The sequence below is a fragment of the Arthrobacter sp. Y81 genome (genome assembly GCF_002929335.1).
Classification (GTDB): domain Bacteria; phylum Actinomycetota; class Actinomycetes; order Actinomycetales; family Micrococcaceae; genus Arthrobacter.
The window spans coordinates 114,935-171,071 of record NZ_PJIL01000007.1; the positions used below are offsets into that span (position 1 = coordinate 114,935).

At 67.4% G+C, this 56,137-nt stretch carries 53 protein-coding genes and 1 pseudogene (2 of these 54 cut by a window edge); 38 read left to right on the forward strand and 16 right to left on the reverse strand.

The annotated features are described in order from the left end of the window. Together CXQ91_RS11280 and CXQ91_RS11285 are read left to right on the forward strand one after the other, a co-directional pair. Positions 1-4,215, forward strand: the 3' portion of a protein-coding gene (locus tag CXQ91_RS11280) for an ATP-dependent helicase (RefSeq protein WP_104174130.1). Its footprint begins 777 nt before the window's first position; the window shows 4,215 of its 4,992 coding nt (coding positions 778-4,992); its start codon lies off the left edge, out of view; the stop codon is at positions 4,213-4,215. Continuing rightward, positions 4,208-5,059 carry an Fpg/Nei family DNA glycosylase gene (locus tag CXQ91_RS11285; RefSeq protein WP_104174010.1) on the forward strand — a complete coding sequence of 284 codons (852 nt, stop codon included), beginning with the start codon at positions 4,208-4,210 and terminating at the stop codon, positions 5,057-5,059. Before CXQ91_RS11280 ends, CXQ91_RS11285 begins: the two co-directional genes overlap by 8 nt. A 24-nt stretch (positions 5,060-5,083) precedes the next feature. Here CXQ91_RS11285 and CXQ91_RS11290 read toward each other — a convergent pair whose 3' ends face one another. Next, a complete protein-coding gene (locus CXQ91_RS11290) occupies positions 5,084-5,773 on the reverse strand; it encodes a YitT family protein (protein ID WP_258073940.1) in 690 nt (229 codons plus the stop codon). Positions 5,774-5,834: 61 nt separating this feature from the next. Between CXQ91_RS11290 and CXQ91_RS11295 the strand changes: the two genes are divergently transcribed. Beyond that, positions 5,835-7,328 carry a PLP-dependent aminotransferase family protein gene (locus CXQ91_RS11295; RefSeq protein WP_104174011.1) on the forward strand — a complete coding sequence of 498 codons (1,494 nt, stop codon included), beginning with the start codon at positions 5,835-5,837 and terminating at the stop codon, positions 7,326-7,328. Between the two features lie 208 nt (positions 7,329-7,536). Here CXQ91_RS11295 and CXQ91_RS11300 read toward each other — a convergent pair whose 3' ends face one another. Together CXQ91_RS11300 and CXQ91_RS11305 are read right to left on the reverse strand one after the other, a co-directional pair. Beyond that, positions 7,537-8,229: an SRPBCC domain-containing protein gene (locus tag CXQ91_RS11300; protein WP_104174012.1), complete on the reverse strand. Its 693-nt coding sequence runs from the start codon at positions 8,227-8,229 to the stop codon at positions 7,537-7,539. Further along, a complete protein-coding gene (locus tag CXQ91_RS11305) occupies positions 8,222-8,854 on the reverse strand; it encodes a helix-turn-helix domain-containing protein (protein WP_104174013.1) in 633 nt (210 codons plus the stop codon). Before CXQ91_RS11305 ends, CXQ91_RS11300 begins: the two co-directional genes overlap by 8 nt. A 214-nt stretch (positions 8,855-9,068) precedes the next feature. Here CXQ91_RS11305 and CXQ91_RS11310 point away from each other — a divergent pair, with 214 nt between their 5' ends. Both CXQ91_RS11310 and CXQ91_RS11315 read left to right on the forward strand, forming a co-directional pair. After that, on the forward strand, positions 9,069-10,013 hold the full coding sequence (locus tag CXQ91_RS11310; protein WP_104174014.1) for an RluA family pseudouridine synthase: 945 nt from the start codon (positions 9,069-9,071) through the stop codon (positions 10,011-10,013). Positions 10,014-10,058: 45 nt separating this feature from the next. Further along, positions 10,059-10,697, forward strand: coding sequence for a DedA family protein (locus CXQ91_RS11315; protein WP_104174131.1), 639 nt, complete (start codon positions 10,059-10,061; stop codon positions 10,695-10,697). Between the two features lie 15 nt (positions 10,698-10,712). Here the strand turns inward: CXQ91_RS11315 and CXQ91_RS11320 are convergent, their stop codons facing one another. Next, positions 10,713-11,018, reverse strand: coding sequence for a hypothetical protein (locus CXQ91_RS11320; RefSeq protein ID WP_104174015.1), 306 nt, complete (start codon positions 11,016-11,018; stop codon positions 10,713-10,715). An 81-nt stretch (positions 11,019-11,099) separates the two neighbouring features. Further along, positions 11,100-12,233 (reverse strand): HoxN/HupN/NixA family nickel/cobalt transporter, encoded by a 1,134-nt coding sequence (locus CXQ91_RS11325; protein ID WP_104174016.1) that lies wholly within the window; start codon positions 12,231-12,233, stop codon positions 11,100-11,102. A 137-nt stretch (positions 12,234-12,370) separates the two neighbouring features. Between CXQ91_RS11325 and CXQ91_RS11330 the strand changes: the two genes are divergently transcribed. From CXQ91_RS11330 to CXQ91_RS11380, 12 genes are all read left to right on the forward strand, one after another. Next, positions 12,371-12,700 carry a hydrogenase maturation nickel metallochaperone HypA gene (locus CXQ91_RS11330; RefSeq protein WP_104174132.1) on the forward strand — a complete coding sequence of 110 codons (330 nt, stop codon included), beginning with the start codon at positions 12,371-12,373 and terminating at the stop codon, positions 12,698-12,700. Between the two features lie 3 nt (positions 12,701-12,703). Continuing rightward, positions 12,704-13,600, forward strand: a complete 897-nt coding sequence (gene hypB, locus CXQ91_RS11335) for a hydrogenase nickel incorporation protein HypB (protein WP_104174017.1) — start codon at positions 12,704-12,706, stop codon at positions 13,598-13,600. A gap of 21 nt (positions 13,601-13,621) precedes the next feature. After that, positions 13,622-14,680 (forward strand): hydrogenase expression protein HypE, encoded by a 1,059-nt coding sequence (locus CXQ91_RS11340; protein ID WP_104174018.1) that lies wholly within the window; start codon positions 13,622-13,624, stop codon positions 14,678-14,680. 27 nt (positions 14,681-14,707) lie between these two features. Then, positions 14,708-16,501, forward strand: a complete 1,794-nt coding sequence (locus CXQ91_RS11345) for a nickel-dependent hydrogenase large subunit (protein ID WP_104174133.1) — start codon at positions 14,708-14,710, stop codon at positions 16,499-16,501. 5 nt (positions 16,502-16,506) lie between these two features. Further along, the gene (locus tag CXQ91_RS11350; protein ID WP_104174019.1) at positions 16,507-17,517 is read left to right on the forward strand and encodes a NifU family protein; all 1,011 of its coding nucleotides are present in this window, start codon (positions 16,507-16,509) and stop codon (positions 17,515-17,517) included. Between the two features lies 1 nt (position 17,518). Further along, a complete protein-coding gene (locus CXQ91_RS11355; protein ID WP_219816513.1) occupies positions 17,519-18,256 on the forward strand; it encodes a DUF5947 family protein in 738 nt (245 codons plus the stop codon). Then, the gene (locus tag CXQ91_RS11360) at positions 18,253-18,909 is read left to right on the forward strand and encodes a DUF6084 family protein (RefSeq protein ID WP_104174020.1); all 657 of its coding nucleotides are present in this window, start codon (positions 18,253-18,255) and stop codon (positions 18,907-18,909) included. Before CXQ91_RS11355 ends, CXQ91_RS11360 begins: the two co-directional genes overlap by 4 nt. Then, positions 18,906-20,318, forward strand: coding sequence for a hypothetical protein (locus CXQ91_RS11365; RefSeq protein WP_104174021.1), 1,413 nt, complete (start codon positions 18,906-18,908; stop codon positions 20,316-20,318). Before CXQ91_RS11360 ends, CXQ91_RS11365 begins: the two co-directional genes overlap by 4 nt. Further along, the gene (locus tag CXQ91_RS25730; protein ID WP_374953651.1) at positions 20,315-20,434 is read left to right on the forward strand and encodes a hypothetical protein; all 120 of its coding nucleotides are present in this window, start codon (positions 20,315-20,317) and stop codon (positions 20,432-20,434) included. Before CXQ91_RS11365 ends, CXQ91_RS25730 begins: the two co-directional genes overlap by 4 nt. Beyond that, positions 20,431-20,967, forward strand: a complete 537-nt coding sequence (locus CXQ91_RS11370) for a hydrogenase maturation protease (protein ID WP_104174022.1) — start codon at positions 20,431-20,433, stop codon at positions 20,965-20,967. The genes CXQ91_RS25730 and CXQ91_RS11370 overlap by 4 nt, the downstream gene beginning before the upstream one ends. A 5-nt stretch (positions 20,968-20,972) precedes the next feature. Continuing rightward, complete coding sequence (locus tag CXQ91_RS11375; RefSeq protein WP_104174135.1) at positions 20,973-21,230, forward strand: HypC/HybG/HupF family hydrogenase formation chaperone; 258 nt, start codon at positions 20,973-20,975, stop codon at positions 21,228-21,230. A 61-nt stretch (positions 21,231-21,291) separates the two neighbouring features. Then, positions 21,292-21,630, forward strand: coding sequence for a hypothetical protein (locus CXQ91_RS11380; protein WP_146072327.1), 339 nt, complete (start codon positions 21,292-21,294; stop codon positions 21,628-21,630). Between the two features lie 58 nt (positions 21,631-21,688). Here CXQ91_RS11380 and CXQ91_RS11385 read toward each other — a convergent pair whose 3' ends face one another. Further along, a complete protein-coding gene (locus tag CXQ91_RS11385; RefSeq protein WP_258073941.1) occupies positions 21,689-22,471 on the reverse strand; it encodes a DUF6390 family protein in 783 nt (260 codons plus the stop codon). A gap of 137 nt (positions 22,472-22,608) precedes the next feature. On the opposite strand from CXQ91_RS11385, the gene CXQ91_RS11390 reads away from it, so the two are divergent. From CXQ91_RS11390 to CXQ91_RS11400, 3 genes are all read left to right on the forward strand, one after another. After that, entirely contained in the window at positions 22,609-23,772 is a 1,164-nt protein-coding gene (locus CXQ91_RS11390; protein ID WP_104174024.1) for an ABC transporter substrate-binding protein, read from the forward strand. 112 nt (positions 23,773-23,884) lie between these two features. After that, positions 23,885-24,889 carry an iron ABC transporter permease gene (locus tag CXQ91_RS11395; RefSeq protein WP_258073942.1) on the forward strand — a complete coding sequence of 335 codons (1,005 nt, stop codon included), beginning with the start codon at positions 23,885-23,887 and terminating at the stop codon, positions 24,887-24,889. Then, positions 24,882-25,640, forward strand: a complete 759-nt coding sequence (locus CXQ91_RS11400) for an ABC transporter ATP-binding protein (protein ID WP_104174026.1) — start codon at positions 24,882-24,884, stop codon at positions 25,638-25,640. The genes CXQ91_RS11395 and CXQ91_RS11400 overlap by 8 nt, the downstream gene beginning before the upstream one ends. Positions 25,641-25,794: 154 nt before the next feature. Here the strand turns inward: CXQ91_RS11400 and ppc are convergent, their stop codons facing one another. From ppc to CXQ91_RS11415, 3 genes are all read right to left on the reverse strand, one after another. Further along, positions 25,795-28,635 carry a phosphoenolpyruvate carboxylase gene (gene ppc, locus CXQ91_RS11405; protein ID WP_104174027.1) on the reverse strand — a complete coding sequence of 947 codons (2,841 nt, stop codon included), beginning with the start codon at positions 28,633-28,635 and terminating at the stop codon, positions 25,795-25,797. A 115-nt stretch (positions 28,636-28,750) separates the two neighbouring features. Further along, positions 28,751-29,119 (reverse strand): hypothetical protein, encoded by a 369-nt coding sequence (locus CXQ91_RS11410; RefSeq protein WP_104174028.1) that lies wholly within the window; start codon positions 29,117-29,119, stop codon positions 28,751-28,753. 15 nt (positions 29,120-29,134) lie between these two features. Further along, positions 29,135-29,815: an NADPH-dependent F420 reductase gene (locus CXQ91_RS11415; RefSeq protein ID WP_104174029.1), complete on the reverse strand. Its 681-nt coding sequence runs from the start codon at positions 29,813-29,815 to the stop codon at positions 29,135-29,137. A 195-nt stretch (positions 29,816-30,010) separates the two neighbouring features. Between CXQ91_RS11415 and CXQ91_RS11420 the strand changes: the two genes are divergently transcribed. After that, positions 30,011-30,862 carry a DUF1684 domain-containing protein gene (locus tag CXQ91_RS11420; RefSeq protein WP_104174030.1) on the forward strand — a complete coding sequence of 284 codons (852 nt, stop codon included), beginning with the start codon at positions 30,011-30,013 and terminating at the stop codon, positions 30,860-30,862. A 117-nt stretch (positions 30,863-30,979) separates the two neighbouring features. Here CXQ91_RS11420 and CXQ91_RS11425 read toward each other — a convergent pair whose 3' ends face one another. Next, positions 30,980-32,161: an acyl-CoA dehydrogenase family protein gene (locus tag CXQ91_RS11425; RefSeq protein WP_104174137.1), complete on the reverse strand. Its 1,182-nt coding sequence runs from the start codon at positions 32,159-32,161 to the stop codon at positions 30,980-30,982. A gap of 44 nt (positions 32,162-32,205) precedes the next feature. Next, on the reverse strand, positions 32,206-33,015 hold the full coding sequence (locus tag CXQ91_RS11430; protein WP_104174031.1) for an SDR family NAD(P)-dependent oxidoreductase: 810 nt from the start codon (positions 33,013-33,015) through the stop codon (positions 32,206-32,208). A gap of 129 nt (positions 33,016-33,144) precedes the next feature. Here CXQ91_RS11430 and CXQ91_RS11435 point away from each other — a divergent pair, with 129 nt between their 5' ends. From CXQ91_RS11435 to CXQ91_RS11450, 4 genes are all read left to right on the forward strand, one after another. Next, positions 33,145-34,356, forward strand: a complete 1,212-nt coding sequence (locus CXQ91_RS11435; protein ID WP_104174032.1) for a glycoside hydrolase family 76 protein — start codon at positions 33,145-33,147, stop codon at positions 34,354-34,356. A 161-nt stretch (positions 34,357-34,517) separates the two neighbouring features. Continuing rightward, complete coding sequence (locus CXQ91_RS11440; RefSeq protein WP_104174033.1) at positions 34,518-35,573, forward strand: iron ABC transporter substrate-binding protein; 1,056 nt, start codon at positions 34,518-34,520, stop codon at positions 35,571-35,573. A gap of 22 nt (positions 35,574-35,595) precedes the next feature. Beyond that, positions 35,596-37,188, forward strand: coding sequence for an iron ABC transporter permease (locus CXQ91_RS11445; protein ID WP_104174034.1), 1,593 nt, complete (start codon positions 35,596-35,598; stop codon positions 37,186-37,188). Positions 37,189-37,238: 50 nt separating this feature from the next. After that, the gene (locus tag CXQ91_RS11450) at positions 37,239-38,375 is read left to right on the forward strand and encodes an ABC transporter ATP-binding protein (RefSeq protein WP_181038861.1); all 1,137 of its coding nucleotides are present in this window, start codon (positions 37,239-37,241) and stop codon (positions 38,373-38,375) included. A 58-nt stretch (positions 38,376-38,433) separates the two neighbouring features. On the opposite strand, the gene CXQ91_RS11455 is transcribed toward CXQ91_RS11450, so the two are convergent. Continuing rightward, on the reverse strand, positions 38,434-39,030 hold the full coding sequence (locus tag CXQ91_RS11455; protein WP_104174139.1) for a YdeI family protein: 597 nt from the start codon (positions 39,028-39,030) through the stop codon (positions 38,434-38,436). Positions 39,031-39,124: 94 nt separating this feature from the next. Here CXQ91_RS11455 and CXQ91_RS11460 point away from each other — a divergent pair, with 94 nt between their 5' ends. The 6 genes from CXQ91_RS11460 to CXQ91_RS11490 all read left to right on the forward strand — a co-directional run bounded on the left by CXQ91_RS11460 (position 39,125) and on the right by CXQ91_RS11490 (position 45,010). After that, entirely contained in the window at positions 39,125-39,841 is a 717-nt protein-coding gene (locus CXQ91_RS11460; RefSeq protein ID WP_104174035.1) for a hypothetical protein, read from the forward strand. A 135-nt stretch (positions 39,842-39,976) separates the two neighbouring features. Beyond that, positions 39,977-40,516: an NUDIX hydrolase family protein gene (locus tag CXQ91_RS11470; protein ID WP_028271117.1), complete on the forward strand. Its 540-nt coding sequence runs from the start codon at positions 39,977-39,979 to the stop codon at positions 40,514-40,516. Positions 40,517-40,672: 156 nt separating this feature from the next. Next, positions 40,673-41,728 (forward strand): DUF6707 family protein, encoded by a 1,056-nt coding sequence (locus CXQ91_RS11475; RefSeq protein ID WP_104174036.1) that lies wholly within the window; start codon positions 40,673-40,675, stop codon positions 41,726-41,728. A gap of 61 nt (positions 41,729-41,789) precedes the next feature. Then, entirely contained in the window at positions 41,790-42,515 is a 726-nt protein-coding gene (locus CXQ91_RS11480) for a hypothetical protein (protein WP_104174037.1), read from the forward strand. A 43-nt stretch (positions 42,516-42,558) separates the two neighbouring features. Further along, the gene (gene tgt, locus CXQ91_RS11485; RefSeq protein ID WP_104174038.1) at positions 42,559-43,863 is read left to right on the forward strand and encodes a tRNA guanosine(34) transglycosylase Tgt; all 1,305 of its coding nucleotides are present in this window, start codon (positions 42,559-42,561) and stop codon (positions 43,861-43,863) included. A gap of 202 nt (positions 43,864-44,065) precedes the next feature. Then, entirely contained in the window at positions 44,066-45,010 is a 945-nt protein-coding gene (locus CXQ91_RS11490; RefSeq protein WP_104174039.1) for a hypothetical protein, read from the forward strand. A 28-nt stretch (positions 45,011-45,038) separates the two neighbouring features. On the opposite strand, the gene CXQ91_RS11495 is transcribed toward CXQ91_RS11490, so the two are convergent. Then, on the reverse strand, positions 45,039-45,734 hold the full coding sequence (locus tag CXQ91_RS11495) for a queuosine precursor transporter (RefSeq protein ID WP_104174040.1): 696 nt from the start codon (positions 45,732-45,734) through the stop codon (positions 45,039-45,041). A gap of 245 nt (positions 45,735-45,979) precedes the next feature. Here CXQ91_RS11495 and CXQ91_RS11500 point away from each other — a divergent pair, with 245 nt between their 5' ends. From CXQ91_RS11500 to CXQ91_RS11515, 4 genes and pseudogenes are all read left to right on the forward strand, one after another. Then, entirely contained in the window at positions 45,980-46,636 is a 657-nt protein-coding gene (locus CXQ91_RS11500; protein WP_104174140.1) for a TetR/AcrR family transcriptional regulator, read from the forward strand. Between the two features lie 62 nt (positions 46,637-46,698). Next, positions 46,699-47,617 (forward strand): annotated as a pseudogene (locus CXQ91_RS11505) (TIGR01777 family oxidoreductase). After that, a complete protein-coding gene (locus tag CXQ91_RS11510) occupies positions 47,614-48,042 on the forward strand; it encodes a hypothetical protein (RefSeq protein ID WP_104174041.1) in 429 nt (142 codons plus the stop codon). Before CXQ91_RS11505 ends, CXQ91_RS11510 begins: the two are co-directional and overlap by 4 nt. Before the next feature lie 56 nt (positions 48,043-48,098). Continuing rightward, on the forward strand, positions 48,099-48,941 hold the full coding sequence (locus CXQ91_RS11515; RefSeq protein ID WP_104174042.1) for a hydroxymethylpyrimidine/phosphomethylpyrimidine kinase: 843 nt from the start codon (positions 48,099-48,101) through the stop codon (positions 48,939-48,941). A gap of 115 nt (positions 48,942-49,056) precedes the next feature. On the opposite strand, the gene CXQ91_RS11520 is transcribed toward CXQ91_RS11515, so the two are convergent. Beyond that, positions 49,057-50,349 (reverse strand): serpin family protein, encoded by a 1,293-nt coding sequence (locus tag CXQ91_RS11520; protein WP_104174043.1) that lies wholly within the window; start codon positions 50,347-50,349, stop codon positions 49,057-49,059. 220 nt (positions 50,350-50,569) lie between these two features. Here CXQ91_RS11520 and CXQ91_RS11525 point away from each other — a divergent pair, with 220 nt between their 5' ends. Then, positions 50,570-50,926 (forward strand): iron chaperone, encoded by a 357-nt coding sequence (locus CXQ91_RS11525; protein ID WP_104174044.1) that lies wholly within the window; start codon positions 50,570-50,572, stop codon positions 50,924-50,926. Between the two features lie 100 nt (positions 50,927-51,026). Here CXQ91_RS11525 and CXQ91_RS11530 read toward each other — a convergent pair whose 3' ends face one another. Both CXQ91_RS11530 and CXQ91_RS11535 read right to left on the reverse strand, forming a co-directional pair. Continuing rightward, complete coding sequence (locus CXQ91_RS11530; protein WP_104174045.1) at positions 51,027-52,775, reverse strand: pyruvate dehydrogenase; 1,749 nt, start codon at positions 52,773-52,775, stop codon at positions 51,027-51,029. Between the two features lie 288 nt (positions 52,776-53,063). Continuing rightward, on the reverse strand, positions 53,064-54,458 hold the full coding sequence (locus CXQ91_RS11535; RefSeq protein WP_104174046.1) for an MFS transporter: 1,395 nt from the start codon (positions 54,456-54,458) through the stop codon (positions 53,064-53,066). Between the two features lie 359 nt (positions 54,459-54,817). Between CXQ91_RS11535 and CXQ91_RS11540 the strand changes: the two genes are divergently transcribed. Continuing rightward, a complete protein-coding gene (locus tag CXQ91_RS11540) occupies positions 54,818-55,486 on the forward strand; it encodes a response regulator transcription factor (RefSeq protein WP_104174047.1) in 669 nt (222 codons plus the stop codon). Then, positions 55,483-56,137 carry the 5' end (the start) of a HAMP domain-containing sensor histidine kinase gene (locus CXQ91_RS11545; protein WP_104174048.1) on the forward strand. Its footprint extends 782 nt past the window's final position, so the window shows 655 of its 1,437 coding nt (coding positions 1-655); its start codon is at positions 55,483-55,485; its stop codon lies off the right edge, out of view. Before CXQ91_RS11540 ends, CXQ91_RS11545 begins: the two co-directional genes overlap by 4 nt.

The window sequence follows — 56,137 nt, forward strand, 5'->3', positions numbered from 1 at the left end:
CTGCAGGGGGCCGCCGGCGCCTTCGACTCCGGCCCTGCGTCGGGGCTGCAGCCACAGGCGTCCATCTGGCCGCATGTGGAGGAGAAGATCGTGGACCTGGTGATGGCCAACCAGTCCACCATCGTGTTCGCCAATTCGCGCCGCCTCGCCGAACGCCTGACGGCCCGCCTCAACGAGATCCATGCCGAACGTGAACTGGTGGCGGCGGGCGGAGGCTGGGGCGAATTCGGCGCCGGGGCGCCGGACTTCGAATCCACGCCTTCAGCAATACAGTCCGCCGTGCCGTCGGCGGTGCCGTCCGCGGGCGCCGGCACACCGGCGTCGACGGCTACACCGGCCCACATGATGGCGCAGGCGGGCAGCACCGCAGGCGCCGATCCCGTGCTGGCGCGGGCCCACCACGGTTCCGTATCAAAGGACCAGCGCGCGCTGATCGAGGACGACCTGAAATCGGGCCGGCTGCGGTGCGTTGTCGCCACGTCCTCCCTTGAGCTCGGAATCGACATGGGCGCGGTGGACCTGGTGGTCCAGGTGGAGTCGCCGCCGTCCGTGGCCAGCGGGCTGCAGCGGGTGGGCCGCGCCGGTCACCAGGTGGGCGAAGTGTCCCAGGGCGTCCTGTTCCCCAAGCACCGTGCCGACCTCGTGCATACGGCCATTACCGTGGAGCGGATGCTCGGCGGCAAGATCGAGCGGCTTAGTGTTCCCGCCAACCCGCTGGACATCCTGGCGCAGCAGACGGTGGCGGCCACGGCCCTGGGCTCCATCGATGTGGAGGAATGGTTCTCCACGGTCCGCCGGTCCGCCCCGTTCGCTTCCCTCCCCCGGTCCGCGTTCGAGGCCACGCTGGACCTGTTGGCCGGCCGCTACCCGTCCGACGAATTCGCCGAGCTCCGGCCTAGAATCATCTGGGACCGGAACGCCGGCACCATCGAGGGCCGCCCCGGGGCGCAGCGGCTTGCCGTGACGTCCGGCGGCACCATTCCGGACCGCGGGCTCTTTGGCGTCTACATCATCGGCACCGAGGTGGAAGGCTCTGCCTCGCCTTCCAGCGAGGGCAAGGCTGCCAGTCCCGGGGCCTCCGCCGCCAAGGGTGGCCGGCGCGTGGGTGAACTCGACGAGGAGATGGTCTACGAATCCCGAGTGGGCGACATCTTCGCCCTCGGTGCCACCAGCTGGAAGATCGAGGACATCACGCACGACCGCGTCCTGGTTTCCCCGGCCTTCGGCCAGCCGGGAAAGCTCCCCTTCTGGAAGGGTGATTCGCTGGGCCGGCCGGTGGACCTGGGCCGCGCCCTGGGCGCCTTCGTGCGTGAACTGTCCGCGTCCGACGTCGGACCGGCCATGGAGCGGTGCAAGGCCAGCGGGCTTGACGACTTTGCCGCGAACAACCTGATCCAGTATTTGGCCGAACAGAAGCTGGCCACCGAAGTGGTCCCCAGCGACACCACACTCGTGGTGGAGCGGTTCCACGACGAACTGGGCGATTGGCGGGTGGTTCTGCACAGCCCCTTCGGGCTGCCCGTGCACGCGCCCTGGGCCCTCGCCGTGGGCCAGCGGCTCCACCAGCGCTACGGAATGGACGGTTCCGCGATGGCCGCGGACGACGGCATCGTGCTGCGGGTGCCCATGATGGAGGACGAACCGCCAGGCGCCGAGCTGTTCCTCTTCGAACCCGAGGAACTGGAGCAGATCGTCACGGCCGAAGTGGGTGGCAGCGCCCTCTTTGCCTCGCGCTTCCGTGAGTGTGCCGCCCGGGCGCTGCTGCTGCCCCGGCAAAACCCGGGAAAGCGGCAGCCGCTGTGGCAGCAGCGCCAACGGTCCGCGCAGTTGCTGGACGTGGCGCGGAAGTATCCGACGTTTCCCATCGTGCTGGAAACCGTGCGTGAGTGCCTTCAGGACGTCTACGATCTCCCGGCGCTGAAGGACATCGCAGCGTCCATCGAGCGGCGTGAACTGCGGATCCTCCAAACCACCACGCAGCAGCCCTCCCCGTTCGCGAAGTCCCTGCTGTTCGGCTACGTCGCACAGTTCCTCTATGAAGGCGACTCACCCCTTGCGGAGCGCCGGGCTGCCGCGCTTGCCCTGGATTCAACCCTGCTGAATGAGCTCCTGGGCCGGGTGGAGCTGCGCGAACTGCTCGACGCCAGGGTCATCGAGGCCACCGAACGGGAGCTGCAGCGGCTCGCGCCGGACCGCCGGGTGCGCGGGATGGAGGGCGTCGCGGACCTGCTGCGAATGCTCGGTCCGCTGACCCCCGAAGAAGTGGCCGCACGGCTGGAACCCGCCGCCCCGGTCGCCGAGCCGGCGGAAACCCTGGTGGTTGAGCCTGCCCCGGTGGCCGACGCCGTCTCCCACCTCACCGCCCTGCAGCGGGCCAACCGCGCACTCCGGGTGAACATCGGCGGTGCCGAGCGCTTTGCCGCCGTGGAAGATGCCGCCCGCCTGCGGGATGCCATCGGAGTGCCCCTGCCCATGGGGGTGCCGCTGGCGTTCATCGAGCCGGTGGCCGACCCCCTTGGCGACCTCGTCTCCCGCTACGCCCGCACCCACGGACCGTTCACGGCAGCTGAAGCCGCGGCAAGGCTGGGACTCGGCGTCGCCGTCGTCAGCACTGCGCTCAAGAGGCTCGCCGCGGACGGCCGCGTGGTGGAAGGAGAGTTCCGCCCGCATTCCGCGCCGCCCGAACAGGTGGCCGCCGCCGAAGACCCGGAAACGGGGGACGCTGATGCCCAGGCCCCACCCGCACCATCCGTGGTGACACTGGCCGGCACCAGTGAATGGTGTGACGCAGAGGTGCTGCGAAAATTGCGCCGCCGGTCGCTGGCGGCGCTGCGTGCCGAAGTGGAGCCCGTGGATACGGCGGCGTACGGCCGGTTCCTTCCGGCCTGGCAGAACGTCCGAATCCCGGGCCGCGGCCGGGGCCACTCAGCCCTGCGCGGGCTGGACGGCATCATCACCGCTGTCGATCAGCTCTCCGGCGTGCCGGTTCCGGCTTCGGCATGGGAACCGCTCGTCCTCGCCAGCCGGGTGGCCGACTACCAGCCCGCCATGCTGGATGAGCTGATGGCGGCCGGCGAGGTCCTCTGGTCCGGTGCAGGCGCGCTTCCCGGCAACGACGGCTGGGTGAGCCTGCACCTCGCGGACTCGGCCGAACTCACCCTGAATCCCGCGGCTGACTACGAGCCCGGGGACGCCCAGCAGCGGCTGCTGGACCATCTGCAGAACAATGGCGGCGGCTATTTCTTCCGCCAGCTGACGGACATCGCGGGCGGCCTGGACGCCGTGATGAGCGACCAGGATGTTGTGGCTGCGCTCTGGGACCTGGCGTGGGCAGGCCGCATCACCGGCGATACGTTCGCGCCCGTCCGGGCCATGATTGCCGGCGGCCACACAGCCCACCGGCAGGTTGCCCGGGCACCGCGGGCGCGCGCACCCCGGATGAGCCGGCTGGGACGCGCCCACGGCACCGGTCTGCTGGGATCTCCCGGGCTGACCGGGGGGCGCTACGGTTCGGTCACAGGTGCCGCCGCCACGCCGCCGCTGGCGGCCGGCCGGTGGTCTGCCCTGCCGTCGCCCGAACTTGACCCGACCATCCACGCCCGCGCCACGGCGGAGCTGCTGCTGGACCGGTACGGCGTCGTCACCCGCGGATCAGTCATGGCGGAGAACATCCTGGGCGGCTTTGGGCTGATGTACAAGGTCCTCGCCAGGCTGGAAGAAGCCGGACGCTGCCGCCGGGGTTATTTCATCGAGCACCTCGGCGCCGCCCAGTTTGCCGTGCCGGCCACGGTGGACCGGCTGCGCTCCTACACCGAGGACACCCAGCTGGCGAAGCCGGAGCCTGTTGCCCTGGCCCTCGCCGCGACGGACCCCGCCAATCCCTACGGCGCGGCGCTGGCCTGGCCCGCGCTCAGTGTGGAGGCCGGCAGCGGCCACCGCCCGGGGCGGAAGGCAGGAGCCCTCGTGGTCATGGTCGACGGGTTCCTGGTCCTCTACGTGGAGCGCGGTGGCAAGACACTGCTCGCCTTCGATGAAGATCCGGAAATACTCGCCGCCGCCGCGGCAGCCCTGGTGGGGGTGGTGAAGCGCGGCGCGGTGGACAAGCTCATCATGGAGAAGGTCAACGGACACGGCATCCTGGACACGCCTGCGGCAGCCGCTTTGACCCACGCCGGCGCCTATTCCACTCCGAAGGGTCTGAGAATCCGTGCCTGAAGGTGATTCCGTCTGGCGGGCGGCGGCGCAACTGCACGCAGCCCTGGCCGGACAGCAACTCACAGCCTCCGACTTCCGGGTGCCCAGATTTGCCACGCTCAAGCTGGACGGCTGGACAGTGGACGAGGTGGTTCCCCGCGGCAAGCACCTGCTGATGCGGCTCCGGGGTCCGGCGGAGGAACAGCTGACCATCCACTCCCACCTGAAGATGGAAGGCGCCTGGCAGGTCTACCCTCCCGGCGGCCGCTGGCGGAAACCGGGGTTCACGGCCCGGTGCGTGCTGCGGACCGCCACGGCGGACGCCGTCGGGTTCTCCCTCGGCATCCTGGAAGTGGTCCGAACCGCTGACGAGGACTCCGTCGTCGGCCACCTCGGGCCGGACCTCCTCGGCCCGAACTGGGACATAGCCGAGGCGGAACGGCGGCTGCTCGCTGCGCCCGACGTTCCCATCGGCGTGGCCCTCCTGGATCAGCGCAACCTGGCCGGCATCGGCAACATCTACCGCTGCGAGGCCTGCTTCCTTTCCGGCATCCATCCCGCCGCGCCTGTCTCCGAGGTAACGGACCTGCGCGCCATAATGGCCGATGCCAAGCAGTTGCTGGAGGCCAACCTGGGACCGGGTCGCCGCACCACCGTGCTCAACGCCCGCGGAGCACCGGTGGGCAGGATGGCCGGAAGGCCTGGATACTGGGTATACGGCCGCGGGCACCAGCCGTGCCTGAAATGCGGGACGCCCATCCGCCGCGGCGTGCTCGCCAAAGGCACCCACACAGGGACCGGCACCGAAGAGCGGGACATCTACTTCTGCCCGAAATGCCAGACGCCGCCGGGAACAAACGCCTGACGCAGAATGGAGCCGACGCCTCACTCAGGCGGCCGTCACCGCAGCCTCGGACTGCTCGCCTGTCCCGGGTTCGCTGGCTTCGTCGGAACCGGCGCCGACACCCTTGCCGGCACCCTCGCCGGCACGGGCCTTCCGTGCCTCCGGCACGGTGAACCGCGGCAACAGCAGCTGCACCAGCGGGCCGATGGCCAGGGCGTAAACCACAGTGCCCACCCCCACGGAGCCGCCCAGCAGCCAGCCCGTCCCCATAACGACGATTTCGATTCCGGTCCGCGAAGTACGGACCGACCAGCCGGTCCGCCGCGCCAGCCCGGTCATGAGTCCGTCGCGGGCGCCGGGGCCGAACCGTGCGCCGATGTAGCAGGCCGACGCGATCCCGTTCAGCAGCACGGCACCCGCCAACATGCCGATCTGGCCGCCAAGGTGCGAGAACTCCGGAATCAGCGCCAGCCCCACATCCGCGAAAACACCCACCAGGACGGCGTTGCACAGGGTGCCGAATCCGGGCCACTGCCGCAGCGGTATCCACAGGAGCAGGACGAGGAAACTGACAATGACAACCACGGCTCCGATGGAGAGTCCGGTTTTACCCGCCACGCCCTGATGGAAAACATCCCAGGGGTCAAGGCCAAGTCCGGCACGGATGAACATGGCCAGCGATATGCCGTACATGGCCAGGCCGGTGAACAGTTGAAGGAGTCTGCGGGTCATCATGAGATCCATCCTCTGTCAAAACTGGCCTTGTAATCCATATCCAGTTTGAGATACTGGCTACATGTCCGGCTCCCTGAACCCCACTGCACTGGCACGGCTCCTCGGCGAATGGAACCGCGGTGCGGCGCCCGCCTACCGCGAGCTGGCCGACGTCGTACGCCTCCTGGTCCTGGACGGCCGCGTACCGCTGGACATGGCGCTGCCCAGCGAGCGGGCACTGGCCGAAACCCTGGGGGTCAGCCGGACCACCGTGACCGCTGCCTACTCCAGTCTGCGTGAACAGGGATTCCTCAGCAGCCGGCAGGGCAGCCGGGGCCGGACCTGCATTCCCCGCCGGATGCCGGCGGGCAGCAGCGGCCCCGGCGGTGCCACGGACCTGATCAGCCCAAACGCCCTGGCCGGAGCGCCGGGACTAGCGCCGCCGCCCGGCCTGCTCGACCTTGCCTACGCGTCCCTGCCGGCCAGCGGCGAAGTGGTGCACCGCGCCTTCGCCGCCGCGCTGACGGAGCTCCCGGCGCTGCTTCCGGGATTTGGCTACGACGCCATTGGCATTGCACCGCTCCGTGAGGCGATCGCAGCCCGGTATTCCGACGCCGGGGTTCCCACCACGGCAGACCAGATCCTGGTGACGTCTGGCGCGCAACATGCGCTGAACATCGTGCTCCGCACCCTGGCCGGCCGGCAGGACAAGGTGCTCGTGGACCATCCCACCTATCCGCACGCCCTGGATGCCATCCGCGCCAGCGGCTGCCGGCCGGTGCCGGTGGCCCTCCCGCACGGGCACGGCTGGGACGTGGACGGTATGGAAGGCGCCATGATGCAGCAGCGCCCCAAGATGGCCTACGTCGTGCCGGACTTCCACAACCCCACCGGCCGGATGATGTCCGACCCCCAGCGCCGCAGGCTCGTTCAGGCCGCCGCCGCAGCCGGAACGGTGCTGGTGGTGGATGAGACGCTGCGCGAGCTGAATCTCGACGGCGTCGCCACGGCCCCGGTGGCGGCCTTCAGTCCCGCGGTGGTAACCATCGGATCCCTGAGCAAGTCGCACTGGGCCGGGCTGCGCACCGGCTGGATCCGGGCCGGCGGATCCCTGATCCAGCGCTTCGCCGCCGCTCGGACCACCATGGACCTGGGCGGGCCCGTGGTGGAACAGCTGGCTGCTGCGCACCTGGTCCGGTCGCTCGCGGAACCGCTGCCGGCCCGCCTGGAGGCCCTGCGCGGGAACCGGGCCGCGCTGCTCGAGCTGATCGGCGGGATCCTCCCGGACTGGCAGCCGGAACGGCCCGACGGCGGGCTGAGCATTTGGTGCCGGCTGCCGGCGCCGATCAGCACCGCACTGACGGTCATCGGCCCCGACGTTGGGGTCAGGCTGGCGGCCGGGCCCAGGTTCGGCGTGGGCGGGGCCTTCGAGCACTACCTGCGCGTCCCTTTCACTCTTCCGCCCGCGCAGTTGGAGACCGCTGTCCTGGCCATTCGCTCGGCCCAGGACAGGCTCGACGCCGCACCCCAGCTGCGGCGCAGCCTCCGGCACACGCCCGCCGTCGCCATCGCCTGACCCGGGCTGTTCGAGGGTTCCCGGAGGGTTCCCCGACGCGGGTCGGCAGCCGGGCTCCGGCGACGCGGCACCCGTCCTATGACACGCAAAGTGCTTGGCGCGCCCGGTATTCCGGTAGCGCCAGGCATTTTGCGCGTCGCCAGGCATTTTGCGAGTCGCCGGGCAGGGCAGGTCCGAACCCGGCCCGAGCTCGGGGAGCCCGCGAGTGCTACGCGTAGACCTTCTCGAGGTAGTCACCCCAGGCCTCGACTGTGGCCTCCGGATCCCCGCTGCCACTGAAATCGTGGACGGTCATTCCCACCGGGGCACCGAACACGTTGCGGCCAAAGAACCGGTACATGGTGTCCGCGGTCCGCAGGCCCAGGAAGTTCTCGTTGGAGAAGTCCGCCTGCCCCCTGAGCCGGCCGACGCCGTCGACCTCGACATCAAACGTGTCCCCCTGCGACGCGGCCTCCACGCCGAGGGCCTTCTTCAGCTGCACAAAGCCTTCCGACGTCTGGGAAGCGGCGGGGCCCTGGATGTCCGTGAACACCACGGGCTGGCCGTCGAAGTACTTCAGGTACTGCCCCAGTGTGTGGAGATAGAACTCCGTGTGCTTGCTCGCGCCGTCGTACTGCTGGTCCCAGTTTTCCGCGAAGATGCCGCTGTGCACGTAATGGAGCCGGGCCCGGCCGCCGTCGAGCGGTTCCAAGACATGCTCCAGCTGGTTGAACCAGCCGTCGGGCCCATCCATGCGCGACACCAGGTGCTGCGGGTACTCCTCGACGGTCTTCACGTCCGGCCACTGGTCAGTCGGGAACATCCAGCCGGCCGTGCCCTTGGTCACGGCTTCCCAGACACGCTCCGGGGTGCCGGGCAGCTCGGTGTCGTAAACAATCTCGAATTTACGGTCGTCAGTCATTGTCCTGCTCCTTTTCCGTTTCCCCGGACGGGGAGGTTTTGTTTGGTTGTTTGAGTGCGGGATGAAGCGCGACGACGATCCGGTGCTTCCGCCCGCCGGGCCCGCCGCCGTCGTGGTACTTGTCCACCAGCCGGGTGACCGCAACGCCGAGCTCTTCGGCAAAGGCGGCACGGTCGGCGGCGGTACGGAAGGTGATCTCGCCGTCGATCGCGAACGTTGCGAGCTTCTGCCGCGCGGCGGCCGCCCCGGCGATGAGCTTCCCCACTTCCTGGACCATGCGCCCGGCGAGCGCCAGCAGCCAGAAGGCGGAGAAGCGGTCCGCAAACCGGTGCGGATCGGGCGCCACGGAGGCCAGTGCCACGGGCGAAATGAGGTAGGACGCCGCGGTGGCCTGCAGGACGCGCTCCGTGACATTGCCCTTCCGGCGCTCCTCAACAAGCTCCACCAGGCCGTGCCGCTCCAGCGCCTTGAGGTGGTAGTTCACCTTCTGTCGCGGCAGCCCCACCTTCGCGGCGAGCTGGGTGGCCGAGCCGGGTTCCGCAAGCTCCCGGAGGATGCGGGTCCGGATGGGGTCCAGCGAGGCTTCGGCCGCCGCCGGGTCCTCGATCACTTCGATGTCCAACATGGCTTAAGTATCGTCACCGACAATTTTATTTGTCAAGAACTTTTTTACCGTCGGTGGTGAGTTCGCCGGAGTGGTGCGGGAACGCAGGAACCTGTCACACAACAGCCTGACACACAGGGAATTTCCGGCGAATCCGCAGCTGACCGGCGAACTCGACGCAGGAACTCGGCGCCGGACGAGGACGCCCGGCGTCGCAAAGTAGAATGGACCGGTGATGCAATCCCCCCTCCCCGTGCGCGACGGCGTCAACGCGACCCGCCTGCGCCTCCCGGACGAGGGGCCCTGGGACACCGCCATGGACTACATGATGCACCGCTGGGGCCACATCGACCCGCAGGGCATCGAGGACCGTTTCGACGCCGGCGAGATCGTGGGCGAGGGCGGCGTCCCGCTGGACCGGCGCACTAGGCTCGAGGACCACACCTTTATCTGGTACTACCGCACGCTCCCGCCGGAGACGCGGCTGCCCGTCGAGCTCAGCATCCTGCACCAGGACGATCACATCCTCGTGGTGGACAAACCCCACTTCCTGCCCACCACTCCTGGCGGCACCTACATCCAGGAGTCGGCCCTGGTGCGGCTCCGGAACCAGCTGAACCTCCCGGACCTGATCCCCATGCACCGCCTGGACCGGATGACGGCAGGCATCCTCCTGCTCTCCACCAACCCGGAGACCCGCGGCAACTACCAGGTCCTTTTCGAAAAACGCCAGGTCCAGAAGGAGTACGAGTGCGTGTCCGCCGCGGAACCGGCTGCGGGACATCCCGCTGTCGACTTCCCCGTGGTGGTGCGGAACCGCATGACCAAGTCCCGCAGTTACCTCCTGGCGGAGGTCATCGACGGCGAGCCCAATGCGGAAACCCGCATTGAACTGCTGAAGACGTACGACGCCGGCACTCACGCAAGTGAACCGACGCGGCGGGGGCTGTACCGGCTTGAGCCGCACTCAGGAAAAACCCACCAGCTCAGGGTCCACATGGCCTCGCTGGGGCTGGGCATCGTGAACGATGCCTTCTACCCCGACCTGCTGGACAAGGCACCGGACGACTACACCAAGCCGCTCCAGCTCCTGGCCCGCGGGATCCGCTTTGTGGACCCCATCACCAGGGAGCCGGTGGAGTACCGCAGCAGGCTTCAGCTCAGCGAAGCCCCGGCCTGAGCTGGCTGTCCCTTGCCGCCGGTGAAAATGAGGTAACTTGTGGCCATGGACCTGGCCAACGCCGACACCTGGGGAGCGGCGATCTATTTCTGGATCATCCCCATCGTCCTTGGCGATGCCATCTTCCCGCCCATCCCCTCCGAAATGGTGGTGATCACGGGCGGCGCGCTCTCCGCAGAGGGCCGCGCCAACTTCCTGCTGGTGGGCCTGCTGTCCGCCTTCGCCTCGTGGATCGGCGACGTCGTGGTGTTCCAGTTGTTCAAGCGCCGCCTCAGCCATGTCCTGGACCGGTGGCGGTGGGGCCGTAAATTCCACAGCGGCATCCACGCGGCCATCGCCAAGGCCGGGCGTTCCACCACGTACGGCGCCATCATCGGCGTCCGGTTCATTCCGGGAGGCCGGCTCGCGACGTCGGCCGCGGCGGGCATCGCCGACGTCACCACCCGGGCGTTCAGTTTCTGCGCGGCGGTGGGCGCCGTCCTCTGGGCCACCTATCTTGTAGGGCTCGGCTACTTCACGGGTTCCGCGACCAAGCTGCCGTTCTGGGCAAGCTCGCTGATCGGCGTCGCCGTCGGCTTGCTGATCGGCGGGGTGCTGGGCATTATTGTCACCCGCCGGCGCGGCAGCCGTTCGCCCGTGGACGAGCCAACCGATGACATCCGCCCTGATACCCCACCGACCTGACGCGGCACCTTCGCGCTAGACGGGAGCCCAGCGGCCGCGGCTGCGGCGGAGCACCAAAAGTGCGCCCGTCACCGCAACGCGTTCGACGGCGTCGCGCATCATTGCTGCCGATTCCCGCGCCTGGTTGTTCTCACCGCTGAACTCCGTTGCCTCCACCAGGAAGCGGAGGTTCAGTTCCGGCACCCCGCCCGCGATTTGGAGCTGGTTCGATTCCACGTGGTGCCGCGTTCCAAGGGCCTCGACGGCGGCGGCCATCACTGCCTGTGGAGCGTTTCCAGGCTTCAGCCCGGTGATCTTGAGTCTGGTCTGGAACGAAGGCATAAAAACAACCCTAGCGTCAGCGCGAACCGGCAGGTAACACCCGCAAATCAGCGTCCACGGAGCATTAGCTGCCAGTTCGCGCTAGCCGCCCGGGGAAGTGTCCGTGTCACGGACCGGGGCGGCCCAGCGTTCCTCGATGTGCCCGAACCGCCACACTCCCAGCGCCAGGATCCACGTGCAGACGAAGAGTGCGACGACGGTGTATCCGACCGAGTCCAGGTCGATGCCGCCGATGGCTGCCAGCGGGCCGGAGCTGATCCCGGCGCGTTCCACGAGGATGGAAATCAGTTCGATTGAACCGATCCCCAGGGCGACGGCGACAGACAGGGCCGTGATGACGATGTTGTAGTAGACGCGGCGGACCGGCCTCGACAGGGCCCACCCGTAGGCGAAGTTCATGAGGCAGCCGTCCAGCGAGTCCAGCAGGCTCATCCCCGCCGCGAACAGGACGGGAAGCGTCAGGATCGCGTACCAGGGCAGCGCCGAAGCGGCCGCACCGCCGGCGAGGATCAGCAGGCTGACCTCCGTGGCGGTGTCGAACCCCAGCCCGAACAGCAACCCCACCCCGTAGACCTGCCACGGACGCGTGATCAGCCGGGTGGCCCGCCCGAACACCCGGTACAGCAGTCCCGGTGCCGCCGACTGGGCGGCGAGGTCGGCCGCGCCGGCGTCGTCCCTTCGCATCCGCAGCACCGACTTGATGATGCCGCGCAGCACGGCCAGGTTCAGGATGCCTATGCACACGAGGAACAGCCCCGAGACGGCGGTCCCCACCAGCCCCAGGAAGGCATGAAGGTCAGCCGTCCCGTCCGCTGTCCGGTCAGCGAGGCCCCGGATCCCGGCCGCCAGCAGGGCGCACAGGCCGAACACCACACTTGAGTGGCCCAGCGAAAACCAGAAGCCCACGGACATGCTGCGCCTGCCTTCGGCGCGGAGCTTGCGGGTGATGTTGTCGATCGCGGCAATGTGGTCGGCGTCGAAGGCATGCCGCAAGCCCAGCGTGTAGGCCGCCACACCAAGACCAACGCCAAACGCGCCCGTTGAAGCGGCAGGGAGGTTTCCCGGGGCGACGACGCCCGCCAGCACCCCCCAGCCGAGGACGTGAAGGACGGCAACGAACGTGGCCATGCCGCCGATCGAGGCCCACTCCCGGCCCGACAGGGCACGGGTTGCGCCGCGGATTCGGCCCGGACGCGCAGCCTCCGGTTGCTTCATGGTCCAGCCTCGGGTTCCATCTGCGATTGAACTGCCATGGTGACTTCGCTGCTTTAGCGGAAGTATACGCCGGTGTCAATCCGGGTGGTTGCGTTTTATCCGGGGCGAGCCTATCTTGGCAGGAAGGAGTGCCGATCATGCACGAACTCTCTATCACGCAGAGCCTGATCGACGCCGTTCTCGACCGTACCGGAGAACGGACAGTCACTGCGGTCAACCTCCGGGTGGGGCCGTTGTCCGGTGTCCTGCCGGACGCCATGCGGTTCTGTTTTGACGTTGCGTCCGCCGGCACTCCGCTCGAGGGTGCGAGGCTCATGATCGACGAACCGCGGGGCCTGGCCCGCTGCCGGAGCTGCGACGACGAATTCGAACTGGCCGACCTGATCCTGCTGTGCCACTGCGGAAGCGCAGATGTCGAAGTCCTCCGCGGCCGTGAACTCATGCTGCTGTCGGTGGAGGTGGCTTAACAAATGTGTACAACGTGCGGATGCGGCGACGAGGCCAACACCAGGGTTTCTGCACTGCAGGAACCTGCGGTGTCCCTGCTCCAGGAACCTGCGGCGCCTGTCCATCCGCACGAGCACCCGCATGATCACGAGCACAGCCATGACCACGGGGACGGGCACGCACACGACCATGCGCACCCGCACAGCCATGACCACGGGGACCACCATCCCGAAACCATCCCGCTGGAGCAGAACCTGCTGGCCAAAAACGACCTGCTGGCGGCACGGAACCGGGGCTGGCTGGAAGGCCGGGGAATCCGGGCATTCAACGTCATGAGCTCACCCGGGGCAGGCAAGACCACCCTGCTGGTGCGCACCCTGACGGACCTCGGGGACCGGCTGCGGGCCGGGGTCATCGAAGGCGACCAGGAGACTTCCCTTGACGCGGACCGCATCCGCGCCGTGGGACGGCCCGTCATCCAGATCAACACCGGGGCCGGCTGCCACCTTGACGCCGACATGCTCCGGCGCGGCCTGGATGCCCTGGATCCGGAGACCGGGTCCACGGTGTTTATCGAAAATGTGGGCAACCTTGTCTGCCCGGCGCTGTTTGACCTTGGTGAAGCAGCCAAAGTAGTGGTCGTTTCCGTAACGGAAGGTGATGACAAACCGCACAAATACCCGCACATGTTCATGGCAGCTGACCTGGTGATCGTCAACAAGGCGGACCTGCTCCCCTACGTTGATTTCGACGTCGACGGTTTCCGGCGCCGCACCCGGCAGATCAACCCGCGTACCGAATTCCTGGTCCTTTCGGCCACCACCGGCGATGGCCTCGCCGGCTGGTATGACTGGCTCGGCGGCACCAGTTCCCGGTCATCCACCTTGACTGAATCCCTGACAGACACACTGAGCCCGTAAGGGCCTTCGAAAGAGGCAACGATGCCTACCGAAACTTCACTCAAGGCCGAAGAAGCCCTTATTCACGTGCTATGGATCAACGCAGGGCTCAGCTGCGACGGCGATTCCGTGGCCCTGACCGCGGCCACCCAGCCCAGCGTCGAGGAGATCGCCCTCGGTGCGTTGCCGGGCCTGCCGCGAATCGCGATGCATTGGCCCCTGATCGACTTCGAGTGCGGCCCGCAGGAAGGGGCCGACGACTTCCTGGAATGGTTCCGCAAGGCGGACCGCGGCGAACTGGAGCCGTTTGTCCTGGTGGTGGAGGGCTCCATCCCCAATGAGAAACTCCACGATCCCGGCGGGTACTGGTGCGGCTTCGGGAACGACCTCGAGACGGGCCAGCCCATCACCACGAGTGAGTGGCTGGACCGTCTGGCACCCAAAGCCACGGCCATCATCGCGGCAGGTACGTGCGCCACGTACGGCGGCATCCACGCGATGGCGGGAAACCCCACAGGCGCCATGGGAGTGCCGGACTACCTCGGCTACGACTGGAAATCCAAGGCCGGAATCCCCATTGTGTGCGTCCCGGGATGCCCCATCCAGCCGGACAACCTCTCCGAAACCATGACGTACCTGCTGTACCAGGCCACGGGCCAGGCACCCATGATCCCGCTGGACGACGCACTGCGGCCCACGTGGCTGTTCGGCAAGACCGTCCATGAGGGCTGCGACCGGGCCGGCTACTACGAACAGGGCGACTTTGCCACCGAATACGGCTCCCCCAAGTGCATCGTCAAGCTTGGCTGCTGGGGCCCCGTCGTCAAGTGCAACGTGCCCAAGCGCGGCTGGATGAACGGCATCGGCGGCTGCCCGAACGTGGGCGGCATCTGCATCGGCTGCACCATGCCGGGGTTCCCGGACAAGTTCATGCCCTTCATGGATGAGCCGCCCGGCGGCAAGCTCTCAACGAGCGCCATCCGCCCCTACGGCTCGGCCATCAGGGCATTGCGCGGCATTACCACGCACACGCTGGACCAGGAGCCCAAGTGGCGCCGGCCCGGACCCGAGCTCCTTACCGGTGCCAAGCGCACCTGGTAGCCACCCACTTCCAGACAGGTGAAGAACATGACCTCAACGATTCCTATGCCTTCCGGAAGCGGAACGGGCAACAACAATCTGGTGGAGATGGCGTGGGACCCCATCACGAGGATCGTCGGCAGCCTCGGCATCTATACCAAGATCGATTTCGCGAACAACCAGGTGGTGGAATGCAAGAGCACCTCCTCGATCTTCCGCGGCTACTCCATCTTCATGAAGGGCAAGGATCCGCGGGACGCGCACTTCATCACCAGCCGCATCTGCGGAATCTGCGGTGACAACCATGCGACGTGCTCCTGCTATGCGCAGAACATGGCCTATGGCGTGAAGCCGCCGAACCTGGGCGAGTGGATCGTCAACCTGGGCGAGGCCGCGGAGTACATGTTCGACCACAACATCTTCCAGGAGAACCTCGTCGGCGTGGACTACTGCGAAAAGATGGTGTCCGAAACCAATCCCGGCGTCCTTGCCAAGGCCGAAAACACCCGGGCCCCGCACGAAGGCGAGCACGGCTACCGCACCATCGCGGACATCATGCGCTCGCTGAACCCCTTCACCGGGGAGTTCTACCGGGAGGCACTGCAGGTCAGCCGCGCCACCCGCGAGATGTTCTGCCTCATGGAGGGCCGCCACGTGCACCCGTCCACGCTCTACCCGGGCGGTGTGGGGACTGTGGCCACGATCCAGCTGATGACGGACTACATCACCCGGCTCATGCGGTACGTGGAATTCATGAAGAAGGTCGTGCCCATGCATGACGACCTCTTCGACTTCTTCTACGACGCCCTGCCCGGCTACGAACAGGTGGGGCTGCGCCGCACCCTGCTGGGCTGCTGGGGCTCGCTCCAGGACCCCGACTACTGCAACTTCGAGTACAAGGACATGACCGACTGGGGCCGGAAGATGTTCGTGACCCCCGGTGTGGTGGTGGACGGGAAACTCGTCACGACGGACCTGGTGCGGATCAACCTTGGCATCCGGATCATGCTCGGCTCCTCCTACTACGAGGACTGGGAAAACCAGGAGATGTTCGTGACCCATGATCCGCTGGGCAACCCGGTGGACCGGCGCCACCCCTGGAACCAGCACACCAATCCGCGGCCGCAGAAGCGGGACCTCTCGGAGAAGTACAGCTGGGTCATGTCCCCGCGGTGGTTCGACGGTGAGAACAACCTGGCGCTGGACACCGGCGGCGGCCCGCTGGCCCGCCTGTGGGCCACGGCCCTGGCCGGGCTCGTGGACATCGGGTACATCAAGGCCACCGGCAGGAGCGTCCAGATCAACCTCCCCAAGACCGCGCTGAAGGGCCCCGTGTCCTTCGAGTGGAACATCCCGCAGTGGAGCAACACCCTCGAACGCAACCGGGCACGCACCTACTTCCAGGCCTACGCCGCGGCCGCCGCGCTGCACTTCGCCGAAAAGGCCCTGGAGGAGATCCGCGCCGGGCGCACCAAGACCTGGGAGACCTTCACGGTTCCCGATGAGGCCATCAGCTGCGGCTTCACGGAAGCCGTGCGCGGCGTCCTGTCCCACCACATGGTGATCCGGGACGGGAAGATCGCCAACTACCATCCCTACCCGCCCACCCCTTGGAACGCGAGCCCCACAGATTCGTCCGGGACCGCCGGCCCGTATGAGGACGCCGTGCAGGGGCAGCCGATCTTCGAGGAGAACGACCGGGAGCATTTCAAGGGCATCGACATCATGCGGACCGTCCGCAGCTTTGACCCGTGCCTGCCCTGTGGTGTCCACATGTACCTGGGCAACGGCCAGACCCTCGAGAAGCTGCACTCCCCCACCCAGACGCTGACCGGCGAGTAAGAGCCATGCCTGGCGACGACCGGCCGCGGCAGGCCGGCGACAGGATTGAAAGTCTCCTCGACGCCCTCGGAGCCGGCGGGGCGGTGGCCCGCGGCCGCGCGGAGGAGCTGGTGCGCCAGGTGACCGATCTGTATGGCTCCGGATTGGCCCGGATCCTGGAAATCCTGGACGACCGCGGCCGGCTGGACGATGCAACACTGGACGCACTGACCGCGGACCAGCTGGTGTCCAGCCTGCTGGTCATCCACGGGCTGCACCCGCAGGACCTGGAAACGCGGGTGACCGCCGCCCTGGACAGCGTCAGGCCCTATCTGGGATCTCACGGCGGCAACGTGGAGCTTCTGGACGTCAGCCCGGAAGGAGTGGTGCGGCTCAGGCTGCTCGGCACCTGCCAGGGCTGCCCGTCGTCGTCGGTCACGCTCAAGTTCGCCGTCGAGGAGGCCATCCAGTCGGCGGCACCGGAGGTGACCGACATCCAGGTGGTGGAGCAGGAAGCCCGCGCGGCCACTCCCGCCGTGATCCCTGTGGACGCGCTGCTGGTCCGGTTGAACCACCCGGCCGACGGCGGCACGGCGGGCGGCGCGGGCGGCGGCGGCACGGTGAGCGGCGCGGGCGCCGCACCTGCTCCGGGCACGCCGGGCCACTGGCAGGAACACACCCCGGGCTCCTGGCAAGCCGTGCCCGAGATCGCCGGCCTCGAGCAGGGCGAGGTTGCCGGCTTTATGGTGGGAGGCTACCCGGTGCTTGCGTGCCGGACCGGGCAGGACCTCTACGCATACCGCGACTATTGCCCCCGCTGCACCGGGTCCATGGCGGGGGCCTCGCTGCAGCGCGCCCTCGCCGGTGCGGTGGGCGGCGGCCTGCTGCGCTGCCCCGCGTGCCGTGCGCATTTCGACGTCAGGCAGGCGGGCTCCTGCCTTGAGGACAGGGCCCTGCACCTGGATCCGCTGCCGCTCCTGGTGCGGGCTGGCGTGATGTCCGTGGCCGTGCCGCTCGTCTCCAGCCAGGACGCCTGAAATGACGGCCCCTGGACTGCCCCCGGGCCAGGCCGGTGGAAGCAGCCGCCCACCCGGAACCGGCCGGACACCGGGCGGCGGACTGCCCGTCGCCCTGCTCCGACGGATCGCCGCACAGCCGCCGGCAACGCCGGCCGGCGAGCGCTGCGAAATGTGCGGCGAGCCCATCCCGGAGGCCCACCAGCACGTGGTGGACGTCGAAAGCCACGCCATGATGTGCACGTGCCGGCCTTGCTACCTGCTTTTCACCGATAGCACAGCCCATCTCCGCTACCGGTCGGTGCCGGACCGGTACTTCTCGTTTCCGGACTTCGAGCTGGGCCCGGGCCAGTGGGACGAACTGGAAATACCCGTGGGCCTGGCCTTCTTCTTCCGCAGCTCCAAACTCGACCGGACCGTCGCTTTCTACCCGGGTCCGGCTGGCGCCACCGAATCCGAGCTCCCGCTCGACGCCTGGGACGCCGTGCTCGCCCGCAACCCTGCCGTGGCCCTCGCCGCCCCCGACACCGAGGCGCTCCTGATCCGCGGCCCCGGGCCTGACCGGCCGCAGGCAGACTGCCACCTCGTGCCGGTTGATGCCTGCTACGAACTGGTGGGCCAGCTCCGCCGCCGCTGGCGGGGGTTCGACGGCGGGCAGGAGGCCCGCGACCAGCTCACCGCCTTCTTCGAAAATGTCAGCCGGCGCAGCAAACCGGTGCATGAGGACTCCCGCGAGTCCGTGCCGGGAGGCCCGCAATGACCGGGCTGGCGTTCGCCGTCGTCGACATGCAGCCGGAACCGTATGCCGCGGCCCCGCAGCTGACCGCCCGGCTGCGGCTGACTGAAGCCACCGGCACCACCGTCCACGCCATAGCCCTGCGCTGCCAGGTGCGGATCCTGCCGCAGCGCCGCGGCTATGCGGAGGAGGAGGAAGCGGGGCTGCTGGACCTTTTCGGCGAGCGCGGCCGCTGGCCCAATACCCTCAAGTCCTTCCTCTGGATGCAGTGCAGCACCATGGTGCAGGGCTTCGCCGGCAGCACCGAGGTGGACCTGCCGCTGCCCTGCACGTTCGATTTCGATGTTGCCGCCGCCAAGTACCTCAATGCCCTGCGGGACGGCGAAATCCCGGTGGAGTTCCTGTTCTCCGGCACGGTCTTCACCAAGGGCCAGAGCGGGTTCGGCGTGGAGCAGGTTCCTTGGGATCTCGAGGCTTCCTACCGGCTTCCCGTGTCCGTCTGGCAACGGCTGATGGACGTGTACTTCCCCAATGCAGGGTGGATCCGGCTGGACCGCGGCGTCCTGGCGGCCCTGTCACAGTACAAGTCCGCGCGCGGGCTGACGTCGTGGGAGGCCGCCGTCGAATCCCTGCTGGCAACCGCGGCATCCGGCGTGGGAGGAGAGCGGCGGCCATGAACATGAGCCTGAGCCTCGCCCGCGCAGTGGCCGATGCGGTCCTTTACGAGGGCTACCTCCTGTACCCGTACCGCGCTTCCTCGCAGAAGAACCAGTCCCGCTGGCAGTTCGGCATCCTGGGCCCGCCCGGCGCTGCTGAGGCCGGGTCCGGGGAAGAGCCGGAAATGTTTGCCGACTGCCTGCTGAATCCGGGGCCCGATGCGGAGCTGGAGCTCCACCTCCGCTTCCTGCAGCTTCAGGCGCGCACTGCGGAGACAGCGGACGACGGCGGCAGCTTCCGTCCGGTGGAGGAGCTCGCCGTCGGCGGCTCCCGCTGGCTGAGCTGGGACGAGGCAGTCGAGCAGGAAATCACCCTGGGGCCGTTCGCCGTGGCCCGGCTGCGCGACGGTGGCGGGCCGCTGGTGCTGCCGGTCCGGATCCCCGCGGGTGAGGACGTGGAGGAACTCAACGACGACGACGGACTGCCCGCCGGACGGCTGGTGCGCCGCCGTCGTGCACTGTACGGCGAAGTGACGCTCAGCGCCGCTGCCACCACTTCCCAGGCCACCGGCCACCCGCTGGTGCGGCTGCGCGTCTCGGTGGCGAACACGGCCAGCCCCGGAGCGGAACCTCCGAACCGGCAGGAGGCGATCGCCACATCGTTCATCGGCGCGCACGTGCTCCTGAGCCTGCGCGGCGCGGACTTCCTGTCGCTGCTGGACTCGCCGGACTGGGCAAAGGACGGCGCCGCTGCATGCGCCCAGTACCGCTGCTGGCCTGTCCTGGCGGGACCCGAGGGGCAGACGGACGTGCTGCTGGTATCGCCGATCATTCTGTACGACCACCCCGCTGTGGCACCGGAGAGCTCGGTTGCCCTGTTCGACTCGACGGAAATTGACGAGATCCTCACCCTGCGTGTGCTGACGCTGACGGATGAGGAAAAGGCCGAGGCCCGGGCAACGGATCCGCGTGCCGCGGCGATCATCGACCAGTGTGAAGCCATGTCGCCGGAGGAACTCCAGCAGCTGCACGGGATCCTGCGCAACCCGCACGCTGTGGACTTCCCGGACTCCCGCGGAAGCTTAAGCGGCACAGGAGGGGAACCGGAACCGCCCGCCTGGTGGACGCCTGAAGCGGAAGCCCTGGTCCAGCCGCACATGGATGCGGTCCTGATCAACGGCGTGCCGGTTGCCCGCGGGAGCCGGGTCAGGGTCAACCCGAGCCGCCGGGCCGACGCCCAGGATCTCTTCTTCGCCGGACAGACCGGGCGGGTCACCAGCGTCCATTTCGACGTCGACGGCAGCACCCATGTTGGCCTGGTGCTGGAACAGGACCCGGCGGCGGACCTCCATGAAGGCTACGGGCGGTCCTTCTACTACGCGCCCGAGGAACTTGAACCGCTCGAGGATGGAAAGGGAAACCCGCTATGAGGACTGTAGGAATAGCCACGGTGGGCCTGCTGGTGGCTCTGGCGCTCGGCGCCGTTTATGTCGGGATCCGTTCGGTCCCTGACATCCAGCGTTACCTGAAAGCGCGGCGGATGTGACCGTCCTCGTGGCAGGAGTGGGCAACATTTTCCTGCACGACGACGGCTTCGGCCCGGAAGTAGCCCGCCGGCTGGCCGGTGACGCCGGCCGGGCAGCGCCGGGCGTGCTGGCCGTGGACTACGGGATCCGCGGCATGCACCTCGCCTACGATCTGCTGGCCGGCGTGGACGTCCTGGTGCTGGTGGACACGGTCCCTCCGGCCAGCCCGGAGGCCACGGCGCCGGGCAGCATCAGGGTGCTGCGGGTGCGCCGGGAGGACCTGGACGGCACCGCAGCCCTGGACCCGCACGGCATGGATCCCGTGGCAGTGCTGGGGCGCCTTCGCTCGCTCGGCGGCGAACTGCCCGCGACCTATGTGGTGGGCTGCGTGCCCGCCGACGTCTCCGAGGGGATCGGCCTGAGCGCCGCCGTGGCGGGGGCCGTACCGGAGGCGATTGACGCCGTCGTCGACCTCATTTCGGAACACAACCGTGTTTCGGAACACAACCGTGTTTCGGAACACAACCGTGTTTCGGAACGTAACCGGGAGTGAGCAGCATGTGCCTAGGAATACCTGGTCAGGTCATCGAACTGCTCGAGGGCTACGGGAACCAGCTCGCCCTGGTGGACGTGGCCGGTGTGCGGCGGAAAATCAACATCGGCCTGCTGGACGAGGGGCCCCTGGAACCGGGCACGTGGGTCCTGATCCACATGGGGTTCGCCCTGGAACGGGTCGATTCCGCGGGCGCGGACCGCGCCATGGACGGCCTGGAGCTGATGGGCCGGCCCAGGGACTTTGACGGCGACGCCGGCTGACGCCGATCGCAGCCGGCGCCGGCAGGCGGCGAACCACTACAACCAGAACAAGGAGGACACGATGTCACCGACGAATCCGTCCAACGACAGTGATGCCGCGGAAGGTACTGCCCCGGGCACGGCCCGCGCTTTCGGGAGCGAGCCGCCGCTGAAGGAACCCGCGCAGCCCGGATCCGACGAAACCCCCGAAGACGCGGCGATGGCGCCCGAAGGCGTGGGAGAGAGCACAACGCGCCGGGGCGAAGACGTGGTCAAGGAGGAAGGGACAGAACCTGGCCGGGAGGAGACCGGGACGGACGCCACCCCTGCCGGACGCCCCTCCGGCGAATCCACGCCGCGGGACGCCACCGGGGTCAATCCCCCGGAGGACCCGGACACGGCCGCACCGCAATCGCCCTAGGCTTCAACCGCCGTAGCCTGCGGTGGGCGGGTTTGCGGTCTGTCCTCAGCGCCGGGCGTCAGCCGTGGCGTTCAAGGGCGATCGCCGCTCCGCGGTGTTCGACGCCGTTGTTGGCGATCCGGAGATGGCGCGCCGTGAAGTGCTGCAGCCGCTGCAACTGGTGCGTGGAGAGCCGGTCGCACACCCAGTTCCAGTGCAGCGACACCACGTCACCGGGGGCGAGTCCGTCCACAAAACCGGTCCCGTTCACGGCGTGCTTGGCCGTCTCCACCACGGGCTCGCCCACCGCCAGGGATGCGCCATCCCACACCAGCGGCCGGGACCGCACCACGGCGTCGTCGCCGGTGACCGCCAGCACCTCGCCCCACCGGATCCGGCACCGGTCCAGCACATTCAGGGCCGTGGCGTGACGGCGGTCGTCGTGGAGCAGCCCCAGCCACGGGTAGATCTCAAAGACATGGAAGCTGTGGTGCGGAACCCCGCCGGCCAGGACGCCCTCGGCCAGATGCGGGAACTGGCGTCCCGTGCGGGCCCGGAACCGGTCCTCCATGGAGTTGCCGATGTTGGTGATGCCCACCGAGTCCAGGAGGCTGTTTCCCACCCAGTACGCCTCCACCACGCGGGCGTCGAGGGGGTCGGTTATGCCGTTGGAGCCGGCAATAAGCTCCAGGTAGGGCCACGCGCCGGCGAAGCCCTTGGCCAGCTCGCGGAGTCCCTGGTCCGTCACACGGGACTGGCCGTAGTGCAGCAGCGCGTCACTGTCCGGGGGCCCGCAGCTGCCCCGGGAATTGGGCGGGTAGGCATACCGGACAAACAACTGGGCACCGTCGACAACCATCATCTGGCCACCTTCTGCAAAAGGTTCTTTGAACGTAGCACCGGCCCCCTGCGCCGACAAGGGGCCGGAACTCCGTTGCCGTTGACAGCCTCGGCCTTCGGGCGGATCCTGTGAAGAACCTACGCACAGGGGGTCAATCCATGCGAGCCGACGACCTAAACCGCCGCTCCGTGCTCCAGGTTCTTGTGGCGGGCGGCTCCGCAGCCCTTCTCGCCGGATGCGGGGCCGCCGGCGCCCCGCCGGCGGCGTCCCCCGGAGCTTCCGGGAGCGGTTCCCCGGGCTCCGCCAGTGCAGGGCCCATCAGCATTACAGACCAGCGCGGCAAGACCCTCACGTTCGCCAAGCCGGTGACGAGGGTGATTACCATCCCGATGCCGGCGGCTTCGCTTCTGGTGGCCGTGGACCGCAGTGCCGAGCACCTGAGCGCCATGCACAACGCATCATGGGTGGCGATGCGTGACGGCATCCTGGGAACCATGTTCCCCCAGGCGCTGGAGCTGCCGCACGAAATCGCGACCCAGGACTTCACCCCCAATGTGGAGAGCGTGCGGGCCTTGGACCCCGACGTCGTGGTGCAGTGGTCCGACTCCCAGCTGGTCGAGCCCCTGGAGAATGCCGGCCTGACCGTGCTCGGACTCAAGAACACCGGCAAGCAGGAGGACGTGGACGCCTGGATTGCGATGTTCGCTGCGATGCTGGGCAAGCCGGAACGGGCCACCGAAATCAAGGAACACAGCGACAAGGAGCTCGCCGGGATTAAGGAGGCCGCGGCGGGGCGTGGATCCGCGGGACCCGGCATTCTCTACTTCAACCGGTTTACCGGCGGGCTGAAAGCCGCCGCCGCGAACACCTACAACGACTTCTACATCAAGCTGGTGGGCGGAACCAACCCTGCCACCGGCCCGGACCCGCTGCCCGGCACCGGAATGGTGGGCCTGGACGTGGAGCAGGTCCTCAGCTGGGATCCGGAAGTCATCCTCCTGGGCAACTTTGACCAGGCCATGCCGCAGGACATCTACTCGGACCCGGTGTGGCAGAACATCTCGGCTGTCCGTTCGCGGCGCGTCTACAAGGTGCCGCTCGGAGGATACCGCTGGGATCCGCCGGGCCAGGAATCGCCGCTCATGTGGCACTGGCTGTCCGATATCGCCTTCCCGCAGGAGCACTCCGGGCTGCGCGGCAAAGTCAGCGAATACTTCCAGTTCCTCTACAACCACGAGCCCGCCGACAAGGAGCTGGACAGGATTCTCTGGACCGCTGAGAACAGCGACTCCGCCAACTACCACCAATTCAATGCTGGATGAAGCCAGCTCAGCGCGACTGAACCGCCGTGGCCCGCCTGCCGGCCGTGCCGCACGGCGGCTCCGCACCGGTGAACGGCACAGGCCCGGTGAGGGCCGTGGAAAAACCGCGGTCGTGGGGCCGATCGCCGTCGCCGCCGTGCTGCTGACCGCCGTCGGGCTCCTGGCGCTGGCCGTGGGCCGCTTCAATGTTCCGCTCTGGCACGTGGTCCAGATCCTCACCGCCCAGCTGGTGCCGGTCCCCCTCGAAGTGAACCCGACGGAACAAAACGTGGTCCTGCTGGTCCGGCTGCCGCGAATCCTGCTCGCCCTGCTGGTAGGCGGCGGGCTGGCCATCGGCGGCGCCGCCCTGCAGGCCATCTTCCGCAACCCGTTGGTCAGCCCGGAGATCATCGGAGTCTCCGCGGGCGCGTCCTTCGGCGGCGCCCTGGCCCTGCTGCTCGGGCTGGGATCCTTCCTGCTGGTCACGGGTTCGTTTCTCTTCGGCCTCGTGGCGCTCGGACTGCTGTTCCTGATTACCTCGGGCCGCGGCGGCACACCCATGCTGATGATCGTGCTCGGCGGCGTGGTCACGGGCTCGTTCTTCTCGGCCCTGGTGGCGCTGGTGACCTACATCGCGGACCCCAACACCACCCTTCCGGCGATCGTCTTCTGGCTCCTCGGCAGCGTGGCCACGGCTACCTTCGCGAAGGTCGCGGTGGCGCTGATACCGGTGGTGGGCGGCGCCGTCGTGCTTCTGCTGCTGCGCTGGCGGATCAACGTGCTGTCCCTCGGCGACGAGGATGCGGCGGCGCTGGGCGTCAAACCCCGTCCGCTGCGCTGGGTGGTGCTGGTGGCGGTGGCACTCATTGTGGCCGGGGCGGTCGCAGTCAGCGGCGCGGTCAGCTGGGTTGGCCTGGTGGTACCGCACCTGGCGCGGATGTGGGTGGGTCCGGACCACCGTGTGCTCCTGCCCGTGTCCTTCCTCCTGGGCGGCGCCTACATTGTCCTGGTGGACACTGTGGCCCGCACCGCGACCGCAGGCGAGATCCCGCTCGGTGTCCTCACCGCCCTGATCGGCGCCCCCGTGTTCTTCCTGCTGCTGCGCCGGAACCGGGAGAGGATCTGGGAAAGTGCTTGAGCTCGACGGCGTGGGATTCGGCTACGCCCGGCAGGACTGGGTTTTCCGGGACGTCAGCTTCAGTGTCCTGCCCGGCAGCGCCACGGCGGTGCTGGGGCCGAACGGGAGCGGCAAGACGACGCTGGTCCGCTGCGCCGCCGGGCTGCTGGAGCCCGCCGAGGGAACGGTCCGCCGGGCCGACGGCGCCGGGTACGTACCGCAGGCCCACGGCATTGCGTTCGGCTACAGCGCCCTGGACATGGTCCTGATGGGCAGGGCCCGGCAGGTCGGAATCTTCCGGACGCCGGGAGCCTCGGACCGGGCCGCTGCTTCGGAGGCGATGGAGCGGGTGGGCGTGGCCGGGCTCAGGGACCGTCGCTTCCCCACCCTGAGCGGCGGCGAGCAGCAACTGGTCCTGATAGCCCGGGCCATTGCCGCCGGCTGTCCCGTGCTGGTGCTGGACGAGCCCGCCACCGGCCTCGACCTCAAGAACCAGGTGCGCGTCCTGTCCCTGCTGCGCGAACTGATGTCCGGCGGCATGGCCCTGCTGCTCAGCACCCACCATCCCGACCACGCCCTGTACCTGGCGGACAGGGCAGTCCTCCTGGGCCGCGGCGGAGCACGGACCGGCCGGGCCGCGGACCTGCTCACCGACCGCGCGCTGTCAGCGCTCTACGGGGTTCCCGTCCGGACGCTCCCCTATTCCGACGGCGGCACTCCCCGCCGCACCATCGTGGTGCCTTACGGAGGCGGCGGGGACGAAAGACCCTGACCGCCGCCCGGACGCTCTCTCACTTCCTGCGCCCAAAACCCAAACGCTCTCTCACCTTTTGCGCCCAAAACTCAGACGCTCTCTCACCAGGTGAGAGAGCGTTTGAGGAAAACACACAGGAAGTGAGAGAGCGTCGGTGGTTGGACGCTGGAGGCTATCCCGTGTTGCGGAGGCCGGCGGCTACGCCGTTGACGGTGATGAGCATGGCCCGCTGGAGGCGCTCGCTGATCTCCGAATTGGTTACGCCCTCGCCCTCGGCGCGGATGCGCCGCATGAGTTCCACCTGCAGGTAGCTGATGGGGTCCAGGTACTGGTCGCGGATCTCCAGGGACCGCTTCAGGGTGGGCTGCGCATCGAGGAGCACGTGCTCGCCGGTGAGGTTCTGGATCTCCGCGACGGTGAGGTCGTATTCGTCCCGGATGGCCCGGAACAGGTGGTGCAGCTCTTCGGGAACCAGGGTGGAGACGTAGTAGCCGGCAATGTCCATGTCCGTCTTGGCCAGCGTCATTTCCACGTTTGACACCACCGAGCGGAAGAAGTGCCAGCGGTCCATCATTTCCACGAGCTGTGCCGTGTTGCCGGCTTCCCGCGCGGCCTTCAGGCCGGAGCCGACGCCGAACCAGCCCGGCACGATCTGCCGCGACTGGGTCCAGCCGAAGACCCACGGAATGGCGCGCAGGCCGCCCAGCCCTGCGCCGGAGTCCGGGCGCTTGGACGGACGCGAGCCGATGTTGAGGGATCCGAGCTGTTCCACCGGAGTAGACGCCAAGAAGTAGGCCGGCAGGTCCGGGTCATCGATCAGCGAGCGGTAGCGGGCGAAGGCGGCGTCGGAGATGGTCTCCATGACGTGGCCGTAGCGCTCGCGCTCATCCTCGGACGTGCGCGGGGTGCGGTGCAGGGCGGAACCCTGCATCACGGCCGCGAGCGAAAGCTCGAGGTTTTCGCGTGCCAGCTCCGGCAGCGAGTACTTGTCCGAGATGACTTCGCCCTGCTCGGTGAACTTGATTTCACCTTCGAGGACGCCGTTGGGCTGGGCCATGATCGCATCGTAGGTGGGCCCGCCGCCGCGGCCCACTGAACCGCCGCGGCCGTGGAACAGCCGCACGCGGACGCCATGCTTGGCCGCGATGTCCCGCAGCTTCCGCTGGGTCTTGTGGATTTCCCACTGGCTGGTCATCACGCCGGATTCCTTGTTCGAGTCCGAGTAACCGAGCATGATTTCCTGCACGTCGCCGCGGAGCCGGACCAGTTCCCGGTAGGACGGATCGGACAGCAGCTGGTCGACGATCTCGGCGGATGCCCGCAGCTCCTCGACGGTTTCCAGCAGCGGGGCAAAGCCGATCTTGGCATACGGCGCTTCGCCAAAGAGGCTGATGAGGCCCGCCTCGCGGGCCAGCACCGCGGCGGCCAGGACGTCGTCGGCACCGCGGGTCATCGAAATGATGTACGTCTCGATGACGTCCGGGCCGTAGGTCTTCAGGGCGCGGCGGATCTCACGGAAGACGTCGTACGTGCCGTCAGCGACGCCGTCGAGCTTGATCGGGTGGCCGGACAGCGGACGGCGGGAGCCCAGCTCGGCTCCCAGCACCTCGAGGCGTTCGGCGCGGCTGAGTTCGGAATACTGCACGCCGGGTCCGCCGAGGCGGTCCATGAGCTGCCCGACGGCGTCATGGTGGTGGTCGGCGTGTTCGCGGATGTCCAGGGTGGCAAGGTGCAGGCCGAAGGAGGCGATGGCCCGGCGCACGCGGGCCAGTGCGCCGTCGGCTGCCAGCCCGGCGTGGTGGTTGCGCAGGGACGTCTCCAGCAGGCCAAGCTCGGCGAGGAGCCCGGCAGTGGACGTGTAGTCGCGGCCCGGCTGGTGGGACGAGCCTGCTGCCACGCGCTTGGCCGTGTTGAGGAGCTTGGCCTTGATGCAGGTGAGCTTGAGCCGGTAGGGCTCCTGGGCGTTGAGTTCCAGCACCCGGCGGTCCAGGCCCGGAAGGTTCTTGAGGTCCGCGTCGATCGAGTCCAGCAGTTCCTGGTCCGCCCCCGCCAGCGCCGTGGAGTTGGAGAGGATGGAGATGAGCTCGTCGATCATCGCGATGCTGATGCGGACGGCGTGCTGGTTCTGGATCTGGAGGATCTCGCGGGTGACGGCTGCGGTGACGTTCGGGTTGCCGTCGCGGTCGCCGCCGATCCAGGAACCGAAGCGGATAGGGGCCTTCTGCGACGGCAGGGTGACGCCGTGTTCGCCCAGCAGCTCAGACAGGTCCGACAGCATTTCGGGCATGGCATCGGTGAGGATGCTGTTGAGATAGTAGATGGCGTTGCGGGCCTCATCCACCGGGGTGGGGCGGACCTGGCGGAGCTCGTCGGTCTGCCACATCTGGTCGATCACTTCGGCGAGCTGGCGGTCCTGGCGGCGGCGGGCCGAGGTGCCTTCCTCAGTGGAGACTGCCAGCACATCGGAAAGCCGGCGGATCTTGTCCAGAACCGAGCGGCGCGAGGCCTCCGTGGGGTGGGCCGTAAAAATGGGGCGGACGTCGAGTTCGTTGACCACTTGCTGAAGCACGGCCGGGCCGGCCTGGCCGGAGATCTCCTCCACGGCCTTCGCCAGCCAGCCATCCTTTTCCTGGCGCGTCCGCAGCCCGCGGACCCGGTGGACCTGCTCGGCGGCGTTGGCGAGGTGGAAGTAGAACGCAAAGGCACGGACCAGGTCGGTGGCCTGGTCAATGGGCAGGGAGCCGAGCAGCTCGCGGACCTGGGCAACGACGTCGTGCGAGCTCCAGGGGCCGGTGGCATCCGCGCCGCCGCGGGCAGCTTCCTTGGATTCCTTGGTCAGCAGCCGCACCTGCTCCACGAGGTTAAGGAGCTCGGGGCCGTGCTGGCGGACCAGCGATTCGCCCAGCAGCGTGGAGACGCGCCGGACATCCGCCCGGAGTTCGGACGCAAGATCGGCGCTGGCGAGGTCTGCGCCTGCGAGATGGGTGCCTGGATTTACTGCAGTGTCAGCCATGGAAACTATCTTTCGAGGGTTCGGACTTGGCTCGTACACTGCGCTGGATACTGTGAGCCGGGTTACTTGTTCCTATGGGATATTACCCGGCCCTGTTGCGGCGTGGGAATCCGTCTCAGATAGTGTCCGCGCCCTTGACGTCCGCTGCCGCCCCTGTTTGAGTGGGCGCCGCAGCCGGGCGGCCGGCCGCCGCAGCGGGGCGTCCGGCTGCCCGGATGGTGATCTTTCCGGTGTAGGCCTCGTTGTGGTCAGGGCCCTTCCCGGACTGGGTGGACTCGTGCCGCCGCTGCTTCAGCTCTTCGCGGGCAGCGGCCGCCTCCTCACGGGTGGGGGCGCCGGTGGCGGGGTCGATCATGCCCAGCGCACTCCCCAGCGTTCCTGTGGCTCCCTTGGGGTTCCCGCCGCGCTTCAGGACGGACATCCCGGCCAGGGTGAACCCGGCAATGAGCGCCAGACAAGCCAGGACGGTGAGGACTGCGTCCATGCCCCGGCCGCCGTTTCAGCGGACGATCTTGAAATTGAAGTCGGGCGTGCCCAGGGCGCCCCATAGCCGGATCCAGACCGGCAGCATCATTTCAGGGCCCCGGGCAGTGGTGATATCGCCGAGGTCGATGATGTCCTGATGACCGAGGCTCTGCAGCAGGGACGTCACGGCTTTTTTCGCGTCGGCGTCGTTGCCCGAGACGAATACGGAGTGGTCTCCCCCGCCCACACGGCCGGGATTGACCATCAGCCCTGCATTCATGGTGTTGAGCGTCTTCACCACCTTGGCCTCCGGGAAAGCCTGCTGGATCTGCTCGCCGAGGCTGTCCGTGTTGACCGGGTTCAGCGACGGCGGGAAGCCCTGCGACGGATCGAGCGGATTGGCGACGTCCATCAGGATCTTGCCTGACAGGTTTCGCGTGCCTGCCGCCGCCAGGGCGTCGAGTGAGCCGAGACCGTTGGTCATGTTGACCACCAGCTCGGCTGCCGCGGCGGCTTCGGCATAGGCGGCGAGCGCCACGTCGACGTGCTGGGCACGCCACTGGGCAAACGGCGGAGTCCCCATGGCGTCAGGGTCCTGCCGGGCCAGCGTGGCTTCGGGATCGCGGGTCCCGATTACCACTTCGTGCCCCAGCTTCGCCAAGGCCGCCGCAACCGTTCGACCGGCAAAGCCGGTGCCGAAGACAGCTATTTTCATGGCGGTCACTTCCGTAATCCGTTGGGTAGACAACTCTGTCTCATGCGTTCGCCTGGAACGTGTTTTGACGCTACCAGCTGGGCTGACGGGCGGCAATGGACCCGGAGCACGGTGGCGCGCTTCGGGACTGAACGGAATGTTGCGGGACCTTATGCGGTTGTACCGTGGGCCGTACGCCATTGCCCTGGAGGACTCATGAACACCGCCCCTGACGCCCAGCTGGACCGCTGGAACCGCTTCCGTGCCAACCGCAACAAGGCGCTGGCCGGCGAGTACGGCTGGTTGACGCTCACGTCGTTCCAGTGGCTGGAAAGCCAGCCCGCCGCCGTCGACCTCGTCCCCGGGCTCTGGTCAACGGACGGCACGACGGCGTTCCTCACCGCCGGGGCGGCGGACGGGCTGACGCTGGTGGAAACCGGCGAAGCCGTGGACGGCACCATCTCGGCCGCGCTGGCGGACGAGGAGTCGCTCATGTGGGTCCAGTTCGGCGGCGCCGACGGGAAGCAGGTGGTGGTGGAACTCGCCATGCGGGCGGACAAGTACGCCATCCGCACCCGGGATTCGCAGTCGCCGGTGTTCACGGAGTTCGACGGCGTGCCCACCTTCGACTACCGACCTGACCTGGTGGTTGAGGCCAGCTTCCGTCCCTACCCCGAGCCGGTGGACGTTCCCATCGGAACCGCGAACCCGCTGGTGGACGGCGTGCACCGGTCCGTCGGCGACCTGGTGTTCCACCTACCCGGCAAGGACCACGAGTTCCACCTGCAGGCGGAGGAGGAGAAGCTCGGCGCCCTCACTGTCACGTTCCACGACGAAACCAACGGGGCCGCCCCGCGGGGACAAGCAACTTCCGAGTGGCGGAAGGTGTCCACGGCCCGGCCCCGGCTCGATCCATCCGGAAACGCGTCCGTGGTCCTGGACTTCAACCGCGCCATCAACTACCCGAGCGCCTTCACGCCGTACGGGACCTGCCCCATGCCTGTGAAGAACAACAGCCTGGACTACCGCATCGAGGCCGGCGAGAAGGACCCGATGATCGCCGACTGAGCGCGAACGGACACTTAGGGCCCGACCCTGAGCGCGAACTGGCAGCTAATCCCCGCAAATTCACGTTTTGAGGTCATTTGCTCCCAGTTCGCGCCGGGTCCCTGCCGCGGGAGGCGCTCAGACGATCGCGGATACCCCGGTGACGGCGCGGCCGACGATCAGGGTATTGATCTCGAACGAACCTTCATAGGTGTAGATGGCCTCGGCGTCGGCGAAGATCTTCGCCATCCGGTAGTCCGTGACGATCCCGTTGCCGCCCAGCATGGACCGCCCCATGGCCACCGTTTCGCGCATCCGGGCGCTCGTGTACGACTTCGCCAGCGCCACCTGCGCCATGTCCGCCGTACCGTCCTGCTGCAGCTGGGCAATCCGGACCATCATGCCCATGCTCGCCACGGCATTGCCCAGCATGGTGACCAGCTGCTGCTGGATGAGCTGGAATTTGGCCAGCGGGCGCCCGAACTGCTGACGTTCGACGGCGTGCTGCCGGGCGACGTCGAACGCCGCCAGCTGCTGGCCCACCGCCTGCCAGGCCACCATGATCCGGGACCCGCGGAGCAGTTCGTTGGTGTCCTCGAAGCTCCCGACGCCGGCGAAACGGTCAGCCTCCGCCACCCGCACATCCCGGAAGACGATGTCCGCGTTCTGCACCGTGCGTAAGGCAATCTTGTGTTCGATCCGGCTCCGGCTGACACCGGGGAGGGCCGCATCCACGATGAAACCCCGGATGGCGCCGTCGGCCTCGTCCCGCGCCCACACGAGCATGTAGTCGCAGAACGTCCCGTTGCCGATCCAGCGCTTTGCGCCGTTAAGGATCCAGTAATCGTCGCCTTCCCCGGTCAGGCCGGAAACCCGGCGTGCCCGCGTTTCCATCCCGCCGGCCACATCGGAGCCGTGTTCCGGCTCGGTGAGGGCGAAGGCGCCGGTGGTGCGGAGGTTGGCGGCGTCGTCGAGCAGCCGGGCCTTCTGCTCCTCGGAGCCGAACCCGTAGAGCGACTCCACAAAGAGGTCGTGGTGCACCAGGAAAAAGGTGGCGATGGACGTGTCCACCCGCGTCATCTCGGCAATCACCAGGCCCGCGAACAGGTGGCTGTAACCGCGCTGGGCGGGGGCGCTGAGTTCGAGGGCTGCCAGTTTGGGCAGGATGTGGGCGGGAAACTCGGCGTTGTTCCACCACTCGGTGGCGAACGGCGCGATTTCGGCTGCCAGGAATTCCCGTAGCTCCGCCAGCTTCCGCTGTTCCTGTTCGCTGAGCAGCGATTCGAACCCGAAGAAATCGGCCGTGGGCAGTGATTCCACAGAGGTCGCAGCCGGGGCCTGCTGGCCAGGGGCCGCCGCCGATATCACTTCGGCCCCATCCGGATGGCACCGTCGAGGCGGATGGTCTCGCCGTTGAGCATGGCGTTGTCCACGATGTGCGCGGCCAGGCTGGCGTATTCGGCCGGGCGGCCCAGCCGGGAGGGATGCGGCACCTGCCGGCCCAGCGAATCCTGGGCCTCCTGGGGCAGTCCTGCCATCATGGGCGTTTCGAAGATGCCCGGTGCGATGGTGACCACGCGGATCAGGGAACGGGCCAGCTCGCGGGCGATCGGCAGGGTCATGGCTGCCACGGCCCCCTTGGACGCGGCGTAGGCGGGCTGGCCGATCTGGCCGTCGAACGCGGCGACGGAGGCGGTGTTGATGATGACGCCGCGCTCCGGCCCCCCGAGTTCGGTCACGGCGGGCTCGGTGGCGGCCATGGCGGCTGCGGCGAGCCGGATCACGTTGAAGGTGCCCACGAGGTTGATCTGGATGACGCGGTTGAAGGCGTCCAGCGGGAGCACGCCGTCGCGGCCCAGGACCTTCCCGGGGGTGGCGATGCCGGCGCAGTTCACCACAATGCGCAGCGGTCCAAGGGCAACCGCGGCGTCGACTGCGACCTGCACCTGGTCCTCGCTGGTCACGTCCGCCGGGACGAAGACTGCGGACGGGGCGGCCGGCACGTTCAGCTCGGCGGCCCGGGCGTTCAGCTCGGCGGCAGCTGCCTCGCCCCGGGACGACGGCAGGTCCACCAGCACCACCGAAGCCCCGGCGTCGAACAGGCGCCCTGCTGTTGCGGCGCCCAGCCCGGAGGCCCCGCCCGTAATCAACGCGACAGTACCTTTGATGTCCATCCATCCTCCTTGATGTGGAACCCAACCCCGGCGTAACGCTAGTTAATGAATGTTAACTGGAATGGGGCCAAACCGCACGTTCGGACAGCAGCTGGCTCTCCTGGCAGGGCACCCGGCTAGGCTGGCACCATGACCTCCCCAGACGTCGCCGCACCTGCCGACTGGTCCGCCCGCGCCGACGAGGCCGCCCGGTCCGTGACCCGAATGTTCGGGCAGCGGCTGTTCTTCCTCCCGGGTACGCATATCGCGGCGATCGAACGGCCGTCCGGCCGGCTGAAGAACCTGGTCCGCCCCTGGCACTACTGGTGGCAGGCCCACTACGTGGACTGCCTGGTGGACGCCGGACGCCGCGAGCTCGCCCGGGGAGCCAGGTTCGACGGCGGGAACCGCCCCAGTGCCGGGCAGCTGGCCTCGCGGCTGGTCACCGGCATCCGGCTGCGCAATTTCCTGACCGTCGTCAACAACTACTACGACGACATGGCCTGGCTCGCGCTGTCCACCCTCCGCCTGGAGAAGCTCGCGGAGGCGACGCGCAGGCCGGGCAGCCGCCGGCACGCACGGATCCGGAAGAGCCTGACGCTGCAGTTCGATTCGGCCTCCACGGATGACCTGGGCGGCGGCACGTTCTGGAGCACGAAACGGGACTTCAAGAACACGCCGGCCACCGCACCGGTGGCGCTCTACTACGCCCGGACCGGGAACACGGCCAAAGCCCAGGCCCTGGTGGAGTGGCTCCACGCCAAGCTGTTCGACCCCGCCCACGGCATGTACCAGGACGGGTTGAGGATCGGCAGGAACGGCGAAGTGGTGCTGGAAGCCGCCATCTACACCTACAATCAGGGCCCGGTCCTGGGCGCGCTGCTGGAACTCGGCGGCCAGCCGAACCTTGACCGGGCAGCCGGACTCGTGGACGCCGTAGCCCGCCATCTGACGCGCCCCGCCACCCTCGCATCCGGCCGGACTGCCGCAGTGCTTCGCTGCGACGGAACGGGCGACGGCGGCCTGTTCACCGGGATACTGGCCCGGTACCTTGCGCTGGCCGCAGCGGACGGACGGCTTCCCGACCGGACGCGGGCCATAGCGGCCACTCTGGTCATCGAAACGGCACAGGCGCTCTGGGAGGGCCGCCGCGCCGTGGACCCGGCGGAGCCGCTGGCCCGCCAGGGGGCGCAGCTGGTGTTTTCGGTGTTCCCCGAGACGCCGGCGAGCCGGGCATATCCGGCGGGTAGCGCCGTCGAACTTTCCACCCAGCTGCAGGCGTGGATGACACTGGAGGCCGCCGCAACCGGTGGGGATGCACCCCACGATCCGGCGCCCCGCACGAATGGCCGCACGAATTAAGTCACGTAAAAGTTCCGTAATTGATGTGATCCTGATCACTTAAGCCCGCTTCAGCTTGGTTCCTTAGGTTTGGCTAACCTACAGTTTTGGCAGTGAGCATGCCCTAACTTCCCCTCACACGGACTCCGGTCCACCAGACTTTTTTCCAGAAAGAAGCCCCCATGAAGATCCGCACCAACGCGCTGGCAGGAATCGCACTCGCCGCCACCGCAGCCCTCGGCCTCGCCGCCTGCGGCTCCGGAAGCTCCACTCCCGCTGCGAGCACCGCTGCGGCCGACGGCAACGCTTCCGGCGAGATCACGGTCTACAACGCCCAGCACGAAAGCCTGACCAAGGAATGGGTGGACGCGTTCACCGCGGAGACCGGCGTCAAGGTAACCCTGCGCCAGGGCTCGGACACCGAAATGTCCAACCAGATCATCCAGGAAGGCGCGGCCTCCCCGGCCGACGTGTTCCTGACGGAAAACTCACCCGCAATGGCGCAGGTTGAGAACGCCGGACTGTTCGCGGACGTGGACAAGGCCACCATTGACCAGGTGCCTGCCGACTTCCGTCCCTCCACCGGCAAGTGGACCGGCATTGCCGCCCGCTCCACCGTTCTGGTGTACGACAAGGCCAAGCTGAGCGAAGACCAGCTGCCCAAGTCCATGCTGGACCTGGCCAAGCCGGAGTGGAAGGGCAAGTGGGCCGCTTCACCGTCCGGCGCAGACTTCCAGGCGATCGTATCGGCCCTGCTTGAGCTCAAGGGCGAAGCCGCAGCCGAGGAATGGCTCAAGGGCATGAAGGAGAACTTCAAAGCCTACAAGGGCAACAGCACGGCCATGAAGGCCGTCAACGCCGGCGAAGTCGACGCTGCGCTGATCTACCACTACTACTACTACGGCGACCAGGCCAAGACCGGCGAGAACTCCAAGAACGTCACGCCGTACTACTTCAAGAACCAGGACCCGGGCGCGTTCGTCTCCGTCTCCGGCGGCGGCGTGCTGAACTCCTCCAAGAACGCGGCTGCAGCCCAGGCCTTCCTGAAGTTCGTCACCGGCAAGAAGGGCCAGGAAGTCCTCCAGAAGGGCACCTCCTTCGAATACGCCGTTGCCTCCGAGGTCCCGGCCAACGACAAGCTGGTTCCGATCAAGGAACTGCAGGCGCCGACGGTGGACCCGGCCAAGCTCAACTCCGAGAAGGTCACCGAACTGATGACCAAGGCAGGACTCCTGTAACTCGGTGCCAAATGGAAACACTGTGCTAACTGACCTAGCGGCACCGGAAACACCCGGAAGCACGACGACGGCGGGTAGGGGCAAGCGCCCCCGCCCGCCTTTCGGCGTTTCCGCAGTAGCCATCATTGCTGTCCTCATTGCCCTGTTTTCCCTGATCCCGCTGGGGTACGTCATTGTGATGACGGCCGCCACGGGGTGGGACGCCGCCGTCGGACTCATCTTCCGCGAGCGGGTGGGCGAGCTGCTCCTCAACACGCTGCTGCTGATGGCGATCACCGTGCCGCTGTGTGTGGCGCTGGGTGTGGGGGGCGCTTGGCTGGTGGAGCGGACCGGGCTGCGCGGACACAAGTGGTGGGCTGTGCTGCTGGCCGCCCCGCTGGCCATCCCCGCCTTCGTCAACAGCTACGCCTGGGTTTCCGCCATACCTTCGCTGGGCGGCCTGTGGTCCGGCGTCCTGATCGCCACGCTGTCCTACTTTCCGCTGGTGTACATCCCCGCCGCGGCCACCCTTAGCCGGCTTGACCCCGCGATCGAGCAGTCCGCGGCGTCGCTGGGCCTGGGCGCGTGGCGCACGTTCTTCCGGGTGGTCCTCCCGCAGCTCCGCATCGCCATGACCGGCGGGGCGCTCCTGGTCTCGCTGCACCTGCTTGCCGAATACGGCGCCTTCGCGATGATCCGCTTCGACACGTTCACCACCGCGATCATGGTGCAGTACCAGTCCACGTTCAACGGCACCGCCGGGAACATGCTGGCCAGCGTGCTGGTGTTCTTCTGCCTGATCCTGCTGGTGGTGGAGGTGCGCGGCAGGGGCACCGCCCGCTACGCACGGGTGGGATCCGGAGCACAGGCCAGGGCGCTCCGCCTGCCCCTCCATGCCTACCAGGCCCCGGCGCAGCTCTTCCTGGCCGGTCTCACCGCCCTTGCCTTCGGCCTTCCGCTGACGTTCGTGCTCCGCTGGATCTTCGCGGGCGGAGCGGACATCTGGGCGACGGACGAGTTCCTCCCCGCACTGCTGCAGACCCTGGGCTACGGACTGACCGGGGCCCTGGCTACAACCGTGGTGGCTTTCCCCATGGCGTACCTTGCCGTGCGGCACCCGAGCTGGTTCAGCAAGGCACTGGAGCTGTCCAACTACGTCACCAGCTCCATGCCGGGCATCGTGGTGGGCCTGGCCTTCGTGACCGTCAGCATCAGGGTTGCCCCCGGTTTCTACCAGACCACCGTGCTGCTTATCGCGGCCTATGTGCTGCTGTTCCTGCCCCGCGCGCTGGTGAACATCCGGGCCGGGCTGGCCCAGGCGCCCAAGGAACTCGATGAGGCCGCGCAGGCGCTGGGCAAGCCGCCCCTGGTGTCTTTCATCCGTGTCACGCTGCGGCTCACGGCGCCCGCTGCGGCAGGCGGGGCCGCCCTCGTGTTCCTTGCCATCGTCAACGAACTCACTGCCACCCTGCTGCTCTCCCCCAACGGCACGCGGACCCTTGCCACCGAGTTCTGGAGCAAAAGCAGCGAGATCGATTACGCCGGCGCGGCACCGTATGCGCTGCTGATGATCCTCATCTCCGCCCCCATGACCTACCTCCTCTTCCAGCAGTCCAAGAAAGTGGCCGGACAGTGACAGATTCCTACACTTCGCCTGATGCCCCCTCCAGGCTTCCGGAGCCACGGATCGCCCCGTCCGTGGCGACCAGCACGAACAGCCACCTGGAGATCGAGGCCGTCACCAAGAACTTCGGTTCACAGGCGGTCCTCAAGGGCGTCAACCTGTCCGTGGCCAGGGGCGGGACCACCGCGATCGTGGGCCCCTCCGGCTCGGGCAAAACCACGCTGCTGCGCCTCATCGCCGGCTTCGAGCACCCCGACACCGGCAGCATCTCCCTCAACGGCGCCACCGTGGCCGGCGAGGGTTTCTGGGTACCGGCGCACAAACGCCACGTCGGCTACGTCGCCCAGGACGGCGCCTTGTTCCCGCACCTCACCGTCGGCCAGAACGTCTCCTTTGGCCTCAGCGCCAGCAAGGTGTCCGGCGGGCGGCGGGAGGTTGCCGCCAGGGTCAACGAACTCCTGGAAATGGTGTCCCTCGACCCGTCCATGGCCAAGCGGCGGCCACACCAGCTCTCCGGCGGGCAGCAGCAGCGCGTGGCGCTGGCCCGCGCCCTGGCCCGCGAACCGGAGCTCATGCTGCTGGACGAGCCGTTCTCCGCGCTTGACGCCGGCCTCCGCGTGGCCACCCGCCGCGCAGTGGCCAAGGTCCTCAACGAAGCCGGCGTGACCACCATCCTGGTCACGCACGACCAGGCCGAGGCTCTCTCCTTCGCCGACCAGGTGGCCGTGATGCGCGGCGGCAGGCTGGCCCAGATCGGCAACCCGTTTGTGGTCTACACACGCCCCGCAGACCGCGCCACCGCGGAATTCCTGGGCGACGCCGTCATCCTGGACGCCTGGATGGAAGGCTCGCTGGCCACCTGTTCGCTGGGCGGCATCCCGGTGCGCAGGCCTCCGGCCCAGGGCCGCGTACAGCTCATGCTGCGTCCCGAACAGATCCGCATCGCCGAGGACGGCCCCATCCGCGGCGTGGTGGTGGATACGGACTACTTCGGCCCGGAAACCACCGTGCGCCTCAAGCTGGCCGTGCCGCCGGAACTGGCCGCCGGCGCCATCCCGGACCACCGTTTTCCCGGCGGCGGCGAAGTGATCACCATCCGGCACTGGAACGCCTCCATCGCGCGGCCGGGCATGGAGCTCTGCCTGCGTGTGGTGGGCGAGGCCGTGGCCTTCCCGGTGGACGCGAACGGGCAGGACTGACGCCGGGTCGCGTACCGGGCGCCTCGGTGCCGCGCGGCCCGGCTACTCCGCCGCCCGGCTAGTCCGCGGGGCGCTTCTTCTGCGGGTACGGGGTTTCGCCGCGTGCCAGCATCTCCACGAACCCCTTGATCTTGCGCTCCCGGGTGGTTGCCTGCTTGACCGAATTCGTCCGGTAAATCAGGGCGTAGCGGTTCACCGACGTCAGCACGTCGAACATGGCCTGCGCCCGCGGTTCGGCCGCAATAGCGGCCGCCAGGTCCTCCGGCAGTTCCGCGGATGCCTGTCCGGAGTACGCAGCCTCCCAGCGGCCGTCCCCCTTGGCGGCGTCGACAGCGGCGCGGCCCGCCGCTGTCATCCTGCCGGCGGCCTCAAGCTTTTCGATGCGGTCCACGTTCCGCGCCGACCAGACACTCTTGGGCCCGCGGCGGGTCATCCGCTGGAAGGAGCTTTCGTCGTCGCGCCGTTTGCCCTGGCCGTCGATCCAGCCGAAGCACAGCGCCTCCTGCAACGCGGCTTCGTAGTCCAGTTCAGTGGTGTTGCCGCCCTTCTTGTGCAGCACCAGCCACACGCCCGGGCTGGTGGCATGGTGCTGTTCCAGCCAGGTGCGCCATTCGGCGGCGTCCTTCACCAGAAGTTCCTCGAGTTCAATGGCCATGGCACCATTCTGCTCCACGGGACTCCTCATTCAAGGCGTGGCATCATGGCCATGTCACCACAATTCTTCGTCAGCCTTCACCCCGGGAGATCCAATGCTGCGTGTCCGCCCCATCCATTTCACCTCGCGCCTGGACCAGTGGGAGCGGCTGCTCACCGACCTGGGAATGATCCGGACCGTCGATGACGGCTCCTGGAAGGAGTACGACGCCGGATCCGGCCGGCTCGCGCTGCACGCCGCCGAGGCCGGCTCCGCAGGGGACGGGACGACGGCGTTCGGCGTCGAAGTGGGCGACCTCGCCGAGTTCGCCCGGCGCACCAACGAGGCCGGAGTGGAAGACGGGACCTCGCCGGCCGAGCTGACCACGGCGGACCACGGCGACACCTGCCGGATCACGGGCGGGGACGGTTTCAGTTTCTTCGCGGACAAAGCCGCCCACAGCGCCCAGAGCGCGGACGCCGATCCGGCGCTCGCCGTCGTCGAAGTCTGGTTCACTCCGGACGCCGCGGCCGCCACACAGACCCTGCGCAACATGGGCGCCCGGCTCCGGCCGGTCCCGGATGACGACGAAACCGCGGACTTCACCGCGAAGAACGGCGGCGTGCTGATGGTGCGCCCCGGAAACGGCAACGCCCGGTCCGGCCTGGGCTTTGAGTACACCGGCGACTTGTCTGCCCTGCGGGACCGGCTGGCTGCTGCGGGCCACCAGGTCACTATGACGGAAGAGGCCTTCGGACGGACCCTGCACGTGGCCAACCCCGACGAGGTGGGCGCCGACGCCCCGGCCCTCTGGGTTTCAGCCCGGCACTAAGGGGCCTGCTGTCGGCGCCGAAGCCGCCGAACCGGACCTCCTGGCCAGGATCGCGGCAGGGGAACCACTCGAATCCGTCCTCGCCGTGTGAAGTTGCGGCACGGGGTTCGGGCACGGATGGGGTAGAACTTAAGCATGAACGTGCGCACTCCTGACCCGAATCCCGGCTGGCTGTCCGATGAGGACCTCTTCGAAGCCCGGGGCCGGCTTCCCATGGTTTACGTGGAAGCCGTACCCGTCCGCCTTGATCCCTTGGGGTTCGTGAACGAAGTCGGTACCCTGCTGCAGGCCGACGAGGACGGCACCATGGTCCGTTCCCTCGTGTCCGGCCGCGTCCTCTACCGCGAGACCATCCGCGCGGCCCTGCTCCGCCACATGGAAAAGGACCTGGGTCCGCTGGCGTTCCCGCAGCTGCCCATCAGCCCGGTCCCGTTCACCGTTGCCGAGTATTTCCCGGCGCCGTCCCACACGGGATTCACCGACGACCGCCAGCATGCTGTTTCCCTGGCGTACATCATCCCGGTGACGGGCGAATGCGAACCCCGCCAGGATGCCCTCGAGCTCACTTGGATGACTCCCGAGGAGGTCCTCAGCCCGGACGTGCAGCTGGAATTCAGCGGCGGCCGCGGCGCCCTGGTCCGGCAGGCGCTCGCGTTCGCTGGAGTGGGCAGCTAAGCACGGCGCAGCGCCTTTGACTGCCGGCGGGCCTGGGGGCCGCTTACAGTGCTGCGGCTTCTGCGGGGACGCTCGAAGGAACCCGGGCGTCCCCGACTTCGCGCGCGCCCCTTAGTAGACTGTAGGGCGGACCGCAAGAGAACTTAAGGACTCCCGATGACCCACCCCCCAGCCGCCCAGCAATACAGTGAGCTCCAGGCTGGCTCTCTGCAGACCGGCCACCTCCTGCTTCTCCCTGACGGCGAACGGTCCGCCGAAATCCAGAGCGTCCTCGTCGAGGATGACGATTTCGGCACACCGGCCGTGGTCCTCGCAACCCTCACCGGCGGCGGGATCCTGCGCATCGCGGCCGGGTCAGCGGTCCTGGTGGCAGATCCAGGCTCCGCCACTACCGGTGACGCCACCGGCTCCCGTTCCGGTGCGGACACGGTGTCCGAGGAGTCCGACGCCGCCACGTCGCTTCAGGTCGTTGAGCCCCCCGCCGCCCGGGCAGACTCCGCCGGGGAAAGCGGCGCCCCGGCGGCTCCCGCCGTCGTCGTGCCTCCCCGTCCGGCCGCAACGCCGGCAACGGCCCCAGCCGCCGGTCCGAGCGAGGAGGAACTGGCACTGATCCCGGAGCCCTCGGGAACGCCGGAGTCCGTGGTCGGGGCCGCCGCGGCCGCGCATCCGGACGCACTGGGCGTGATGCTGCTGAGCGACCGGCTGGCCAAGGGCATCAACACCAAATCCGGAAGCTGCCTCAAGGACCTCAGCGACCTGGCCCACGAACTGTTCGTCACCCTCAAGGACGCCGAGGGCGCCCTGGCCGTCGCGGACCTGCTCAACGTGCTGCCGTTCGACGGCAACCCGGGCCGGTGGACGTCCGTCGAGGCGGCGCTGGCCCTGTCCAGCTACATCTGCCGGCAGACCGGGAAAGAGGACCGCGCCGACGTGTACGAAAAGCTCCTCCGCGCCCCCGACGCGATGGAAACGGACGCGTTCAAGTCCCGCATCAACGCCAAGATCCGGCAGCGCTCCCTGAACGAACCGAACCTGTACGACAAGGAAATTTTCCGGGCCATCGACAACTCGAACCCGGACGCCGAACGCGAATGGCGGCTGCTGCGGCTTGAGGCCCTGATGTTCCTGCGGGCGCACGGCGGCTCTGAAACCATCGGGTTGAAGGAGCTGGAGCGCCGGATCGCCAACGAACTCGAGTCCGTTCGGGCTTGAGGCCATGGGCCCTACTCGTTTGGCCCTACCCCGGCGGCGCCGGGAGTTGTAGATTCACTCCATGACGAACAAACTGAGCGTTGTGATCAATTCCGATGCGCAGCAGGTTTGGACAATGCTGCGTGAACCGGCCAAGGTTGCCCAGTGGCACGGCTGGGAGGCCGAGGACCTGGCCGCCGAAATCAACGAAATCTATTTCAAGGACACCGTGGTTGAAGGCCCTGACCACACCAGCCTCACCGTGGACGGCGGGGATGAGTTCGCCCTGAAACCCGTTTCCACCGGCACCCAGGTCAGCGTGACGCGGGCAGCCCTGGACCACAATTCCGAGTGGGCCGCGTGGGACGAGGACATCACCCAAAGCTGGCTGACGTTCCTCCAGCAGCTCCGCTTCGCCCTGGAGCACCACCCTCACGGCAAGCGCCGCACGGCCTTCTTTTCGGTTCCCGGCGGGGACGGCTCCGCGATCGACAAGCTGGGGCTCCGGGATATCCCCGCGCCCGGTGAGCCGTTCTCGCTGACTCTCGCCACCGGCGAGAAGATCTCGGGCAAGGTCTGGTACCGCACCAACCACCAGGTGGGGCTCACCGTGCACAGCTACGCCGAACACGGCGACGGCCTGCTGATCGTCGCCGACCAGCCGCCCATCGCCGAGGTCAGGCCCGACGGCGGATCCATGGTTATCGTCTCCACCTACGAGTTGGGGGCACACCGGCTGGAGGAAATCCGCAGCAGCTGGGACAGCTGGCGGGCTGAGAACTACCCCACATCGGACCCCGTGCACTAACGGCCGGCTAAGGTTCGCCAGCGGAAGCTGGCACACTTGAACCGTGCCAGCCAATACTGAACCTTCGCTCTCGTTCGAGCCGGGGGCCGCAGCCCTGCAGTCCGAGTTTTCCTTCGCCGTGGGCAAGCGCCTGAGTGAGTCGTGTTCGCCGACGCCGGAGCTGGTGGCCGCCAACGGCGGGGAATTCCTGGGCCGGACCGGGACCATCAGCACCCCGCACGGCGAGATCCGGACGCCGGCGTTCATCGCCGTCGGCACCAAGGCCACGGTGAAGTCCGTGTTGCCCGAATCCATCGCCGAGCTGGGCGCGCAGGCGGTCCTGGCCAACGCCTACCACCTGTACCTCCAGCCGGGGGCGGACATCCTGGACGAGGCCGGCGGGCTGGGCGCCTTCATGAACTGGTCCGGGCCCACCTTCACGGACTCCGGCGGTTTCCAGGTAATGAGCCTGGGCTCCGGGTTCAAGAAGGTCATCGACATGAAATCGGTGGACACCTCCGGACCGGATGACGCCGTGGCGCCGGGCAAGGAACGGCTGGCCCACGTGGACGAGGAAGGAGTGTGGTTCAAGAGCCACCTCAACGGCGACCGGCACCGCTTCAGCCCCGAGATCTCCATGAACGTCCAGCATCAGATCGGGGCCGACATCATGTTCGCCTTCGACGAGCTGACCACGCTGCAGAACTCCCGCGGCTACCAGGAGGAGTCGCTGGAACGCACCCGACGCTGGGCCGAGCGCTGCATCACCGAGCACTTCAGGCTTACCGCCGAGCGGGCGGGCAAGCCCTACCAGGCGCTGTTCGGCGTGATCCAGGGCGCGCAGTACGAGGACCTGCGCCGCAAGGCCTGCCGGGACCTGGGCGCCATGAACTTCGACGGCTTCGGGATCGGCGGCGCGCTCGAAAAGGAGAACCTGGGCACCATCGTTCGGTGGTGTAACGAGGAGCTGCCGGAGAACAAGCCGCGGCACCTGCTGGGCATCTCCGAACCGGACGACATTTTCACCGCGATCGAGAACGGCGCGGACACCTTCGACTGCGTCTCCCCCACCCGGGTGGCCCGCAACTCGGCGTTCTACACCCCCGACGGGCGGTTCAACCTGTCCGGAGCCAAGTACAAGCGCGACTTCGGCCCGTTGCAGGAAGGCTGCGACTGCTACGCCTGCCTGAACTACTCCCGGGCCTACATCCACCACCTGTTCAAGGCCAAGGAGATGGTCTCGGCCACGCTGATCTCCATCCACAACGAGCGCTTCGTGGTGAAGATGGTGGACGACGCCCGGCTGGCCATCGAAGACGGCAACTTCTTCGACTTCAAGGCCGAGACCCTGGGTCGCTACTACTCCTAGGGCCGGCCCCGCCGTCGCGCCTGCCCCTCCATCGAGCCCACCGCGGCACTCCCCCCTGCCGCCGCCGAAGTCGCCGGAAACGTGCGGGTTCGCCGGAAGGCCCCGGGCTACGGCGTTCTCGCACGTTTCCGGCGACGTCGCGTTTTCCACATAGCGACGGCGGGGTCTACCGGGAGCTTTGACGGCACCGGACGCTGGTCCCATGCTGCACAACAACACCCCAACACTCCCAGCAACGAGCAACCTCTGGCGGACGGACCAGCTCTTCGACCTCGGATTCGGCTCACGGTCTATCAAGGCCTTGCTGGATCCAGGTTCGCTCGTCCGGCTGCGCTACGGCTGCTATCTCCGCGCCAGCATTTGGAACGCACAGTCCGCCCGCGTCCGGAGCCGACAGCTGATTTACGCGCATGCGCATGGAACACGCACGACGTCGACCGGCGCCTTCGTTTACAGCCACACGTCCGCTGCACGCCTGCACCTCCTCTATCTCTGGAACGTGGATGACATAGTCCATATTCTGCAGCGGGTGCGACCGTCGAATGAGCGCCACGGCAAGGATGTGCAGTGCCACACGCGTGCTTTCTCCGACAACGACGTAACTATGCTGGGCGGCCTGCACACCACCTCGCTGGAGAGGACGGCCGCGGATTGCGCCATGATGCTGAACTACCGGCAATCGCTCATCGTGATGGACCATGCGCTGCGCCTCGGTGCGGACCGATCATACCTGCAGGTGATGGCAGATTCCTTGGACGGGCGGCGCGGTATCCGGACCTTCCGTCGAGTACTGGCCACCGCCGACCCGCGCTCCGAATCCCCCGGGGAAACGCTCACACGAGAGCTGATCCTCCGGCTGAAGATCAGGCCTCCCGAGCCGCAGGTTGAGGTGGCGAGCCGGGTCGGGAGGCATCGCCTGGACTTCGCGTGGAAGGAAGAGAAGGTCGCGCTCGAGTTTGATGGCAAGGCTAAATACTTCGATTTCGAACCCACCGACGAGGTGCTCTTCCAGGAACGTCTCCGCGAAAAAGCCTTGACGGAGGAAGGATGGCTCTTCGTCCGGATCGAGTGGAAAGACCTGTTCCGGAAACCGGATTTCAAGAACCGTGTGCTCCGGGCCCTGGCTGGCCGGCCCCGCAGTGCCTGAGGTGGAGCGGCTGGCCTTCGGGAGGCGCTTACGCCCCGTAGCTCGGTTCGCGCTTCTTGATCCAGCCAATGGCCAAGGCGGTCAGCGGCACGAAGAAGAACTCCACCAGGGTCTTGTAGAGGAAGCCCACCAGCACGTAGTTCACGAAGGTGCCGAAGTCCGTGATGCCGATGACCGACGCCGCAATGCTGCAGAAGATCAGCGTGTCCACGAATTCGCCGGCCACCGAGGAGCTCATGATCCGCGCCCACAGGGACTTTTCGCCTGTGCGCGCCTTCATCTTCACCAGGATCCAGGAGTTGATGGTCTGCCCGGCCAGGAATGCCAGCAGCGAGGCCAGCACAATCTGCGGGACCGGGCCCAGCGCGCCCTCGAGGGCGGCCTGCTTGGAGGTACCGAACTCGTCGTCGAAGCCGGGCAGGGCGATGATCACCCAGTAGCAGATGGAGGCGAACACGGACAGGGCAAACGTGGTGATGATGGCCTTGCGCGCCACCTTGAACCCGTAGACCTCGCTGATGACGTCGCCCAGGATGTAGGCCAGCGGGAAGAGGAAGAAGCCGCCGTCCGTGATGATCGGACCGATCGCTACGCCTTTGGACGCCCCGATGTTGGAAAGGATCAGCACCACGGCCATGAGGGCCAACATGATGCCGAAGTAGGGGGAACCGATCGAGGCGAATTTCGGCGCCGCAGGGGCGGGGAAAGTCTTGGCGGTAGTCATGGGTGATCCATTCGGAGTGGTTCGCTCGGCTGCCCGGAAAGTCGCGAGGAGATCGCTGCAGCAGCCGGCTGTATTAGCACTGGGAGAGGCTCCCGCGAACTACTTCCGCCGGAGCCGTTTTCCATTCTCGCACCACCGGGTGCGGCGCGGGCACCGGCGGGCGGAACCAATGACAAATTTGAACACGTTCAGTTCTTGTGCGACACTTCTTGAACACGTTCAAAAATCGGGAGACGGGGATGCCCATGGCAAGCAAGAGCGAGCAGACGCGGCAGCTTGTTGCCGACGTGGCACTGCGGATGTTCCGTGAAATCGGCTTCGAAAAGACCACCATGCGCTCCATCGCTACGGAGGCCGGAGTGTCAGTGGGCAACGCCTACTATTACTTCGCGTCCAAGGACGAGCTGGTCCAGGAACTCTATGTCCGGGTCCAGGCGGAGCATGCCGTCAAGGCGGCCGAAGCTGTCGACGGCGTCAAAGACCTCAGCGGCAGGCTCAAGGCCACGCTGCACGCCGGGCTGGACGTCATGGAGCCGTACCACCGCTTCGGTGCCGAATTCATCGCCACCGCCATCCGGCCGACGTCGCCCGTCAACCCGTTCTCCGGAGAATCCACGGCCGCCCGCGATGCCTCGCTGGCCATCTTCCGGAACATCGTGGAGGGCGCCAGCCCGGCGGTTCCCAAGAAGCTCCGGGCCGACCTGCCGGAGCTCCTGTGGCTCGGCTACATGGGAGTGGCGCTCTTCTGGGTCTATGACACGTCGGAGGACCGGCGCCGCACCCGGAAACTGATCGACGGCGTGGCGCCGCTCATTGCCCGCGGGCTCTCCCTCGCAAGGATTCCCGGGGTCAGCAAGGTTTTGGACGATGTCCTGAGCCTGAGCCGCAGCGTCCGCGAATAGCCGGATTCCGGCACCAAAAGCCTGCAGCCGGGCGTCACACAGCAGCAATCATTGGGGGAAACATGGACAACAGAAAGACCGTAGTCCTGGCCGGAGCATCCGGCTTCATCGGCGGGCATTTCCGGACGCGCTTCGAGCAGGACGGCTGGCAGGTCCGCACCATCGGCCGCGCCCGAACAGACACCGGCGTGGACACCGCCCGCTGGGGCGACGACGCCGGGATCACCAAGGCGATCGACGGTGCCGAAATCCTGGTGAACCTCGCCGGACGTTCCGTGGACTGCCGGTACAGCCAGCGGAACAAGGCACAGATCCTGGCATCGCGGGTTGACACGACAGCGGAACTTGGCCGGGCGGTGGGGAACTGCTCCACTCCCCCGGCGACGTGGATCAACGCCAGCACCGGAACCATCTACCGCCACGCAGAAGACGCGCCTCAGTCGGACCACGACGGCGAGCTGGGCGAGGGCTTCTCTATGGATGTCGCCAGGGCCTGGGAGGGTGCCCTGGCCCGCTCCGAAACGCCGCTCACCCGCAAGATTCCGCTGCGGATCTCCATCGTGCTCGGTTCCGGCGCCGGCGTGATGCGTCCTTTGGCCAATCTGGCCAGGCTGGGGCTGGGTGGACCCCATGGGCAGCGGCAGGCAGATGTTCAGCTGGGTCCATGTGGAGGATCTGTACCGCAGCGTGCTGTTCGTGCACCAACGGACGGATATCACGGGGGCGGTGAACGTGGCCTCGCCCGACGTCGTGGACAACCGGCAGCTGATGAAGTTGGTCCGGCGGGCGCACGGTGTGCCGCTTGGCCTGCCGACCCCCGTCTGGCTGCTGGAGCTCGGCGCCGTGCTAATCCGCACCGAGACCGAGCTGGTGCTCAAGAGCCGCTGGGTGCAGCCGCGGAAACTGCTGGATGCCGGCTTCATCTTCAGGCATCCCGAGCTGGGAAGCGCCCTTAAGGAGATCACCGGGCGGCAGGCATGAGCCGCCCCGACCGCGTCGTGCTGGGCGCAGGCGCCGTGTGGCTCGGCATCCTCGTGACGCATGTGACGTTCTGCCTGCTGTTCGGAGCCAGCGTCCAAATGCAAAATCCGCGTTCGTTGTCCGGCCTGTGGTTCTCCCTGGCGGCCCTGATGTATGGGGCCATTCCCGCGATAGTCGTTGGGTGGAGCCTGGCCATGCCGCTGGGTCTGCTGATGCGGCCGGTCAGCAGCCAATGGATCCACGTAACCGCCTTTGGATTGCTGGGCGCCGGGCTGGGAGTTCCATTCGGTGTCTTCGCCGATCCGGCCAACTACTTCGCTGCGTCCGCAATGGGCACCGCGGCCGCGTTGGGCCGGCTCGCGGTTTCAAAACTTGCCAGGAAATACGACGTCGGGCCGCCGGCGCCTGAACCCGAAGTCCGGTAGCGATATTGGTCATACGCACAATGCGGCCTGTTTGGGCCCGGTGGCAGGATGGGTGGATGACTTCTGCCGCTGTTGAGACGTATCCTTCCGTTGCCCTCACCATTGCCGGGTCCGAAGCGACCGGCGGTGCCGGAGCGCAGGCCGACCTGAAGACCTTCCAGGAACTGGGCGTCTTCGGCATCGCCAACCTGACCTGCATCGTGTCCTTCAACCCGAACGACAACTGGAACCACCGCTTTGTCCCGGTGGACCAGCAGGTCATCGCGGACCAGTTGGAGGCGACGACGGCGGCATATGGGGCCGCTTCGGGCGCGCCGTCCGTACTGGACACCGTGAAGATCGGCATGCTGGGCAGCCCGGCCACCATTTCGACCGTTTCGTCCGCTCTAACCTCGGGCGGGTTCACCAACGTGGTGCTGGACCCGGTGCTGATCTGCAAGGGCCAGGAACCGGGCCACGCACTAGATACCGACCAGGCGCTCAAGGCGCAGATCCTGCCGCTGGCCACGTTTGTCACGCCCAACCACTTCGAGGCGGAGTCGCTGTCCGGACTGGAGATCACCGACGTCGAGTCCCTCAAGGCCGCGGCCATCCGCATCCATGAGCTGAGCGGCGCGGCGGTGCTGGCCAAGGGTGGCGTGCGCCTGGCCGGACCCGACGCCGTCGACGTCTATTACGACGGCGACACGCTGGAAGTCCTGTCCGCCCCCAAGGTGGGCGAAGTGGCCGTGTCCGGCGCCGGCTGTTCCCTGGCCGCCGCGGTGACGGCCGAGCTGGCCAAGGGCGCGACTCCGCTCGAGGCTGCCCGCAGTGCGAAGGCGTTTGTGACCGCCGGCATCCGCAACCGTATGGTCTCCGGCGCCCCGTTCGACGCCCTGTGGCAGGGCGGCCCGCGCTAACTCTTCCCCCGCCTTACCGGACGCTCTCTCACTTTTCGCACGAAAAACCGGGACGCTCGCTCACTGGTGAGAGAGCGTCCCGGTTTTCGTCGCAGGATCTGAGAGAGCGTCCCGGTCAGGAGCGGGGGTCGGCCACCGTTCCCATGAACAGCGGCAGGCCGGTTTCCACGTGCACGATCTGATAGTGGAACGGCCGGTCGAAGGCGATGGTCCGCTCGGGCTGCGGCGGGGCGCTGGTGGCCATTCCGTTGATCTGGGTGACAGCGGCGGCGATGGTGCCCTTTTCAGCGACAGTGATGTTGGCAGCCTGCGCCGCCTGGGTGATCATCATCTTGGGCTGGATGTTGTTGAAGTCCTCGGTGGTGTTGAGGGTCTTCCGCAGGCCGAGCGACTCAAACACCTTCCGCAGGTCAAAGCTGCACTTGTGGTCCCAGCGGGGCAGCTGGATCTGCACTGTCTCAAGCGCTGCCGTGTCGAACGTATCCGCGATTTCCGTAAGCCTGGCTGCGTCGAAAGCCGCTGAGGCGGGGCGGGATCCTGCAGCGGCTCCCGCATCCGGGAGGACCAGCCGCATGACGAAACCGTCGGCGTAGGGAAGGTCCACGCCCTGCCAGCCGGCCCCTTCCGCGTACTTCATCTCCAGTTCGTTATGCATTGCCGGCGCCTCGATTTCCTCGCCGGCGGCTGTTGTGAAGGGCAGGTCCGAGGTGTCATTCGGGTCAAACGGCGCCCTCCAGGCGGACGCGAAGTACAGGGAATTGAGCAGGCTGAACGTGTTGTCTGGATCGTACTTTGCGGGGGCTTCCTTGATCCGGCCGCCCGTGTTCCTGTTCACCCAGGCATCGATGGCGGGCTTCGTTGCACCCTCATCACTGAAGTCCACGGGATACACGCCGGTTCCGTAGTGCCGGGCGAGAGTGTCCAGGAAGGAATCACCGGTGGGCACGCCCTTGTCCACGAATAGCCCGTTGGCGGCGTGCATGACCGGTTTCCGCGGCGGGTTGTCCTCATCCACTGCGCCGGGGTCGCCGTCGAACTTCTCGAGCGAGCTGAGAAGCGCGTTCATGGCCTCATCGCGATTCTCCATGGGAAGTTGCAGGACGCTGTCCATCTCCGCAGCAGTCCCGCCAGACGCGCCGGCGCGAAGCATCGCAAGCGCAATCAGCAGGCTCCCGGGCGAGGACACCACGTTCCCGTTGGAGCCGTCGCCGCCGTCGGCCAGCAGGGCCTCGCCGAGGCCCAGGGCGGAAGCCCGGAAGGAGCGCAGTTCGGCGGCATAAGCCGCCCGGTCCACCGAAACCCTCTCCACGCCGTCGGCCTTCAGCAGTTCGGGCGCCGATGCCGAACAGGCGGTGAGGGCCACCAGGGCACCGGCCGTTGCGATCCTGGCCACGCGGAATGTCTTCATTTTCTCCCCCTTGGACCTGCCTTGCCGGCATATGGCGGGAATCCGCCCGTCTCCCTTCAGTCAACCAGCCTGCCCGCTGCAGGACGATGCCCGTAGGGTCACGGTTTACCGTCGTTTTGGTATCACCCCTCCGACGCTCTCTCACCATTCGCAACGTTTTCGCCAACGCTCCCGCATTTCCTTCACGGGCGTATCCTCGTGACATTCGGAGGAACACTAAATGGCACAGCATTTCAGCAGCATTGACGAGTACATCGCGTCCTTCCCAGCCGAGGTGCGGGGCGTCCTCCAGGAGGTCCGGCGCAGTTGCCACTCGGCGGTGCCGGAGTCCGGCGAGATGATCAGCTACGGCATCCCCACCGTCACCCTGGACGGCAAGTACGTGGTGTATTTCGCGGGGTGGGCGCACCATATTTCCGTGTATCCCGTGCCCGCGGGGGACGCGGACTTCCAGGCTGAGATCGCCCCGTACCGGACAGCCAAGGGAACGCTGAAATTCCCGTTGGGCAAACCGGTCCCGTACGGGCTCATCGAAAAAACGGCGGCGCTGCTTGCGGGCGAACGCCGCGGGCAGTAGAGGCCGGCTGTCGCCGCCGTCGGAAGCGTACGACGGGCGGAAGCGTACGACGGCGGGCGGCAGCGCCGTCGTCGTCCTTGGGCACCTGCCGCACTGGTCCCTAACGCCGCGGGATGTTCCGCAGGTTGCTGCGGGCCATGCTCACGGCTTCGCCGGCGCCGCGGTTCAGGACCACTTTGGACATGGCAGTCGCGAAGCCAAGGACTTGCGACCCTGTGATCTTCGGGGGGATGGACAGCGCTTTGGGATCCGTAATGAGTTCCACCAGCGACGGTCCGGGATGCGCGAAGGCCTCCCGGTAGGCCTCCTCAATCCGGGCCGGATCGGTGACGCGGACGGCGTGGAAGCCGAGGGCGCGGGCGACGGCGGAGTAGTCGGCGTCGGGCACGTCCACGCCGAAATCGGGCAGCCCGTCCACGAGCATCTCGAGTTTGACCATGCCCAGGGTGGAGTTGTTGAAGACCACAACGTTCACGGGCAGACGATGGGCAGCAACGGTGACGAGCTCGCCGAGCAGCATGGACAGCCCGCCGTCGCCCGAGACCGAAATGACCTGCCGTCCGGGGTAGGCCAGCTGCGCGCCGATCGCGTGCGGCAGGGCGTTGGCCATGGACCCGTGCAGGTACGAGCCGATCAGCCGGCGCGTGCCAAGAGGGTTGATGTAGCGCGCGGTCCAGACGTTGCACATGCCCGTGTCAGCGGTGAAGATGGCGTCCTCCGCGGCCACCTGGTCCAGGATCGAGGCCGCGTACTCCGGGTGGATCGGCTGCTTCTTTTCCACCTTGCGCGTGTAGGCGCCCACGGCCTTGTTCATGAGCCGGTCGTGCTTCTTGAGCATCTGGTTGAGGAAGCGGCGGCTCTTCTTTGGAGCCAGCAGGGGCCTCAGCGCGGTGAGCGTTGGCAGCACGTCGCCATGGACGGCGATGTCGACGTCGGTACGCCGGCCCAGCTTGTGGGCGGCCCGGTCCACCTGGGCGGTGCGGGTGTCGGGGAGGAACTGGTCATAGGGAAAATCGGTGCCGAGCAGGATCAGCAGGTCCGCGTCCTCGATCCCCTCGGCCGCGGCGCCGTAGCCGAGCAGCCCCGTCATCCCGATGTCGTACGGGTTCTCGTACTGCATGAAGTCCTTGCCCCGCAGCGTGTGGCCGATCGGGGCGCCGATCACTTCCGCGAGGGCGACGACTTCGTCGTGGGCCCCCTGCGTTCCTGCCCCGGCAAAGATGGCAACCTTGTCGGCCGCGTTGATGGCATCGGCGAGCTCCCGGACGCTCACGGCGTCCGGGACGAGGGTTGCGCGCCGGAACGTCGCGGGCAGCGGCGTCTCGCCCGCTGCGTCCAGACCGGCGATATCGCCCGGGAGAGTGACGACGGCGACTCCCCCGAGCCCGACAGCGTGCTGGATCGCGCTGTGCATGACGCGGGGCGCCTGCTCTGCCGTGCTGACCAGCTCCGAGTACACCGAGCATTCGTTAAAGAGCCGGTCCGGATGGGTTTCTTGGAAGAAGCCGCTGCCGATCTGCTTGCTCGGAATGTGCGAGGCGATGGCCAGGACGGGCGCCCCTGAGCGGTTCGCGTCGTACAGCCCGTTGATCAGGTGCAGGTTGCCCGGGCCGCAGGACCCGGCGCAAACGGCAAGACGGCCGGTCAGCTGGGCTTCCGCCGCGGCAGCGAACGCGGCAGCCTCCTCGTGCCGGACATGGATCCAGTCGATTCCGCCGTGCTGGGAGCCGCCCGTTTTGCGGACGGCGTCGACGATCGGGTTGAGGCTGTCCCCCACGATCCCGTAAATTCGCTGGACACCGGCAGCCTGGAGCTGTTCGATGAGCTGGGTGGCAAGTTCCTTGGCCATGAGTGCACACTCCCGCGATCACGTTGATGGGCTGACAGGTTGATCAACTGACAGGGCCAATATAGTCCCCACCATCCTCGGAACGCTCTCTCACTTAACGCAGGAAAACCCGGAACGCTCTCTCACTTAACGCAGGAAAACCCGAGACGCTCTCTCACTTTCCAGAAGAAAGTGAGAGAGCGACCGGGTATTTCCTGCAGGATCTGCGAGAGCGTTCTGTGGGGTGAGCGTACGACGGCGGGCGGCCACCCGCCGTCGTACGCTCCGGGGAGCCTCTACCGCTGGACGCTAGGCGTCCACGAGGTCCTTGTCCTTGTCCTCATCCTTGCGGGACTGCGACCAGGCGTCACCCTGTTCGCGGTCCAGGTGCGTGACCTTCTTGTTCTTCAGGGCGAAGATGTAGACCACCAGCGAGATGGCGATGGCGACGGTGACATAGGTGAAGAACAGGTCCACCCGCTCGGCCTTCTGGAAGGCCGCGCCGAGCAGCGGAACCGTACCGCCGAAGAGTGAGTTGGCAATCGCGTAGCCCAGTCCCACTCCGAGGGCGCGGATGGAGGCCGGGAACAGCTCGGCTTTCACGAGGGCGTTGATGGAGGTGTAGCCGCCAACGATCAGGAGGCCGCCCATCATGAGCAGGAACGCGGTGAACGGGTCCTTGGTGTTGGACAGGGTGGAGAGCAGCGGCCAGGTGAAGAGGACGCCGGTGATGCCGAACCACAGGAGCAGCGGCTTGCGGCCCACCTTGTCCGAGATGATGCCGTACACGGGCTGGAGCAACATGAAGATGAACAGTGCCCAGAAGTTGATCACCGAGGTGTCGGTCTTGGCGATGCCGGACGTATCGTTCATGAACTTCAGGATGAAGTTGGTGTACGTGTAGAACGCCACGGTGCCGCCGAGAGTGACGCCGATGCAGATCAGCAGCGGCTTCCAGTACTGCGTGAACAGCAGCCTCATGGTGCCCGGCTGGGCTTCGCCGGCGGCGACCGGCGTCTTGGCGGCCGCAACCTGTTCTTCGGAGACGGTTTCCTCCATGGAGCGCCGCAGCCACAGGACAACCAGCGCAGCCACGCCGCCGATAGCGAACGGGATACGCCAGCCCCACTCGGTCAGGTCGCTCTTGGGCATGAAGTTCTGCAGGATGACCAGAACCAGCAGGGCCATCATCTGGCCGCCGATCAGGGTGACGTACTGGAAGCTGGAGAAGAAGCCGCGGCGCTTGGACGTGGCGGCCTCGGACATGTACGTGGCACTGGTGCCGTATTCGCCGCCCACGGAGAAGCCCTGGACCAGGCGGATCAGGATCAGCAGCACCAAGGCCCAGACGCCGACCTGCTGCGTAGTGGGCAGGAGCGCGATGGCGAAGGACCCCGCGGACATCATCGTCACGCTGAGCGTCAGCGCGGCCTTGCGGCCTTTACGGTCCGCGTAGCGGCCGAAGAACCAGGCGCCGATGGGGCGCATCAGGAACGACGTCGAGAACACTGCCATCGCCTCAAGGCCGGCCTGCAGCTCGTCCTTGGAGTTGAAGAAGTGGGACTGGAAGTAGGCGGCAAAGACCGTGTAGACGTAGAGGTCGTACCATTCCACGAGGTTGCCGGCCGAGCCTTTGAGGATGTTGCTCACGGCCCGGCGGGTCTGGGCTGACTCGCTCTGGACTTCGGTTTGCTGGGTGCTCATCGCTGAACCTTCCTTGACGGCGCCGCCACCGGCAACCGTTCCGGGCGTACTTTCGTGCTGTCCACGGCAACATTGCTCATGGTTCCTCCTCGACATCGGCAGTCCCCGGAAAGCCGGGGACTCCATCCAAGCTATTCGTGATCCACCGCACAGCCAACGCCGGAGGGGAAGTCCTAACACTTCCTTAGGTTTAGCTCCCGGGTTGCCCTGATGGATCTGCGCTTTGCCCCTGCATCTGGCGGATGCAGGACCGCGTCTGGTGCGTTCGGGGCCCGGCAGGGCGGAAAATCGGTGGACGGGGTAATCTCCAAAGGCGGGCCGGGGAAGAAACACCGCTCATACGGAACAGGAAACAGGCCATGGATGTGCTCATCGTCGAGGACGACGACGCCATGGCGTCCGCCCTCGACGCAGCCGTGGTTTCCGCCGGACACACGGCCTCCCGGGTTGCCCGCGGAGCCGACGCACTCCTGGATCACCGGCGCTTTGAGGTCATCCTGCTCGATCTGGGCCTTCCCGACATGGATGGCCTCGACGTCCTGCGCAAGCTTCGCCAGGTCACACCCGTCCCGATCCTGATCCTCACAGCCCGCGACGACGAGCGCAGCGTGGTGCTTGGCCTGCGGTCCGGAGCCGATGACTACCTCGTCAAGCCGGTGAAACTGGTTGAGCTCCTCGCGCGTATCGAAGCCGTCACCCGTCGGGCAGGCCGTGCAAAGGACAACAGGCAGCGGACCATCGTGCTGGGCGAACTCGAGGTGGACCTCGAACGGCGTGTGGCCGCGATCGGTCCCAGGGTCCTGCCGTTGACCGCCACTGAGTTCGACCTGCTCGCGCTCCTGGCAAGCCACGCGGGTTCGGTGGTCACGCGGGAGCAGATCCTGGACGCGCTGTGGGGCGATGCGTTCCTTGCCTCCTCCCGATCCCTCGACGTGCACCTGACAGGCCTGCGGGCGAAACTCCAGATGCCGGGCTTCATCATCAACGTCCGCGGCGTGGGCTACCGGGTCGAGGCGGGTCCTGCGTGAAGCTGCGAGTCCTCGGTGTCCTGAGCATCCTGTCCGTCCTCATCGTCATCTTCGCCTCCACCGCCATCCTGACGTCGGCCAGCCGGGAGCTTACCCAGGAACTTCAGATCAACCGGGCTGCCGCCCTCAACCGCCTCGCGCAGGTAGCGTTCGACGCCGCCACGGACGGAGGACACGCCACGCAGTTGCAGACCGAGATGGACAGATACTCGGAACTGTATGGGGAGGGGGTCCTGATCCGCCTCCAGGCAGGCACGCTGCGCTCGGGCGGCCTGAGCGAGGAGAGGGCAGACGTCCGCGATGCGCTGGCCAGGGCGAACCTGAACCTCAACGACACCACGCTCGCTCCGCTTCAGCCTTTCGGAGCCGGTTCTGAGGTGATTTCACGCTCCTTCGGCAGCGCAAGCCAGGTTCTTGGCGAGGCGGTCCTGGAAGTGAACCTGGATGCCGCCCGGCAGAAGCTGCGGGAGCGGTGGCTCCTTGTCGGAGTCGCTGCCGCCGCCCTCACAGCGGTGCTCCTCCTCGGCGCCGCCCGCGTGACCAGGTGGGTGCTGCGTCCTGTTCACCGCCTGAATTCGGCGGTAACGGAGCTTGAGGCAACAGGGAGGACCGGTCAGCTTCCTGAGGACGGGCCGCCGGAACTGCGGGAAC

Coding starts and splice junctions, on each gene's coding strand:
- CXQ91_RS11470 (WP_028271117.1), top strand. CDS start 39,977: ATGAACGTGCGCACTCCTGACCCGAATCCCGGCTGGCTGTCCGATGAG.
- CXQ91_RS11490 (WP_104174039.1), top strand. CDS start 44,066: ATGCTGCACAACAACACCCCAACACTCCCAGCAACGAGCAACCTCTGG.
- CXQ91_RS11375 (WP_104174135.1), top strand. CDS start 20,973: ATGTGCCTAGGAATACCTGGTCAGGTCATCGAACTGCTCGAGGGCTAC.
- ppc (WP_104174027.1), bottom strand. CDS start 28,635: ATGGCTGACACTGCAGTAAATCCAGGCACCCATCTCGCAGGCGCAGAC.
- CXQ91_RS11295 (WP_104174011.1), top strand. CDS start 5,835: ATGTCCGGCTCCCTGAACCCCACTGCACTGGCACGGCTCCTCGGCGAA.
- CXQ91_RS11460 (WP_104174035.1), top strand. CDS start 39,125: ATGCTGCGTGTCCGCCCCATCCATTTCACCTCGCGCCTGGACCAGTGG.
- CXQ91_RS11350 (WP_104174019.1), top strand. CDS start 16,507: ATGCCTGGCGACGACCGGCCGCGGCAGGCCGGCGACAGGATTGAAAGT.
- CXQ91_RS11365 (WP_104174021.1), top strand. CDS start 18,906: ATGAACATGAGCCTGAGCCTCGCCCGCGCAGTGGCCGATGCGGTCCTT.
- CXQ91_RS11320 (WP_104174015.1), bottom strand. CDS start 11,018: ATGCCTTCGTTCCAGACCAGACTCAAGATCACCGGGCTGAAGCCTGGA.
- CXQ91_RS11525 (WP_104174044.1), top strand. CDS start 50,570: ATGGCACAGCATTTCAGCAGCATTGACGAGTACATCGCGTCCTTCCCA.
- CXQ91_RS11475 (WP_104174036.1), top strand. CDS start 40,673: ATGACCCACCCCCCAGCCGCCCAGCAATACAGTGAGCTCCAGGCTGGC.
- CXQ91_RS11290 (WP_258073940.1), bottom strand. CDS start 5,773: ATGATGACCCGCAGACTCCTTCAACTGTTCACCGGCCTGGCCATGTAC.
- CXQ91_RS11410 (WP_104174028.1), bottom strand. CDS start 29,119: ATGGACGCAGTCCTCACCGTCCTGGCTTGTCTGGCGCTCATTGCCGGG.
- CXQ91_RS11480 (WP_104174037.1), top strand. CDS start 41,790: ATGACGAACAAACTGAGCGTTGTGATCAATTCCGATGCGCAGCAGGTT.
- CXQ91_RS11530 (WP_104174045.1), bottom strand. CDS start 52,775: ATGGCCAAGGAACTTGCCACCCAGCTCATCGAACAGCTCCAGGCTGCC.
- CXQ91_RS11440 (WP_104174033.1), top strand. CDS start 34,518: ATGAAGATCCGCACCAACGCGCTGGCAGGAATCGCACTCGCCGCCACC.
- CXQ91_RS11515 (WP_104174042.1), top strand. CDS start 48,099: ATGACTTCTGCCGCTGTTGAGACGTATCCTTCCGTTGCCCTCACCATT.
- CXQ91_RS11415 (WP_104174029.1), bottom strand. CDS start 29,815: ATGAAAATAGCTGTCTTCGGCACCGGCTTTGCCGGTCGAACGGTTGCG.
- CXQ91_RS11380 (WP_146072327.1), top strand. CDS start 21,292: ATGTCACCGACGAATCCGTCCAACGACAGTGATGCCGCGGAAGGTACT.
- CXQ91_RS11305 (WP_104174013.1), bottom strand. CDS start 8,854: ATGTTGGACATCGAAGTGATCGAGGACCCGGCGGCGGCCGAAGCCTCG.
- CXQ91_RS25730 (WP_374953651.1), top strand. CDS start 20,315: ATGAGGACTGTAGGAATAGCCACGGTGGGCCTGCTGGTGGCTCTGGCG.
- CXQ91_RS11535 (WP_104174046.1), bottom strand. CDS start 54,458: ATGAGCACCCAGCAAACCGAAGTCCAGAGCGAGTCAGCCCAGACCCGC.
- CXQ91_RS11540 (WP_104174047.1), top strand. CDS start 54,818: ATGGATGTGCTCATCGTCGAGGACGACGACGCCATGGCGTCCGCCCTC.
- CXQ91_RS11495 (WP_104174040.1), bottom strand. CDS start 45,734: ATGACTACCGCCAAGACTTTCCCCGCCCCTGCGGCGCCGAAATTCGCC.
- CXQ91_RS11315 (WP_104174131.1), top strand. CDS start 10,059: ATGGACCTGGCCAACGCCGACACCTGGGGAGCGGCGATCTATTTCTGG.
- CXQ91_RS11330 (WP_104174132.1), top strand. CDS start 12,371: ATGCACGAACTCTCTATCACGCAGAGCCTGATCGACGCCGTTCTCGAC.
- CXQ91_RS11390 (WP_104174024.1), top strand. CDS start 22,609: ATGCGAGCCGACGACCTAAACCGCCGCTCCGTGCTCCAGGTTCTTGTG.
- CXQ91_RS11385 (WP_258073941.1), bottom strand. CDS start 22,471: ATGATGGTTGTCGACGGTGCCCAGTTGTTTGTCCGGTATGCCTACCCG.
- CXQ91_RS11500 (WP_104174140.1), top strand. CDS start 45,980: ATGGCAAGCAAGAGCGAGCAGACGCGGCAGCTTGTTGCCGACGTGGCA.
- CXQ91_RS11430 (WP_104174031.1), bottom strand. CDS start 33,015: ATGGACATCAAAGGTACTGTCGCGTTGATTACGGGCGGGGCCTCCGGG.
- CXQ91_RS11310 (WP_104174014.1), top strand. CDS start 9,069: ATGCAATCCCCCCTCCCCGTGCGCGACGGCGTCAACGCGACCCGCCTG.
- CXQ91_RS11520 (WP_104174043.1), bottom strand. CDS start 50,349: ATGAAGACATTCCGCGTGGCCAGGATCGCAACGGCCGGTGCCCTGGTG.
- CXQ91_RS11300 (WP_104174012.1), bottom strand. CDS start 8,229: ATGACTGACGACCGTAAATTCGAGATTGTTTACGACACCGAGCTGCCC.
- CXQ91_RS11325 (WP_104174016.1), bottom strand. CDS start 12,233: ATGAAGCAACCGGAGGCTGCGCGTCCGGGCCGAATCCGCGGCGCAACC.
- CXQ91_RS11435 (WP_104174032.1), top strand. CDS start 33,145: ATGACCTCCCCAGACGTCGCCGCACCTGCCGACTGGTCCGCCCGCGCC.
- CXQ91_RS11420 (WP_104174030.1), top strand. CDS start 30,011: ATGAACACCGCCCCTGACGCCCAGCTGGACCGCTGGAACCGCTTCCGT.
- CXQ91_RS11510 (WP_104174041.1), top strand. CDS start 47,614: ATGAGCCGCCCCGACCGCGTCGTGCTGGGCGCAGGCGCCGTGTGGCTC.
- hypB (WP_104174017.1), top strand. CDS start 12,704: ATGTGTACAACGTGCGGATGCGGCGACGAGGCCAACACCAGGGTTTCT.
- CXQ91_RS11345 (WP_104174133.1), top strand. CDS start 14,708: ATGACCTCAACGATTCCTATGCCTTCCGGAAGCGGAACGGGCAACAAC.
- CXQ91_RS11455 (WP_104174139.1), bottom strand. CDS start 39,030: ATGGCCATTGAACTCGAGGAACTTCTGGTGAAGGACGCCGCCGAATGG.
- CXQ91_RS11340 (WP_104174018.1), top strand. CDS start 13,622: ATGCCTACCGAAACTTCACTCAAGGCCGAAGAAGCCCTTATTCACGTG.
- CXQ91_RS11360 (WP_104174020.1), top strand. CDS start 18,253: ATGACCGGGCTGGCGTTCGCCGTCGTCGACATGCAGCCGGAACCGTAT.
- CXQ91_RS11355 (WP_219816513.1), top strand. CDS start 17,519: ATGACGGCCCCTGGACTGCCCCCGGGCCAGGCCGGTGGAAGCAGCCGC.